The sequence below is a fragment of the Enterococcus durans NBRC 100479 = LMG 10746 genome (assembly GCF_001544215.1).
GTDB classification, from domain to species: Bacteria; Bacillota; Bacilli; order Lactobacillales; family Enterococcaceae; genus Enterococcus_B; species Enterococcus_B durans.
Genome location: NZ_BCQB01000005.1, coordinates 57,672 through 102,214, shown reverse-complemented (window position 1 = coordinate 102,214; position 44,543 = coordinate 57,672). Strand labels below are relative to the sequence as shown.

The following is a 44,543-nucleotide window of genomic DNA, read 5'->3' as shown; positions in this document are numbered from 1 at the left end:
GAAATTTCCGAAAAAACTGACTGCTGGACGCTGCTTATTCGAGAGTCTGCAGCAAACCTGATTTTTAGATTTGTCCCACATTCAGTCAAAAGTGGCAAAGGCAATATGGCTTGAACATGAAATGAGAAAGCCAGCGTCTTTAGGCGCTGGCTGGTGTTAAGGGGTAATAGCCCTAGTGCAAACCACCCTTTTGAAGGGGAGGTGATTTATAGAGTATATCGAGGGAATGGAAGCTATGCTCTAAACGCGTGTAAACACATCTGTTCAGCCCTCTTTCTAGGCTCTATTTGCTAGTCTGCGTTCTCGAATAAAATAATGGATCGCCATGTAAGCTAAGAAAACCAAGCCAATAAGTAAAGAGATTCTTGTTTCAGGATTGATAAACATAAAGACTAAAACAATGGCGAGAAATAACAAAGAAAGATAGTTCGTGTAAGGAGAAAATGGCATTTTGAACGGGTGATCAGCCATTTCTTCAGGATGTGACTTTCTAAATTTGATCTCACTGATCAAAATAACGATCCAAGGAACCATACCTGGAAGGATACTCGAGCTATAAACAAAAACAAATAGATTTTCTGAATGATGCACGACCATCGGTAATAGATAATTTAGGATCAATCCAATGAAGATACCGCCAGAGATTGCGACAACTGGATAAAATGGAACACCGTGACTTGTAAGTTTCAAAAATTTCTTTGACATCTTGCCGTTGACAGCCAAAGCATAGATCATTCGGCTTGCACTGAAAATACCTGAATTACATCCAGATAATGCAGCAGTCAAAACAACGAAATTGATCAAACCAGCAGCAAAAGTAATGCCGATTTTAGAAAATGTTTGAACAAATGGTGACCCGATCTCACTTAATTGATTCCATGGATAAATACTTACAATGATAAAAATCGCACCAATGTAAAAGATCAAGATCCGACCAAGTGTTGATTGCACTGCTTCTATGATCGTCTTTTTCGGTTCAGCTGCTTCTCCTGCTGTCATGCCAATCAATTCGATTCCTTGATAAGAGGCAACAACGATCGACAAAGCAAAAAAGAATCCTTTTATACCACCAGTAAAGAAGCCACCATTTTTCCACAGATTTGAAACGCCTACAGCCACACCATGGTTTCCAAATCCAAATAGAATAACTCCCAGACCTGCGATGATCATCAAGATGATCGTTACTACTTTAATAATTGAAAACCAAAACTCTAATTCACCAAATGCCTTAACAGAGATTAGATTTGCAAGCATCAAAAAAAGGACAACAAGGATTCCTGGAATAACGGTTGGCAAGTTAGGCCACCAATAATTCATATATTCACCTACAGCGATGACTTCACTGATTCCAACTACGACAAACTGAAAAATGTTACTCCAAGCAGTTAGATAACCGGCAACAGGATGGATGTACTCACTAGCGTAATTTGCAAAGGACCCAGTTGAAGGATCGATATAAAGCATCTCGCCGAGTGCACGCATGATCAAATACAAAAAGAATCCTGCAATTGCATAAGCAATCATAACTGAAGGACCAGTCCAGCGAATGGTTGAGGAGGCACCCATAAACAATCCAACGCCAATAGTCCCGCCTAGCGCAATCATCTGTATATGACGTGCGCTAAGACTTCGAGTTAATTTTTCTTCTTCCATACTAAAACTCCTTTCGATTTTTGAGTAAAACAAGCAAATACTAATAATTGCAACGCATATTTCAGATGAGAACAAGTATTAAATAAAATAAATTCGCTTATCGACTCTTGATGTGATTTTACAGAAACTTTGCGTAAAATGCGAGTGAATTTTAATTTTTTTTTTTGCTGATAACTTGAAAATGCTTTCGTTTTAAGTTAAACTACATTTTAATTAAAAGTTAGGTTAACCTAAAAAGGAGATTGTGCATGTCGAAATATATGATTGAAATTCAAAATCTATCAGCTGCTTATCAAGGAAAATCAGCGTTAGAAGCAATTGATTTAAATATCCAGCCAAAACAGATTACTGGGATCATCGGCCCAAATGGTGCAGGAAAATCAACTTTGATGAAAGCTATCCTTGAATTGATCCCCAAGCGATCGGGTGAAATCTTTTTTGGTGGGCAACCCATCCGCAAAGTACGTAAACAAATTGCATATGTCGAACAACGCAATGAGTTGGATCTCTCTTTTCCTATTGATGTATCAGGGGTCGTATTACTAGGAACCTATCCTTCATTAAAGATAGGACAGCGCCCAGGGAAGAAAGAAAAAATGCGAGCAAAACAAGCGTTAGAAAAAGTCGGGATGAGCGATTACGAAAAACGACAGATCAGTGAGCTTTCTGGCGGGCAACTGCAACGTGTTTTTTTAGCACGTGCACTTGCTCAAGGTGCAGAATGGATTTTTTTAGACGAACCTTTTGTCGGAATAGATGCGGTAAGTGAAAAGAAGATTTTTTCTCTTTTGAAAGAGTTGAAAAAAAGTGGGAAAACAATCATTATTGTTCATCATGATCTACATAAAGTAGAAGAGTATTTTGATGAATTGATCCTACTGAACAAAACCTTGATTGCCAGCGGTCCTGTAGCTGAAACGTTCACATCAGAAAATCTACAAGCGGCCTATGGCGAAGTGATCGGTCAATTAGTGAAGGGAGAAGAGAAGAAATGATTCAATCTTTTTATGAAGGTCTGCTGAATTATCAGTTTTTACAATACGCATTGCTTACGTCCATTTTAGTTGGATTGGCTTCAGGAGTGATTGGCGCATTTATTATATTACGTGGGATGTCATTGATGGGAGATGCTATTTCTCACGCGGTTTTACCAGGGGTTGCTATTTCGTATATGTTTGGGTTCAGTTACATTGTCGGTGCGACTGCTTTTGGAATGTTGACAGCAGGGATCATTGGGTTTGTAACGCAACGTAGTCGGTTAAAAAATGATACGGCGATCGGGATCGTATTCAGCTCTTTCTTTGCACTTGGAATCATTTTGATTTCATTTGCCCAGAGTGCAACCGATCTTTACCATATTTTATTTGGAAATGTGTTAGCGGTTAGAGAAAGTGATTTACAGATGACTGCTATCGTGAGTGGGATCGTGCTATTGTTCATTTTTATTTTTTATAAAGAACTGAAGATCACATCATTCGATCCAATGATGGCCAAAGCCTATGGGTTGAATACTACGTTGATCCATCATGTACTGATGTTTTTCTTGACTTTAGTTGCAGTTGTTAGTTTGCAGACAGTAGGAACGATCCTAGTGATCGCTATGCTGATCACTCCGGCAGCGACAGCCTATTTGTTAACGAACAATTTAGCGAAAATGATCATTCTATCGGCAACAATCGGCGTTTTAAGTGCTATTGTCGGTGTCTTTTTCAGTTATAGTTACAACTGGCCTTCTGGTGCTACGATCGTGTTGGCATGTGCGCTGTTCTTTACACTTGCTTTCTTGTTCTCACCAACAAAAGGAATTTTATTTCGGTCAAAGCAAGCATAAGTACGATCAAAGAAAATTAAAAAAATAAAGTAAAAGAGGTGGCACAATGAAAAATAAAAAAAAGATTTACTGGTTGTTATTTGCAGGGTTCTTACTTTTAGCCGGTTGTGGGAGCCAAGCAACCGACAAAGAGCAGGAGAATCAATTAACGGTAGTGGCAACAAATTCGATCTTAGCAGATATGGCTAAAGAAATAGGAAAAGAGCATGTAATTGTTCATAGTATTGTTCCGGTGGGCACGGATCCCCATGAACATGAGGTGTTGCCGGAAGATATTAAAAAGGCAAGTGATGCAGATGTCATTTTATACAATGGGTTAAATTTAGAAACCGGGAATGGCTGGTTTATGAATTTGATGGAAACAGCGAAAAAAGAGGAAGGAAAAGACTATTTTGCAGTAAGTAAAAAAGTTACACCACTCTATTTGGCAAAAGGGGCTACTAAAACTCAGGCAGATCCTCACGCATGGTTAGATTTGTCGAATGGGATGAAGTACGTAGAAGAAATAACAAGGATTCTTTCTGAAAAAGATGAAGATAATCAGAAAGAGTATGAAAAAAACAGCAAAGCGTACATCGAACAATTGAAAAAATTAGATCAGCAAGCAAAAGACAGTCTTGGTTCGATCGAAGAAGATAAACGATTGCTTGTAACTAGTGAAGGAGCGTTCAAATATTTTTCAAAAGCGTATGATGTGCCGGCTGCCTATATTTGGGAAATCAATACAGAAAGCCAAGGGACACCTGAACAGATGAAAACGATCGTTAACCAAGTGCGGGATTCAAATGTGCCTGTTCTATTTGTCGAAACGAGTGTAGATCCGAGAAGTATGGAACGTGTCGCTAAAGAAACGGGACTAACGATCTATGACAAATTGTACACGGATTCGATTGATAAAAAAGGTGAAAAAGGCGATTCATATTACAAGATGATGCAGTGGAATATCCAGACGATCCATGATGGGTTAAGTCAAGAAAAACCGGAGGAAGCACATTAGGTAAGCGATTTGTTCAACAAAGAGATGTGGCGACAAGATGTTCAAAGAGGAGTAAAAGTTTGTATACCTTGTTTTTTGATGTATAGTGCAAGCCTACATTTGACTTGTTTTAAGAAGAGGCTGGGACAGAAGTGTTTAACTCCGAGAAATAAGAAGAAATGAACGAAAATTGCTTTTCAAATTTTTGTTCATTTCGGCTTATTTAAGAAGGAGTTACTTCTGCTCCCGCCGTTTATTCGTTTTTAAAGCATGAGACAAAAGTGTTTCTTACTTTTGTCCCACTCGCTTCTTTTTCACGAAAAAATGACTAAAAAATCTTTCTTTTTACAGCTTACAGATACCTTTTTTAGCGGATTTCCGTTATAGTTAGAGGTATGAAAGGAAGGTGGAGCTATGAATTTTACGCGTAAAGACAAGCGTCAAATCAAAGAAGAAGTGATTAAGCTGATCGAACAGCATGAAAACTCTGAAAAGGATCAAGATCTACAATTTTTAGAATCCGAAATGGCTAAATTATTCATAGCAAATCCAAATGAAGCGGATAATGAAGAGCATTATCCTGCGAAGTGGCTTTTCGATGAATTTCAGTCATTAGATGAAACAACAGGAATCGGCTATTTCGTTTCGATCTCTTCTGGAGGTTTCGTCCCAGGCGTCTTAGTCAAACAAAATAATGAAGTGACTATCAAGGCGTGGCCTGCATTGTTTTCAGTGATGGGAACAGAAGGTGTGATTGAGAAAATACAATCGGCTTATTACAAAAGTGCATTTATCGCAAATAGTAAATTGATGAATAGCTATTATAATCGACTAGTCCAAATTGCACGTCCAGGGAAAATCCCCCAAACGTTTACGTATACACAACAAAAATGTCTGTATGAAGAAACACTTTATTCGAGAGATCTATCCACTTTTTCTCAGGAAGAACAAGTTCGCTTCCATGAATTATTGCATACTAAACCTGTTTCTCTCAATTTTTTTCAGGCATTAGATAACCAAAGAAAATGGATTTCTGTCAATTATTGGGAAATATTTGCCACGAGAAAACGCTGGATGGCTGAACGAAAAATTGCAGATCAGCAAATCCAATTTGTCCAACTAAAAAAAGACCGTTTATACTACGGATTATATAGTCGTTGACGGTCATGATAGATAGGTGGGGGAAATGACAAAAACATTAAAAGATGAAATCATAGAAGAGAGCAAGCGTCTAGGGATCGATAAAATCGGATTTACTACAGCTGAACCATTTGACCATCTAAAGGAATCGCTAGAGTCACAGAAAGCAGCGGGACATACTTCTGGTTTTGAGCATCCAGTGATTGATGAACGTTTGTATATAGAAAAAACGTTTGAATCTCCGCAGTCGATCATTTCGATTGCTTTAGCTTATCCTACAAAAATTCATGAAGAAGTACCCAAAGATGAAAAACGTGGGCAATTTGCACGTGCCTCATGGGGAGTCGATTATCATGATATCTTGCGTGACCGCTTAAATAAACTGATCGATTTCATCAAAACAAGAGCAGCTGTATGTCAACAAGAAGATGCTTGGCGATTTGCACCGCAAGTCGATACAGGAGAATTGATCGATGTAGCGGTGGCGCAACGTGCTGGATTAGGATTTATTGGCAGAAATGGCTTGTTGATCACAGAAGAATACGGCTCATTTGTGTATCTTGGAGAAGTTGTTACAAATATCCAATTTGAACCTGATGAGCCCGGTGTATTTGGCTGTGGTGACTGCACACGTTGTATCGCAGCGTGTCCGACGAAAGCATTATTAGGTGATGGACGGATGAATGCTCAAAGGTGCTTGTCGTATCAGACACAGACGAAAGGATTAATGCCTGAAGAATATCGGAAGAAAATGCGTAATGTCATTTATGGTTGTGACATTTGCCAACTCGTCTGTCCCTATAATAGAGGAAAAGATTTCCATTTCCATGACGAGATGGAACCAAAAGTCGATGAAGTTTATCCCAAATTGAAACCAATGCTCCAATTATCAAATAAGGAGTTCAACGCACAATTTGGTCATTTAGCCGGTTCGTGGCGTGGAAAAAAACCACTGCAAAGAAATGCCCTCATTGCTTTAGCCAATTTAGGCGATACTTCTGCTTTACCTGAGATCGAGAAATGCTTAACGGATGTTAGACCTGTGATCCGTGCAACGGCAGCTTGGGCAATTGGTCGCTTAGGGAGAAAAGAACCAAAAAAATGGATAGAAACTTTAGAAGTTGTCGATCAAAAAGAAGATAACGAGGAAGTTTCAATAGAAATAGCACAGGCAATCACAATGTTACAAAAGAAAAACAAAGAAAAACGACCAAATAGTTAAGAGGTTTCTTCCACAAACCATGATTTTTGTCCAGTAATTGTTGTAACAATTGCTGGATTTTTTGCATTTTTAGTAAAATTTTTAAAAAAATGAGAGTTATTTAAAGAAAAATGGAAAAAAATAAGCTTTAAAAATGAGCTTATATTACAAAACATAAGTTTTTCTAAACAAGTTAAGAAATAGTTAAAAAGCGTTTCCTCACTTGATACATAAGGCTTTTGTAAGAATTCTGTATTTTTTTTACTTTGAGTTATGTTACAAATATTAAAAATTCGCCGATTTTGTCATTAAATGTCACACTTCTTTTACCTATGAAATATTTTTAGATGATAAAGTTAATGACGTTGATAAATACATGGGAAAATAAAGGAGATAAATATGAACTCAATTAAAAAGATCGTTTTAGGTACAACTTTTGCTGCTGGTGCAACTGCTATGTTTGTAGGAACAACAAATGCGCATGCCGATGAAGTCTATACAATCCAATCTGGTGATTCACTATCAAAGATTTCACAAAAATTTGCTGGTGACAATTCATTGATCAAAGCAATTGCTGAAAAAAATAATGTTGCAGACATTAACCGCATTTACGTTGGTGAAGAATTAACGATCCCAACTTCTAGCGATTCTTCAGCAAAAACTGAAGCAACACCAAAAGTAGAAGCTCCAGCGACAACTGAAACAGCAACGCAAGAATATACATACGTTGCACCAGTTGAAACAGTTGAAGTAGCACCTGCTGCTCCCGCTGCTGCAACAGCAACAACTCCAAGCAATACAAGTTCTTCAAAAGAATGGATTGCCAATAAAGAATCAGGCGGTTCTTATACAGCAACTAACGGCCGTTATATCGGACGTTACCAATTAGATGCATCATACTTGAATGGTGACTACTCTGCTGAAAACCAAGAACGTGTAGCTGACCAATACGTTACTTCACGTTATGGTTCATGGGATGCTGCACAAGCATTCTGGTTAGCAAACGGCTGGTACTAAGTCGAGTCTAGCAAATAATAATAAATAATTAGATGAACCAAGAAATCGTTACAGCGATTTCTTGGTTTTTTTGTAATAGAACACTGTTAGAACACCCAAAACAGGAAATGATTGGTAAGAAAGGAAGAAGTTACGTTATAATTAAGAAAACGCTTTAATCCGAAAAGCATAAACGAGGTGATAGGATGAGTACAAAATCATTTTTACAGGCAAAAGATATAGAACCTGAGAATCCACTGCTATCAGGTATTCGTACCATAATTGAGACGGCGTTCTATGGAAACAATGTCGAGCGGATCCCCAATTTGCAGACCGCTTATCAGTTAGCAAAAGAAAGCCCAGGAACGATTGTCACAGATCTACCAATCATGCATGCTGAAGAATTTAAGTTACCACAAGATGCAAAAATACTAGTGTTCAATGACGGTAAGGTCGTAGGGCGAACAGCATCAGCAAGACGAGTTATCGGAGAACTGACAATTGATCAAAAGAAATATGAAGGTATTTTACGTGAAGCTGTTTATCAAAGTAGAAAGAGAGCATTTTATCATGGTGAAGTAATCGTTGGGTTGGACAATGAGTTTTCAGTCAAGTCACACTTACTGATTCCTGAAGGGTTCGAGAACAATCTCTATTCTTATCTGTTGAATTTTCAATTTGCTACGGATGAGATTGAAAAAGTCTATCAAAACTCCACTGTTTATGATGAAGGGGACCTTTATATTTTTTGTGATCCCTATTGGACAGACAGCGAGCATCCTGATGGCTTAGTATTGTTTGATCCTCATCATAACGTGGCAGCTGTCTTAGGGTTGCGCTATTTTGGGGAGCTGAAGAAAGCTACATTGACGCTAGCGTGGGCGATGGCAAACAGAAATGGATTTGTTGCTTGCCATGGGGGAATGAAGCAATATTCTTTAGATGATAGAACTTATACGATGGCTGTTTTTGGCTTATCTGGCTCTGGAAAATCCACGATTACATTAGCGAAACATGCAGAAGATCTACCCGTAACGATCCTTCATGATGATGCGTTTATTATTTCTCGAAAAAAAGGTTCGACAACTGCGTTGGAACCCTCCTATTTTGATAAAACACAAGATTATTCTTCCGATGATCCTACCATTGCCTATTTTCTTACTTGTCAAAATGTTGGAGTGACAACGAATGAAATGCAAGAAAAAATAATCATCACACAAGATATTCGTAATGGAAATGGTCGGACAGTGAAATCTCGTTTCGTCACTCCAAATCGCGTAGACCATTTGGCTGAACCGATAGACGCTGTTTTTTGGATCATGAAAGATGACTCTTTACCACCCGTTTTAAGAATCGATGATCCTACATTAGCTACCGCTTTTGGAGCGACATTAGCTACGAAACGTTCGAGTGCCGAAAATGTGACAAACGGTGACACCAACCAACTAATTATAGAACCTTTTGCAAATCCCTTCCGTGCCTATCCATTAGGCGAAGACTATCAGGCATTTCGAACGCTTTTTGAATCAGGTCATACCAAATGCTATGTATTGAATACAGGAAATTATAATGGAAAAAAAGTAACACCAGCAATCACCTTAGGGAGTATCGAGAAAATTGTTCGCGAAACTGGGAAGTTTATTCCATTTGGTATGCTACCTAGAATTTCTTACTTGTCGATTGAAGGAATGGAAGTGCCTTTTGATGATAGAGCATATAGACAACTATTGCAGGAACGTTTACGGATACGCACACAATATATTCGCTCATTAAATGCCTATCATTCGTTGCCAAAAGAAGCAGCAGAAAGTATTGAGCAATTGATTATTCAATTAGCAAAGTAGCACTTGGATTTGATTTATTCAGTAGGATAGATAAGCTATAATAAAAAGCCGAGATACCCAGAAATAATGACACTATTTCTGGGTATTTCGGCTTTTTATTGATTGTTCTTTATATAAGTATGGATTTCCTTTTGATAATCAGCCCCTTGCCAAGAGCCAGTGTTCAGATACATAGCTAAAAGATAACCAATAAAGGGTCCTGTCGTTAATCCAGATGAGCCGAGACCGCTAGCAACAAGGAGTCCTGGATCATCTGGCAATGGACCAAAGAATGGAGCAAAGTCAGATGTATGAGCACGAGTACCCACTTGGAGATGATGTGATTGAGCAAAAAGTTTTTGTGGTTCTTCCAAAAAACTAGCAGCATTTTCACTCAATTGTCGATAAGCCTCTTCAGTAGGGGTCAAGTCCCAACCATCAGTATTTTCGTGGGTAGCGCCTAATAAAATTTTTCCATCAGTAAAGGGGATCAAATCCGCTTCTCCATCCAACATCGCGACAGGCCAATCCTGGCTCTGGGAAGAAGCTGTATCAAATACCACAAGTTGTCCTTTTTGCGGCCGAATATCTGTCTGATAACCTAAAGGAGCCAATAAGGCTTTTAATGCAGGTCCTGGTGATAAGATCACTCGGTCGAAGTTCTGTTTTCCTGACTCACTTTCGATCACCCAATCATCCTGAGCTCTCTTTAAGTGCGCTTTTTCATGGAGTTGTTTGATCCCTTTATGAGTAAGTCTTTTAGACAATTCATTTAAAAATGTTTTTCCATCAAGTTTTCCACCACCGCTGATATACAAAGCGGGCATTCGCTTCAATAGAGGAAGAAGTGCAGATGTTTCCTCAGGTTTCAGTAAACGAATCTTGCCGATTTCTGGTGCCTCTTTTTTTCTTTCTTCGGCCAAATCAGCTAGTTCGGCTAATTGTTCCGTTTTACGGAGTATGATGGTACCAGACTGCGCATAGATCGATTGACCAAGTGAAAAATCTTGAACTAATTTCGGGAAAAAAGCGGCGCCGTCTTTTGCTAAATGATACCATTTCTTGTTTCTTCTTTTGGAGAGCCAAGGAGAAATGATCCCGGCGCTAGCTTTTGTTGCTTGACCTACTCCATGATCGTAAAGTACGATCTCAAACTTTGTTGTATCAAGATAATTGGCTAAAGTCATTCCAATGATCCCACCACCGATAATGGCAATTTTTTCCATAAAGAAAGCCTCCTTTTTTCAGTCTCTATTTTCCCATAAACTCGTCGATCAAGAAAGTGTTGAGACAGTTCCTCCTTATTAGAAACAGTGTGTGCTTTATATTAAGACGACTGAAGTGTTGATTAGAGAAAAAGTACTCGTCTAGGTAAGAAACTGCTGGGAAATAGTTTACAGAGAAATCATGCTTTCTTTTTTGCTAAACTATACTGGATGAACTGGATAAAGCTGATTATCAGTAAGAAAAGCAATACGCCTAAAGCAACTTTTGATCCTAAGGTAGTAGCATCTCGGTAGTTTAATGTTGTATGGTCTTGGATAAGATTGATAATAATCGCTACTAGAGAAGTTGCAACAGCTCCAGAAAATTGTTGTAAGGTGTTGAATACAGCATTCCCATCACTTTGTGCATCTGCCTGCAACGCATTCATCCCGGTAGTCATCATATTACTGTAAGATAAGCCGATACCCACCATATAGATCACATGGCAAAGAACCAAGAATAGCAGAGAAACATGTCCGATGAGAAGAACAAGTGCAGACCAACCGATAAGCGCAAGGAGCAACCCAGCTAGAATCGGTTTTTTTGGTCCGTACTGATCTAGTAATTTTCCAGAAAAAGGCGATAACAAAGCTCCTACAGCTGCGCCTGGAAGCATAGCGATGCCAGCGATGAATGGACTACTTCCCTGAACGATCTGTATAAAATTAGGTAGGACAAAGGAAATACCCAACAATAAGAACTGATAAATCAAAAAACTAAACAAAAATAAACGAAAGGTTTTATTGTGAAAAATAGTCAATTGGATCAAAGGGTATGCTGCTTTTTGAGTGCGTCGATAAAAAATGAAACAGCCAATGATAGCGATAACTAACGCAAGCCAACCCACCGTTGTGCCTAACATACTCAAGAAAGTCAAACTTCCGCTAAAAAGGAGACATAAACCTAAGACGCTTGATAGGTCTAAACGGCCACTCTTTTTAACTGGAATAGTAGGGATAGCAACTAACCCAATGACTAATGAAAGCAGTAATACGGGAATGAGAAAAAGAAAAATGTGATTCCAAGTAAAATTCGAAGTTAAAATACCACCGTAAGTCGGTCCGATTGCAGGAGCAATAGCGGTAGTCAAAGTCCCGACTCCCATCATTGCGCCACGTCGATTCATCGGAGCAAAAGTTAAAATAATATGGAACATCAAAGGTAATGCGATTCCTGTCGCCGCTCCTTGCAGAAGTCGACCAAGGAGTAAAATCAAAAAAGTTGGAGAAAAGAAGTCAACGATAATTCCAGCTAAAAACAGTAGATTGGACAGTAGAAAAAGACTGCGTATACTAAAATTTTTAGTAAGATAAGTCGACAGGGGGACGATGATCGAGATCATCAATAAATAGATAGTCGTAACCCATTGGACCTGTGCTGTAGTTAATTGAAATTGGTTGATCAAAGTTGGAAAGGTTACGTTCATTGCCGTTTCAATCAACACTCCGGCAAAGGACATCATACCTGTAGCGATCACCGCAGGTATTAATAAAATATGTTTTTGTTTTGTCATCGTGTTCACCTCAAAAAAATTTCGTAAAAAAAGAGAGTGATTTCTATTTAAAAAAATAGAAATCGCCTCTCTCTCGACACGCCAGTGACGTGTTATCTGTACGATTTGTTTACATCGCATATTCTAGCATAGAATGAAAATTAGTGTCAACAACGTTAGCCAAGTCTGAGTAAAAGAGTTATGATAGTATGGAATGGATAGATAACAGGAGGACGGAATGGAAAAAATCGATTGGAAAAAAAGTGAGCCTGGTTATAGTATAAAGAAAAGACCACAGATCTTAGTATTACCTGAGCAGCATTTTTTTAGTATCAATGGGGTCGGTGACCCAAATGATGAAGATTTCCAGCGACGTGTTGCTTCTCTTTACGCATGGAGTTATGCTATTCGGATGTCACCAAAGAAAGATTGGGTTATTCCAAACTTTCAACCTTACACGGTGTATCCGCTAGAAGGTCTATGGGGAATACAAGAGAAGTACCTCAACGAAAAAGTAATGCAAAAAAAGCATTTTGCTTATCAATTAATGATCAAACAACCTGGTTTTGTAACCAAAGAAGTGGCACAGGAGGCTCTTGTCCAAAGTGCGCATAAACTACCGTCCGAGCTGATAGACCAATTGCAGTTTGTAACAATCGAAGAGGGATTGACTGCGCAAATGGTACACATCGGTCCATATGATGATGAACCCGCAACATTTAAAAAGTTGGCTGATTTTATTCAAAAAGAAGGCTATGAACGGACGTCTAAAGAGCATAAAGAAATCTATATGAGTGATCCACGTAGAGCAAATCCAGAAAAAATGAAGACGATTTTACGTGTGTCGATTGCTCCAAAATCGATTCGTTGATTCATAGAAAATAAAAGTAAAAAATACTAAAAAGAACAAAAAAATCAGTTTTTTTTTGCTATAATAAAGACGAGAGGTGTCCAGTATGAAAAAAATCCAACGACAATCATTGATTCGCAGAATCATTACGGAACAACCAGTCAGTACCCAAGAAGAACTTTTAGCTAAATTACAAGAAGTTGGTGTTAAAGCAACTCAAGCGACGATTTCCCGCGATATTCGAGAAATGAAGCTGGTGAAATCCCATGATGAGAATAAGCAAGTACGGTATGCATTATTTAGTCAACCATCTGAAACATTGAATGAAGAACGACTAAAATCAGCTGTCAAAAGAGAAGTGTTAAAAATTCAAATCGTACAATTCATGATTGTCGTGTTAACCGAAAAAGATGGCGCAGATGTCGTAACGAATTGGTTAGATGAAGCAGCCTACCCAGAAGTTTCTGCAACGATCGCCGGTGTAGACACATTTATCGTGATTTGTCGCTCTGAAGAAGATGCACAAGCATTTGCAGAAAAGTTAGAAAAAATGAGAGAATAAAGGAGGAAGATACGAAATGTCTTTTATGAAAGCGCTACAGAATGGTTCGGATATTCGAGGGATTGCTATTTCAACAGAGGAATTTGATGCAAATCTAACAGCGAAAGAGATGGAAAAAATCAGTTGTGGATTTGTTACCTGGCTAAAAAAAGCAAATGGACGAAAGTATCAAGATGGAAAGTTGACTGTCGGCATTGGGCGTGACAGCAGAATCAGTGGACCACTATTAAAGGAAGCGTTGATTAAAGGACTAGTCGATCAGGGAGTCAATGTCATCGACTTTGACTTAGCCACTACTCCTGCCATGTTCATGGCAACTCAGTTCTCACAATTCCAGTGTGATGCGAGTGTCATGTTGACGGCAAGTCATTTACCTTTTTACTTCAATGGTATGAAATTTTTTACAATGCAAGGTGGAGCCGAAAAAGAAGATATCGCCTTCATATTGACAAAAGCCACTGAAAAGAATAAAAATGGATATACAGGAACGGTACGTAAAGCAGATTTAGTAACTATCTATGCCAAAGATCTAGTCCAGAAAATCAGAAACGGTATCGGAACGACAAATGAAAAACCATTAGCCGGTTGGAAAATCATTGTGGATGCTGGGAATGGGTCAGGTGGTTTTTTCGCTGAGCTTGTTCTTGAAGAATTGGGTGCGGATACGACTGGTTCGCAGTTCTTAGAGCCAGATGGTCATTTTCCAAATCATATCCCTAATCCTGATAATCAAGAAGCAATGGTTAGTATCAAAAAAGCGGTACTGGCAAATAAAGCGGATCTAGGTGTGATCTTTGATACAGATGTGGATCGTTCAGCAGTAGTGAGCGGGAATGGCCAAGTGATCAATCGAAATAATTTGATTGCCTTATTAAGTATGATTGTCTTGAATGAGCATCCAGGAGCGACGATAGTGACAAATTCTCCAACATCGACACATTTACAAGCATTTATCGAATCAAAAGGGGGAAAACAAGATCGCTATATCTCAGGCTATCGAAATGTTATCAACAGAGCGTTGGCATTAAATGAATCAGGTGTCGATGCACAGTTAGCCATTGAAACAAGTGGACATGCGGCGTTTAAAGAAAATTATTTTTTAGATGATGGTGCCTACGTGATCGCCAAAATATTGATGCTTCTCCCAAGATTAAAAGAGGAGCAGTTGACATTAGAAGCAATCATTCAAGGATTAAGGCAACCGGTTGAAGTGCAAGAAATTCGCTTAGGGTTGACTAGCGATCATCCACAACAAAGAGGAAAAGAAATCATTCAGCGCTTGTCCGATGCATTAAAAAAATATCCGGGAATGAAATTACAGCCAGAAAATCAAGAAGGCATTCGTTATGATTTGAAAGGAGTTTATGGCGACGGTTGGTTCTTACTTCGTCCAAGTCTCCATGAACCTCTATTAGTTTTACAAATTGAAAATGATATAAAGGGAAAAAATAGCACAGCGTTACAAGTGCTCTCGCGAGAATTAGCAACATTTCCAGATGTTGAGCCACTGATATTAGCGGAGGATGAAGGGTAAAAAGTGAGGGGAAGGGATAAAAATGGTTATGAATATGATCATCTTTTTAACAGTGTTGGTCTACGGGGTGAATTTTTTGGTTTTCATGTATCTTAAAATCAATCATATCAAGGATTATGTAGAAAAAATCGCCATTTATTTTGGAACAAATATGACATTGCTGCTTACAAGTGGCATCTTTCTATTCTTTGGAAAATTGGTGGAAGATGGTATTTTACTTTTTGAATAACAAGCAGAATCTTTGTATAAACTCCTGAATATACTTACACTAGTAATATGAAGTGAACTATCGAAAGGAGTAGTACAATGAAAAAATTATACGAAACAGCGATGATCAATCACGGCGGGCGAGAAGGGGAAGTTGAAGCACCGAATGGTTCCATGCACATGAAGATCACTCCCCCAGGCATACACGCGGACGGAACCAACCCAGAACAATTATTTGCAGCAGGATATGCTTCTTGTTTTAACGGTGCGTTACAGCATATGATCAAAGAAGCGAACCTAACTGTTGATTCTACTGTCAAGGCACGTGTATCCCTCTATACCCTTGACGAAGGCGGATATAAAATCGGGGTGGTACTAGAAGTCCATGTAGAGGATGTCAGTGAAGAAGAAGCAATGAAATTAGCAGAGCAAGCGCACGACTATTGTCCTTACTCCAAGGCGACCAAAGGAAATATCGATGTAGAAGTTACGGTCGTTTGATCATAAATGAATAAAAGAAAAGCGCCTCTAGCAATCAGAAACCGATTGCTAGAGGCGTTCTTTTTACTTTTTAGCTGGAGGGGTGCCATACATTTTCGGTGTGACACGTTTTAGCTTAGGCTTAGGCTTAGCTCCTTCGATCTTTGGTTCATCCAACCATTGATATTCGCCTTCACCGTCTAATGCTTTACCACTAGCCCAAGGGCCTTTACTGCTTTCATCACCTTCGGAAAAATTATAAAAGTCGTAGGCGATATCTTTACGTTCATTTTCACGATTGAAGGTACTTGGAACAAGAATCGAACCTTCATTTTCTTCTAATTCTTTTACTGCGCTAGCCCATAGATTTTGGTGATAGCTGTCTCGTGCAAGTAGCACAGAGAGTAAATCTTTCACGCCGCGGTCAACGATCATTTCATAGATACGCGCGACTTGCAAGCGTCCTTGTGATTCCGCATTGAGATTGGCACGGAAATCAGCAAGTAAATTGCCACTTGCAATAATATAACTACCGCTCCAAGGATTACCAACGCTGTCTGCTGGACGTGGTCCTAAGCCGGCAACGATTGCTTGTTGCGGATTCATTCCTGAAATAATCGCACCAATCGTTGGATCTTTTTTCATTGCTTCTTCTTGATCTTCCACAGGTGCATCTTCTAATAGACGTGCGACCATCGTAGCCAACATTTCCACATGGCCAAGTTCTTCGGTAGCAATATCCATCAGCATATCTTTGTATTTTTCTTCTCCTCGGCAGCTCCATCCTTGGAAAAGGTATTGCATTGCCACACTCATTTCTCCATACTGTCCACCGATAAGTTCTTGTAAATATTTCGCGATCAACGGATTGGGACGATCTGGTTTTGCTTCAAACTGCAATTCTTTTTGGTGTCTGAACATCAAAATTCCTCCTAATCTTTTTTTGATACCTCTTTATTGTGATACGAATGGAGGAAAATATCAAAGAAAACGATTGCTAAATCATTTTTGTAGTATAAAACACGTTATCTGGAAACAAAAAAGTTATTTTTCTTTTTTTATAAATAATTTTGAGGGTGAACTGAGTGGTAAAAGCAAGAATAAAGTGAGGATTATGAAGCGTGTAAAGAAAGTAGATAGAACGAATATAAAAATATAGAAAAAATTCTAGAAAATTGATAGTTATCAAACTTTTTGAATTATTGTTATTTTATTTTTCTAATCGTTTATTCTTTATTCTCATTTTAATTTTTTGCTGATTTTCTTTTTTAATATTATTGATGAGGAACATTCTATAAAACGCCTATTATTCTTTTGTTGTTGTTAGGTTTTAATTCCTTATACTAAGGTGTTTTAATATAGTTAGAGTTATTTTCATTTTTGCTTGGTTATAAATGCGAAGGTATCGGCGTTTAGGATATCATTTGAATAATGATTAAAAATACATTAAAATTAAAAGAGAAAGTTTGTGTAATTATTCATTTTAATTTATGTGAAAAAACACGCATGTTTTTTTAATTATGAGGAAGGGAGTAAAAAAAGTGAAAAAAATCGGCTTGAAGGTGCTACAGTTTGTTGCTATGTGTATGTTGGTGGGCCCCTCCTTTCAATCAATCATTCATCTAGCTGATCGAGATGTAATTGCAGATACCGTTGCAAATACAGAAAAGAAAGTTTATCTAGATGAAGATTATGCGAAGATTGAAGGAAAATATGTTGAGAAAGAAGACACCCTAGAATGGACATTGGAATTTGAAAAGAAAAAAAGTGACAATGAAGGGAGGATCCGTATTGCCATCGATACCGCTGCAGTTGGTATTGGCACAGTAACCAATATCCGTGGGAGCGGATTAGCCTCTTATGACGAAGAGGGAGCAGAATTAAAAACCGAAATGATCAATGAACAAGAATGGTATGTTGGAAAAGTGTATTCAAAGGATCAAGAAACTGGAACGTTGATTTTTGAAACAGAAAAATTACCAGATACCAAAGAAGGAGAGTTGCCTCTTCAAGTCGTTGTAGATGAGAAAGTTAAGGTAACTGATAATGAAACAGCTGACAATAACGAAGGAACTGATAATCAAGAAGCTATTGAAAATAAAGAAGAAACCGCTGAAACGCAACGAGATGACACATCTGTAGAATCAGAAGAACCGATCATTCCGAGTGGACAACCCTTAGCTAGAATCCAGAGTCCATTGTTCAGTGGTATTTTAGCGCGTCTTGGTCCGACTGCGACTGACGATCCATATACCTATGTTTATCCACAAGGTTCCGCAACTAGCGAACAAAATCGGTATCCATTGTTTGCCACGAATGACTTCACTAGTGTGTTAGATAACTGGAGTCAAAGCAGCAAAGTCTACAGTGGAGATAAAGGTTCGCTTTACGATAATAATCAATTGATCGATGATTCTGATTATTCGATTGGGGGCGCAAACTGGCGGAATTATAATTACGCAACGGATAATGGTTCTACTGCCACCGAAGGAGATACAAATCTCCCTGCTCAAACAGTTCAGCTTTGGGGAACGGAACGGAATTTTGCCAATAGTTATTTAGATTATAATGGTGCGTATGTGAAAAAATGGGTGGAACCAGTTTTACCAAGTACTACAGAAGAGGGTGTTTCTCCACAAGACGCAACCACACTTTACAATGTTTATTTAGATGTGATTGGTGGAGAAGATAAAAGCATCACACCGGTCGATGTGGTATTCGTCCTTGATAAATCAGCAAGTATGAGTGAAGGAACGACAGGTTCAACAGGAAGTCAAAGTAAAGATGCCGCCTTACGCGAATCAGTTATTGAGATCAGTGAGAATCTGTTGTCTGCTCCGGAAATGGATGTCCGCATCGGGTTAGTCAATTTTTATCATTCAAGTACAGCAATTAATAATCAGAATATGATCAATTCAGATACCTTAGCGATGACAGATAACCTCAATTCAATAGCTAGTAGCATTGCATTGACAAGGACACCTATTGGAGGAACGCCTTTGACGTTAGGGTTGAGAAAAGGCTATGAGGTTCTCTACGCTAATAATGGAGGAACAGAGAGAAATCCTGAGAAGATTTTGATTGTTGTGGGAGACGGTACCCCTACTTTTAGCTATGCACCGATTCAGTCAAGAACTTCGAGGGGAGGCAATAATTGGAACAGTTGGAATGTGATGCCAGATAAACTGGCAACAGATAACGGGACCCTCTTTAAAAATTTTGAAACCTTTTCCGGAAATACTTCTAATGCTGGTTTTACGTATCCTGTAACCTATGCGACAGATTTCAACCGGCCAGCTAATACGAATCAAATTCAATATCGTTATGGAGAAGTAAAAGATGGCGACAGTAAAGCAACGCATTGGGCAGGAACTGGAGGCGCAGATAATGATACGACTGGAGCGGCTACTACTCAAGAAAAATCTTCAGCAATCAATACCGTGGCGTATCATCATTGGCTAAAAAATACCTATGAATCGCCGCCAAATATTTTTACGATCGGTTTAGGAATTGAAGGAAATGTTTCTGGTAGACAGCGATTAGATGCGATTGGCCGAAATGTGTTGAAAAATATTGCTGATACGAAGCCGAATGGGACAGAACCTTATTATTATAATGCCAATAACAAAGCAGAAATTGTAGATGCTTTAGAAAATATCTCTGCAACATTCAAAAAAACGATCGAACAGGCGACGCTATATGATGAAACGGGATTCAATGTTTCACTGTTTGGGGGCGGAAATTCGGCAGAAATCCAGTATTACCATTTGGAGAACAGCGAATCAGGGACAAAATATGAAGCACCAGAAGTTTGGGATGTATCAAAACATGGAACGAAGCCCACCAGATGTTGTAGCAACACCAACACAATATCAAGGACATGAGAATCATGCATATGCGTTTTCTCCGATTTCGTTAGGAGAAGGCGAAATGGTTCGGATCAAGTACCAAGTCAAATTAGATGGGGGGGCACAAGATGGTAAGTTCTACACAGTGAATAATATGGCTTATCTACAAAATCTAGAGGATTATCAAAACGATCGAGCGACAGGGCGAATGTATCTGCCAGCTCCGTCGATTCGATATGAACACAAGGATCGAAATCTGCAAATCCAAAAGACTGGGCAAGATGGTGAAGCACTGGCGGGTGTAGATTTTGCTTTATATGATAAAGATCCTGATAAAAGTGAAGTAGAACCGATTGAAATAAGACGGACGACGAATGACGGACTGGCTATTTTTGAAACCAAGATTCCTATACTTGGAGATGAAGGCGGCGCAGACAGTGATGTTTATTGGATAAGAGAAATCTCAGGTCCGCCACGTTATCAATTGATTGATGAGACGTATTCATTTCAAGTAAGAAAATATATTGCCGGCGAAGGGGATCCTATAGGACATTATGAATTGGTGGATGCGAGTACTTCAGGAGACCGAAAAGGTGGTCCTGAAGGCGAAGACAAAGGTGCCACTAATGAAGGAGAATACCATACATTCTCGGTTGTCCAAAACTTAAACGATGAAAAAACAGATTATAAAGATCTTTACGTCAAACTAGAAATACGTAATGAGTTCAAACCTGTTCACTTGAATATTGAAAAGCTGGTCAAAGATAGTGACGTACCAATCAATGGCGCAGAATTTGAAGTTTATGAGACAGATGGCGAAGGGAATGCACAAGGAAATGCACAAGGAAATGCGATTGCTAAAGGTGTTTCTGGATTTAATGTAAAAGAAGACAAAAAAGGGCTCTTGACGCTCTATCGTGTCAATGGAGAAGGAAACTACATCCTAGATGAAACTAATAATAAAATTATTCATCCATTTGGTGATCCCGATTCATTTGAACATGGCGATGAAGGCGATAAGTATGCAGAATACAAGATTATAGAAACAAAAAGTCCAGAAGGCTTCGAAGATCCTACAGAAAATGATGGTTGGCTCTTGCAAATCTATGGAAACAGTGAGGGAATGATCAAATATCAGCGGTTAAATGAAGAAGGTTGGCACTACTTAACATTTACCGAGGACGACGGGCTGCTGTGGATCGATTATGAGGTGTATAACACCTTTAGATACCGTGAAGTCAAAGTGAAAAAAGTCGATCAAAATGGTGAGCCATTAGATGGGGCGGGCTTCGATATCAAAAAGACAGACGATCTAGGATTCCCACTGTATCGAGCTTATACAGGCAATCCACGCGATCCAACTCCTCAAGAACCAGGCAATGGCTCCTTCTATCTTTATAGAGTTGGTCTCGACAAATATGAGGATCTTGAATATACCGATCCTTTGAAATTAGCTGTGGGTAAGTATGAAATCTCTGAAGCAGTTGCACCAAATGGCTACCAACTCTCTGGTCAGACTGCTTCATTTGGATTGAATGAAGAAGGTCAATTTGTGATCAATGGAGTGGCGATCACTGATGAGACAGCCGATTTAGGAGAGGACTATGCGATTATTAATGGCGTATTACAAGTTACGCTGAAAAATGAACTCGCACCGCTTGATTTAACGCTATTCAAGCTAGATAGTACGAATAATCAAAATCTACCGGGAGCTGCATTCTCACTTGAACGTGAAGTGAATCCTGGGGAGTATGAGATGATCGATGATGGCTTGACACCCGATCAAGCCGACCTTTCTAAGTTTCTTTCACAAGATTTAGCTGCAGGAAATTACCGGATCAAAGAAGAAACAGCGCCAGACGGATACATGCGTTTGCCGGGATATTTTATTTTGACCATCAGTTATCGAGAAACGGCAGAAACATCAGGAGGAAAAGTTATCCCTGGAAAAGAAAAAGGCAGTTTGAAAGCCGAGATAGCCTATTATCCAGATGGTGGAACGGATGACCCGTCAGTTACGCAAGAAGTAACCTATGAGTTGACAACAGACAACCGCATCCAATTATTAGTGAATATTGGAAATGACCCAGAGAAGCCATTGCCAGCTACTGGTGGAACAGGCCCTTACCTCTATTTCATCATTGCGGCACTCTTTATAGGGGTCTCCGCACTGATTGGTGGCGTACTGTATGTTAAGAGTCATAGGAAAGGGAGGGTCTGATCATGAAAAAAGTAGGCATGCTACTTCTCCCAATACTTATTTTCTTGCCAATCGTAACAGCACTATTTTCTGTTAAGAGTCATGCGCAAGAAAATGCGGGAAATACGGTTGAATTCATTTTGCATAAGAGAATGGTCCGCGATGTGGATTACACAGAAGAAGTCTTTCATCAAAATGATGGATTAGAGATTGCTACTGACCAAAAAGACACGTTACTCTCGCAAACTGAGCCATTGAATGGTGCAACTTTCCAGATGTACGAACTGACTGATTATTATGAGAAGCAAAAAGGCCAAATGACGAGCGAAAAATTTGTACAAAATTTTGCTGCAATGGATCGCTCAACGATCAACGAACAGATTGCGAGCGAAAATTTAGAAAAAGTAGGTCCGCCAGTTACCACGGCATTCGATCAGGTAGGAAATTTAGGGGATGGAATTGCGCGAATCACTGCACCTAAGAAAAACCAAGACCGAGATGCTGTGTATCTGATTTTTGAAGAATCGGTCGACCGAGAAACTGGCTTGGATGTTGACTTGGATCAACATGCGATCCCAATTGTTGCCATTTTGCCAATTGTGGATCCAATGGACCACACAAATGAACTATCACAGATTCATATCTATCCGAAAAACGTCGGATATCTACGTGATCCGTATTTCTTTAAATACGGGCGTCAACAAGGATCACAAGAAACGGGAGTTCCATTGCAAGGTGTGGTCTTTGCATTGTATCAACTGATTGAGGGGAAGAAATATTATTTAGATATGTCACCTTCGATTGATTTGAAGAACAAATGGATTGAACCACAAGCTAATGATCCATTGGGGGATGTGAACGTTAGTAAATTCATTTCTGATAAAGCGGGTCTGGTCACTACAGGTGGGCGATTATTACCTGCAGGAACATACTATTTTGAAGAACTGAAAAGTGTGGACGATTATACCATTAGTAAAGAAAATAAAAAAATCGAAGTAGTGATTCCAAGGTCTTGGCAGAATGCCGATGGACAACCAAACTATGTCACAGTCAATGGACAAGAAATGGCAGAACTAGAATCCGGGAATGTGCCTAAAGTAGCTTATACCGAAGCCAAGCCACGGGTATACAATGAAAAAACGGACAAAAAAACTATCGAAGACAGCAACAAGCAAGCGAATCTTACACCAGATCGACAAGAACCGAAGGAATACACTTGGTTGAGTTATCCAAAAGCAAATGAGACAAAATCATTGATTTCATTAATCGGAATAGTCTTGATCATAGGTGCGGGTTTAAAACTAAAAAAGGAACGGGGAGAAAAAAATGAATAAGTTGAATTTGATAAAAGGGTTCAGTATATTGTTACTTGCAACTGTGGGATTTGGGAATAGCCAGGATACGAAAGCCGCAGAAGTGTCAGAAAAACCAAGTGAGATCACGATCACATTACACAAAAAGGGCTTTGAGTCCTTACCAGCTGATCAAGCGAATAGTGGTCTGGTTTCGGATAAATTTGGAGAAGAGAATATAGCTGGCGTGGATTTTGAGCAATTCGATGTGTCTGCGGTGTATTACGACTTGTTAAAGGATGATCCAGATACGCAAGATGTTGATGATGGGATGGCTGCTGCTGCAGCAATTGCATGGATGCAAAAAAAAGATTACAAAGATTGGAACACGATCCTTAATGGTGTAGACCCAATTGATAGTCATACCACAACCGATAATGGAACAGCAGTCTTTAACAATGTACAAGTCAGTGATGACGATGGGAAAGATAAAGTCTATCTGTTTTTAGAAACTTATTCGCCAGCCCATATTTCTAAAGTTGCTGCGCCAATGGTCGTGATGATGCCAGTGATGATGCCAAATGTGGTTGATGGCACGTGGGATGGTAGCTCTTGGAAAGACACATTCAACACAGATGTCCATCTCTACCCCAAAAATGAAGTACGAGAAGCAGATAAAAAAATGAATGTACCTGCTGGTGATGAACTAAGAGAAGTTATCCTTGATAAAGGTGACGAAGGTACAGAAACGATTTCATATCTTGATCTAGAAAAAGGAAAACAAGTTTCATATACGATCACTGCACCGATTCCTTATTTTATTGATTCGATCAATGGTGATTCGTCTGCTGTCATTAAAAACTTCGTAATAACAGATACACCAACAGCAGGATTAAGCTACTTTGATCAAGAGATAGAAGTAAAAGTCGGAGAGGAAGAATTAGTTAAGGGAACAGATTATTCTGTCGCACAAAGCGATAATGGTTTTGCAGTAACGATCTTAACAGAAACAAATGGTGTTGCGAATGCAGAAACGTTAGCTAAATTAGCCGAAGGACGTGGAGGCGATTTAACGATCACCTACAATATGCTAGTGACAGCAACGATTAAAGCAGATGAATTTCATAATAACACTGCAACGATATTGATCGGACGTAATGATGCCTACGATTACGATGAAGAAGTAATTCCAGACGAAAAGTAGCCACTGGCGGTAGAAAATTTGAAAAATATGATGCTTCAAGTAAACAGACGTTGAGTGGTGCCCAATTTGAGATCTGGAATGGTAACAAGGATAAATTTGCTGTCTTTTACAAAGATGGTGCAGAGCTAACAACCTATGAAGCGGGCGCAGATAGAATCGTTTGGTCAGACTCAGGATCAGGAGTTGCTGCAACGAAATTCACTTCTGATGACCAAGGGAAATTTGAAGTGCAAGGATTGGATTACGGTACGTACCATGCAAAAGAAGTCGTTGCACCAAGCGGCTATGCTTTACCGGCTGGGGATAAAGCATTTACAACATTCACGGTTTTCTTTGGAAGCTACGATGAAAGTGTATCTGTTTCAGGTCAAGTAAATCCTGGGGAAGAAAGTATTCCGAACATTAAAAAGGGGTATCTACCATCAACTGGGGCCAATGGTATTTTCGCCTTCTTACTGGTTGGACTGAGTCTAATGATCGGCGCCTATACATGGTATAGAAAATCAAAAGCAACAGAATAATCGACTACTATTGAAAAAAATGATAAATCCGAAGTCGCAGCAGTTAAAGTGATTAGCTGCTGCGATTTTTTAAGGAAGTGCTTGAAATGAAAAAAAAGCAGCGAGAAAAAAAAGCAAAAATATGTTTAAAATTGATGATGGCAGTGACCTTTTTTATCGGTGCAGCGGTCTTTACATATCCTTTTTTGGCAAATGCAATCAGTAATTATTGGGATCAGCAACGAATTGCAAGCTACCAACAACGAATCGCAAAAGAAAAAGATGCGACACAAAAGAAAATACTAGAAGAGTACCAAGCTAAAAACCAAGAACTTGCGGAAGAATGGCGCTTTTTAGGCATGGGTAAAGTCAAAGATCCGTTTAAACAAGCGGTGAAAAATGAAAAAGGATCCCAAAAAAATCTCTACAAGGAGCATTTGATCGGAGCGATTTATATTCCTAAAATCAAGGTGAGTTTGCCTTTATTTGATGAAACGAATGACCAATTATTGGAAAAAGGTGCCACTGTATTACAAGGTAGTTCATTTCCAATTGGCGGAAATGAAACGCATTCGGTTATTACCGCCCATAGTGGAATGGCTAAAAAGAAGCTGTTTACTGATTTAAATAGATTAGCAAAAGAGGACGTTTTCTATTTAGACGTGATGGGGGAAAAATTAGCATATAAAGTCGTTGAAAAAACCGTTGTGTTACCTACAAACGTGGAAAAATTATCGATCAAAAAAAATCAAGATTTGGTCACACTAGTTACCTGTACCCCTTATGCGGTCAACACCCATCGCTTACTTGTCACTGCGAAAAGAACGCAGATGGATGGATATGCCAATGAACGAATCAAAAGAACAAAAAACTATCAATTTTGGCTAGCCGTCTTGCTTTCGGCTGGAGCATTATTATTTTTGCTACTTTTCAGCTATTTTATTTTTAGAAAAATCAAGAAATTAAAAAAATCTAAAAATGAATAGGAGAAAGTAAAATCGGTCTGAAGTCTCTTGTTTTATTCTTGAACAATCAGGAAAATAGAAAAAGAAACTTGCTTGTCGTATCACGTCTTCTTTGATATGGTAAAAATAAGCAAAAAGTAGGGGGGCTACATCATGGCGAAAATTATGGTGGTAGAGGATGAAGAAATCATTCGGCAGTTGATCATGGAAGAGTTGGAAAAATGGCAATTCGAAACATATGGTACAACAGATTTCAATCAAGTATTTACAGATTTTGAACAGGAAGAACCACAACTAGTGTTATTAGATATCAATTTACCTGTATTTGATGGCTACTATTGGTGTCAGAAAATCCGGGAAGTTTCAAAAGTACCGATCATTTTTATCTCAAGCAGAAATACAAATATGGATATGATCATGGCAATGAATATGGGGGCAGATGATTTTGTGACCAAGCCATTTCAAATCGATGTATTGATTGCTAAAATCAATGCACTACTTCGCCGTTCTTATAATTATGCTGAACTGTCTAGTGAAATGATGAGCCACAATGGGATCACACTGAATGTCGATAACGGAAGCATGGAAATCAATGGAGAAATCATCGATTTGAGTAAAAATGAATATCGCTTGCTATTTATTCTCATGAAACAACATGGAAAGATCCTAAGCCGAGAAAAACTGTTGCGAGCATTGTGGGATGACGAACGATTCGTTGATGACAACACATTGACGGTGAACATCAATCGGTTGCGTAGAAAAATCGAACAAGCGGGTATCAATGGATATATCGAAACAAAAGTCGGCCAGGGGTATATCGTTCCCTGAAAGGATGAGCAGTAGAAGATGAAATTTTTAAGTTATTTAAAAGATCAATGGTCTATGATCTTAGGCTGGCTTTTTTTTGTTGGACTGACGATTTTCGTCATGTGGCTGGCACCGAACATTATGATCGACTGGGGAACTGTGGGATATCTCGCCTTGATCCAAGGAGTCTTTTTGATTTTTTATTTATTTGTCAATTATTTGAGTAAACGCCGTTGGTGGGGGAAATTAGCTAATTTACAGCAGACATCGCCATTACAAAATTACTTGAGTGGTAGCCATACGGAAGAAGAAAAATTGGTGGAAGAATACATCAATCAACTGATCCGTGAACACCAAACAGTCATGCAAGAAGCGATTACCAACCAACAAGATCAAAAGGATTATATTGATTCATGGGTCCATGAAATCAAAGTACCTTTGGCAGCCTCTGAATTATTAGTACGCTCGATCGAATTTGATATCGACGATCAAAAATATACACTTTTAGAAAATGAATTGGCAAAAATCAATGAGTATGTAGAGCAGGTACTGTACTATGCTCGATTAGATAGTTTTTCAAAGGACTATTTGATTCAAGAGTATGAATTGAAGAGTATTATCCAACCAGTGATGCGTAGCCAAGCCAATTATTTTATCCAAAAAAACTTGCGCTATGAAATCGTGGGCGAAGATCAGCGAGTATTGACTGATGCGAAATGGGTGACCTTTATTTTCAAACAAATCCTTAGTAATGCAATCAAATACACTCCTGACAACAAAGAAATCATTATTTCAATTGAAAAAGGCAAAAGTGGTGTGTCTTTAGCCATCAAAGACACGGGAATAGGGATTCCCAAAGAAGATTTAGCTCGTATCTTCGATAAAGGATTCACTGGTACAAACGGACGACTGAGCAAAACTCATTCCACTGGGTTGGGTCTTTATTTAGCCAAATCCCTCGCTGAAAAAATCGGTATTGAACTAATCGCTGAATCGACGGAGGGAGAAGGGACGACAATGACCCTATTTTTCCCAATTTTAAATTTCTATAATGAGAAACGTTAGAAAACAGTTAGAATCGAAAAAAACTTCTTGTGTTGTGAACGTTTTCGCTGATAAGTTTCTTATCATGTGAAATAAAAGGAGATTAGTTATGGAAATTTTAATAGCATTAATCCCTATGGTAGCATGGGGTAGTATCGGTTTAGTAAGTGGAAAAATTGGTGGCGATGCCAATCAGCAAACATTAGGAATGACGATTGGCGCATTCATTTTTTCATTAGTTGTCTTTTTCATTGTTAGTCCTACGATCACACCTTGGATTTTCTTGATCGGCTTTTTATCTGGTCTTGCTTGGAGTGTTGGACAAAACGGTCAATTCCATGGGATGAAATTTATGGGCGTCTCTGTTGGATTACCACTTTCTACTGGTTTTCAATTGATTTTGAATACGATTGCGGGCGCTGTCTTCTTCCATGAATGGACACAAACGAAAGATTATGTATACGGTATTATTGCTTTAGCTCTTCTTGTAAGCGGTGCTTATTTAACCGCGCGACAAGATGATGAAGGAAAAGTAGACACAGATAATAAAATGCTTGATTTTGGTAAAGGCTTTAGAGCATTGATCTATTCTACGATTGGTTACGGTGTGTATACGATCATTGTCAACTGGGCTAATTTGGATGCGATGTCAATCATCCTTCCTCAAAGCATTGGGATGATTTTAGGTGCAAGTTTCTTTGCTTTCCGTAAAGTAAAAGTCGATCAATTTGTTTGGAAAAACATGATCTGCGGATTGCTGTGGGGAATTGGGAACGTGTGCATGCTTATAACAGTGAAATCTCTTGGTTTAGCTGTAGGTTTCTCACTTTCTCAAATGGGGATCATCATCTCTACTCTAGGCGGTATTTTCATTTTAGGAGAAAAGAAAACGAAAAAAGAACTTGTTTATGTTATTGTTGGTTGCCTTTTAGTCATTTTAGGTGGTATCCTTTTAGGGTATATGAAAACGGCTTAATTGCTGTTTTCCAACCTGAAATGGGGAGGAACTTCAATGGATTTGTTTCGTAAGAAGGAAATCAATCTCAATCAGACGAGTGGGATGAAGAAAGATCTTAAAACAACGGATTTGATCATGTTAGGTATCGGTGCAATCATCGGTACGGGAATATTTGTAGTGACAGGGGTTGCGGCCAATCAAAATGCGGGTCCAGCACTGTCACTTTCATTTGTCTTGGCTGCAATCGTTGTCATTTTATCAGGACTGAGTTTTGCTGAATTTGCCTCAAGAGTCCCAGTGATCGGTGGACCATATGCCTATTTATATGTGGTATTTGGTGAATTTGCTGCTTGGCTAACAGGCTGGCTATTGATTGGTGAATTTTTGTTAGCTGTCTCATCCGTTGCTTCAGGGTGGTCAGGCTATGTCCAAGGCTTTTTACAGAGTTTAGGGGTCGGCTTGCCACATGCATTGACTGGGGGCTACAATTCTGAGAATGGAACTTATATCGATTTGATTGCAGTGCTTGTCGTGATTTTTGTCACGTATATCGTTTCTTTAGAAGCGAAAAAAGCATTACGATTGAACAACCTGATGGTATTCGTGAAGTTCGGCATCATCGCGTTATTCATCGTTGTTGGTATTTTCTTCGTTAAACCTGAAAATTGGCAGCCTTTTACACCTTTTGGCTTTTCTGGTGTCTTAGATGGAGCTGCTTTAGTCTTTTTTGCTTTTTTAGGATTTGATTCTGTGGCGATGGCAGCGGAGGAAGTGAAGAATCCGCAAAAAGATGTACCTAGAGGCATTATTGGGTCGATCTTGATTGCTACGGCACTCTATATTATCGTGACGTTGATCTTGACTGGGATCGTACCTTACACAGAATTAGGTGTAACAGACCCAGTGGCATTTGCGATGCGTTATGTTGGTCATGGAACAATCGGTGCAATCATTGCGGTGGGCGCGATCTTGACCTTACTCACCGTAACGATTTCGATGATGTATTCTTTAGCTCGCTTATTATTTGCTGTAAGTAAAGATGGACTATTACCTAAATTTATGACAGAAATCGATGAGAAGCATCGAACGCCTAGAAAAGCGACGTATGTAGCAGGGGTTGCAGCATTATTCTTTGCGGGCTTCTTCCCTTTGAACATCTTAGCTGAATTAACGAACATCATGGCGCTGACATATTTGATGCTAGTCAGCTTGGGACTTTTGAAATTAAGAAAAATGTTTGGAAAACCCAAAGCAGGTGAGTTCAAAGTACCTTTTGTCCCTATCTTGCCACTAATTTCAATTCTCACATGTTTCATTTTGATGCTGCGATTACAACCTATAACTTGGCTTGTTTTTGGCATCGTCATGGTGCTTGGTTTGATCATTTATTTTGGTTACGGGTATAAACACAGTAAGATGAATGAATAAAAGAGATGCCTTGGTAGTGCTGATTCGAAAAAGCTATTTCTCGCCAACTATACAAAAAAAGAAGGGGAACGACAAGTGTTTTGTCATTCTCCTTCTTTTTTCGTATAGATTGAATTTTCTTCTTCAAAGGAAGAGGAGCGAGTTTATTGTGTCAAATCCAATAATTTTTGTTTCAAGTCATCTTCCATGTTGCCTAATTCAACTTCTGCATGACGACGTTTTTCTTTTCCTTCTTGTTGAATACGTAAGGTTTCTTGGATTGTTTCAATCAAATTATTTTGAGTGGTTTGCAATGTTTCGATATCAACGATCCCACGTTCATTTTCTTTTGCAGTTTCAATAGCAGAAATTTTAAGCATTTCTGAGTTTTTCTTCAATAAGTCGTTTGTTGTTTCAGATACTTGTCTTTGTGCAGTCACCGCATCTTTTTGTCGAAGAAGCGTTAAGGCAATGACCACTTGGTTTTTCCATAGAGGAATCGCTGTAGCGATCGATGCTTGGATTTTTTCTGCCAATGCTTGGTTCGTGTTCTGGATCAAACGGATCTGTGGTGCTTGTTGGATCGTGATCTGTCTTGCTAAACGTAGGTCGTGTGTACGTTTGTCTAAACGATCTAGAAACTGTGTATAGTCATTTGCAATCTGTACATCCATTTGATCTCCCGTTTCTTCTGCTTTTTTCATTGCTTCAGGAATGATCGTTGTTTGAAGCTCTTCCATCTTTAATTCACCGGCAGCAATATAAATATTGAGTGCATCAAAATAATCTTTATTTTTTTGGTAAAGTTGCTCTAACATCAAGTTGTCTTTTAATAAGCCATCTTTTTCTTTATCTAATTTAATAGAGATCTTGTCGATTTGTGCACCGATTTTTTGATATTTTGCAGTGACTTCATAAATGGATTGTTTGACTTTTCCGAAGACACGCTGAAAAATATTTCCTTCGCCTGCACGCAGTTCATCTGGATTTGCTTCTTGAAGGCGGTACATCAATTCCGTTAAAGAATCACCAACCGGACCAATATCTTGTGCTTGGACATGGTTCAGCATCGATTGCGAGAATTCACTCAATTTTGTTTGGGCGGCAGAACCATAACTAATGACTGACTGCGCATCATTTGCATCGATTTTTGCTGCTAATTCTTTGGCTTGTTCTTGTCTTTCAGCAGGTAATTTATCAATTAGTCGTGTCGCTGTTTGCTGTTCTTGAAGCGCATTGATTTCGTTCTGTTGCGTTTGGGTCAATTTATCTGTCGGAGTAGAAAACGGATTGTTCAATAAGTCTTCTAACGTATCATTGACAGGGGTAATATCATTCGGTTCGCTTGGATGATTGTTTACCATTAAAACTCCTCCTTGTGGTTCATTGAAACTACTTTCTTTCATCATATAAATAAAGTGATAGGAATGCAATCACGTGATAGTGGATCAAACATCCTATTTTGGTTTTAAGTGACATATTTTTGCGCATAACGGGCGAATCGGATATAGAATAAATAAGAGAAGAGGCTGGGACAGAAGTGTTTAACTCCGAGAAATAAGAAGAAATTCACGCAAATTGCTTTTCAAATTTTTGTGAATTTTGGTTTATTTAAGAAGGAGTTGCTTCTGCTCCCACCGTTTATTCGTTTTTAAAGAATGAGGCAAAAGTGTTTCTTACTTTTGTCCCATTCTCTTTCTGATTGAGTGACTAAAGAGTAATTTACTGCCTCTATTGATTCGATTCTCGTTCTAGTTCATTATCTCGTTTTAAGCTTTGTTTGGCAATTGATAGCTCTACATCTAGATCATCTAGATCATCGGATACGAATTTTTGATAATCTTGCGCGATCAGGCTGGCTAATTGATCGATGATCACTGCACTTTCTTCTAGTTTTGCATAAGTCTGTTTATTTTTGATCTCATGATCATTGATCTCGATATATTTATTGGTCAAATCAATTAGATTTGGCAAGTGTGTATAAAGAAACTGACTTGCTTCATGCAAACGATGGGGCTCTTTCACTAATTCTTTAAAGAGTGCCTTGGCTGCTTTGACCGTATCATGTCGAAGATCGATTGATTTAAGTTTTGCTGTTTGCTGCATATTTTGTTGTAGTTGGCTGATCTCTGTCTTTGTCTGATTCATTGTTTGTCTGAAAAAAGTGATTTCGCTTGGGGTCATCCCGCTTTCTTCGTAATGTGCTTCTAATTCTTTTGAAAGATCAGGTATTTCTGCCGGTCTTTTTTTCTTTTTGCTAGAACCGAATAGTCCCCAAATGATAAAAACTGTTCCTACTACCAGCAGTAGCGTAATCAAAGAATAACCACTCAAACGGATATAAAAAAAAGCTATTAGTAAAGCTACTATCCATCGCCAATTTCGTTTTAACATATTAAGCCCTCCATCTTTTCTTACATTCATGAGTAACTGAATTCCTCTTATCATCTACATCCTTATTTTAGCACAATAGCTGTCATAAATAGTATCGGACTAAAGAAGGATTTTAAAGATTTAGAGAATTTCTAAGCTTTGCTATGGTAAACTAAATAGGACGATTCAAGAAAAATTGAAAAAATAAACGAAAGCAGTTATCATTACAAAAGAAAGCAGGGAAAGCGATGCTTAAATTTGAACAGTTTGAAGAAAAGACGATCAATCGTAAAGAAATCTATCATGGTGCTATCATCGACGTGGCATTGGATGATGTTAGATTACCAGACGGAAAAACGGCAAAGCGTGAATTGGTTTTTCACCCTGGCGGAGTGGGGATCATCGCTTTTGATACAGCTGACCGATTGCTCTTAGTAAAGCAATTCCGTAAACCATTAGAAAAAGTGATATTAGAAATTCCAGCAGGCAAAATAGATCCAGGTGAAGGACAGGAACCGGAGCGAACAGCTGCCAGAGAGCTCGAAGAAGAGACGGGCTATCGCCCTGGAAAACTGACGCATTTAACGTCTATGTATCTGTCACCGGGGTTTGCAAATGAACTGCTGCATATTTATCATGCAACTGATTTAGAAAAAATAGCACAGCCACTTGCGCAAGATGAAGATGAAGTTTTGGAATTATATGCTCTTACGTTAGAAGAAGCAAAGCAAGCAATGGCGGATCAAGTGATCTGTGATGCAAAAACGATTTATGCTGTTCAATATTGGGAATTATTGATGAAGGGAAGAGGGATCGGTTGATGGCCAAAGGACCGCTGATTACGAGAAGTGAACTACGTAGACGACAGCAGATGCAAGCCCAAGAATCACTAAAGAGGCAAAGAAAAGAAGAGGCCGCGTACCAACAAGAAGAAAAGAAGATCGCTAGTTTTTATCGTAAAGAAAACAAAAAAAATAAACCCATAACAAAAACGCGTGTCAGTGAACGTAAAAAAACAAAAAAATGGAATTCATTTTTGATGAAATCCTTGATTATTGTTATTGTACTATTGTGTGCTGTATTTTTAGCAGTGGCATTTATTTAGAAAGAAGGAAATGAAATGAAAATCGGTATTATTGGCGCTATGGAAGAAGAAGTAAAAATCTTAAGAAAAAATTTAAGTGAACCATTATCTTGGGAACGAGCAGGAGCATTATTTATTTCAGGCTCACTCGGACGACATGAGGTAATCGTTGTTCGTTCAGGAATTGGTAAAGTATTGGCATCAGTGACAACAAGTTTATTGATCCAACAATATGGTGTAAATATGGTGATCAATACTGGTTCTGCTGGCGGAATCGGTGAAGGCTTAAGTGTTGGTGATATTGTTATATCTGATAAAGTAGCTTATTTTGATGTGGATGCAACTGGATTTGGCTACGAACCGGGACAATTACCAGGCATGCCGCTATATTATGAAGCAAGTACTTATTTGCGAACAGAGATGGCTAAAGCAGCCAAATCAGCGAATCTTAATGTTAAAGAAGGGTTGATCGTTACAGGGGATACTTTTGTCGACTCGCCAGATAAAGTAAAAGAAATTTTGACTAATTTCCCAGAGGCACTTGCTTGTGAAATGGAAGGGGCAGCGGTTGGACAAACAGCTCGCCAGTTCAATATCCCATTTTTAATCGTTCGAGCAATGAGTGATACAGCAGATCATTCAGCGACACAAAGCTTTGACGAATTTATCGAAGATGCCGGGAAACGTTCAGCTGAGATGGTTATTGAATTTGTCAAACATCTTGTATAAGGAGAGGCTAATATGAAAGCTTTGATTTCGATAGATTACACGTATGATTTTGTTGCAGATGATGGAAAGCTGACGACCGCTAAAGATGGCCAAGCCATTGAAAACCAGCTGGTTGCACACACGAAAGACTTTATCGATAAGGGAGAGTTTGTCGTATTCGCAATAGATGGACATGATAGTGCAGATCATTTTCATCCGGAAAATCAGTTGTTTCCACCACATAACCTGATAGGCACTAGTGGCCGGGATTTGTTCGGCAAATTGAAGGATCTGTATGATGAAAATAAGCAACGAGAAAATGTCTATTGGATAGATAAGCGACATTATTCTGCTTTTAGCGGAACAGATTTGGATATCCGTTTACGGGAAAGAAAAATCACTGACCTTTATTTGACTGGTGTTTGTACAGATATTTGTGTCTTGCATACAGCGGTGGATGCTTATAATTTAGGCTATCAATTATTCATTTATGAAGATGCTGTTGCAAGCTTTGATTCAATCGGACATGCGTGGGCATTGAAACATTTTGAGACTACTTTAGGGGCGAAAATCATCCGAAAATAGGTTCTTCCACGCTGCATTCAATTGTCAGAGGAATGAAAATAGCTAACGGATTTCATGAAATGGAAGAAATTAGGATCGAAGTGTGAAACTTGAATTATTTTTTTGAACTTCTGATTTTCGTTGGTGTTCAAATCTAGAGGAAGAGATCGAAACAAAAGTCGTTTAGGTTTGATAAATTGAAGAGGGAAGAGGAGGCTGGGACAGAAGTGTTTAACTCCGAGAAATAAGAAGAAATGAACGGAAATTGCTTTTCAAATTTTTGTGAATTTCGGCTTATTTAAGAAGGAGTTGCTTCTGCTCCCACCGTTTATTCGGAGTTAGAGTCTGTGGCAAAACTGATTTTTAGTTTTGTCCCACGCTCCTCTTTTTTGAAATTTCCGAAAAACCTGACTTTTGGACGCCGTTTATCCGGAATTAAAATCTGTAGTAAATCTGTTTTTTTAGATTTGTCCCACATTCTTCTTCTTCTTTTGTTATGTTTTTCTAGGGTGCACAGTCTTTATAAAGCTTATTTTGTGATGTTTAAATCTTTCGGAAATATAACTGTTGTTACTAATCTATTTTTTGTTGACATAAACTGAAAAGTACGTAATACTCCTATAGTAAGCGCTTACTAATTTTCAGGGAGGTTATTTTTTGAAGAATAAATGGCAAACAACAGTTATACTAGCTTCAACTTTTCTTTTGGTAACGACACCTATGATAACCAGTGCCACACAAGCTTTAACAGAAGATCCTATTCTTATTGAAAATAATGCACACGTGAACAATGAAAGGTATAGCGATGAAGGGGAAAAAATGGAAGAAGCGAATCAACAAGCAGTAGATGACCAAAATACACAGAAGGTTGAAATAGAACCAGATCTTGAAACAGAACCAAATCTTGAACAGGAGTCGGTTGCTGAGGAACGTTGGCAAGGAGTCGTCTTCGGTGAAAGTACTAGTGCAAGCAAATATCAGATTGAGTCAACGGATAATAGCGTGCGGTTATCTTCCACGAATAACGGGGGGAAATTCCAATCTAGCGGGTCAGATGGTATCACGTATTATTATCATCCAGTAAGCAAAGAAACGAATTTTTCATTGAAGGCCACGATTGAGATCGAGTCTTGGACATACACGAATGCCCAAGAAGGTTTTGCGGTCATGGTCAGAGATAGTGTCCCAAAATCAAATCTATTCGGGCAATCATTTTATTCTAATTCGTTTTCTTTATTGGGAAGTCGAATCGAGTATCTTTGGAATTCAGATACAAAAGAAGTAGTTAGTGGAAATGGCAGTAAATACACCATGCGATTAGGCTTGGGAAGCAGGACGATCACAGGGATATCTCCTGATAGTCCAGAATCAGCCCCAGCCCCTGGCAGTGTCAAAGTAGAAACAGCACCAATGGAAACTTCGGCTGGGCTACAGGAAAAAGAAGCTAGCTCGTATAATATTTTTGGTAATGGCAACGGTAATCTATTTCCAGCAACCGATAATCTAACGAAAATCTCTGTAGAAATGAAAAAAACGAATACAGGGTTTGAAGCCTATTACTATGACAGCAGCACAGGCAAAGAACTGGCAAACGAGATCATGTACGATTGGGAAGAGTTGTATGGTTCTTCTGAAGAGGAAATCTATGTCGGTTTTGCAGCAGCACGAAATATGACGATCAAAGTGGATGAGATCGATCTGACTTTTTCAGATCCAGCAACCGATCCTCCAGCAAAAGAACGACCAAACAAAATCATCGAGCCAATCTATAGTGTCACGTCAAGCAACTATTCAGGAGATGCGAACCACGTGCTATCCTTTAAAACGAATGCGGACGGACAGCTGACGATCGTGAATCGACAAACCAATGAAATCATTGGTGAGGCGAAAGATGTTGCCATTCAAGCAAATAAAGAACAACAATTTGAAACAAAATTAATGACCGGAGAAAATCATTTTACTTTTCGTTTTACACCAGACAAAAACTTTCCGCCGGAAGATTATACAGTGCTGGCGAATTATGATACTCAAGAAATCAAGCATACCGTGGTCCATCAACAGCACAGCTACTCTACGCTCTATGTCACACCAACGGGGACAGCAACTGGGAGTGGAAGTAAACAAAATCCCCTTTCATTAACGGAAGCACTCAAATATGCTAGTGGAGGCCAAATCATTGTCCTAAGTTCAGGGACATATGCTTTACCTAACGGACTCAGTATCCCAAAAGGTATCATTGGCACAAAGGAATTACCAATCTATTTGATTGCGGAAAAGAATAAGGAGAATCAGCGCCCTATTTTTGATTTTTGTGGCACGGGTAATGGGTTGACTGTTTGGGGCAACCATTGGATACTAAGAGGATTTGACATTACAAATAGTGCGGCGATGCAAAAAGGGATGCAAATCTCTGGTAATTACAATGTAGTTGAGGATATCCATGCATACCGCAATGGAAATACAGGAATTCAAATCAGCGGCAGCTCAAACGACCCGTTTGAAGCATGGCCAGCACATAACTTGATCAAAAATTGTACTTCTTTCGAAAATGCTGACCCAGGATTTGAAGATGCAGATGGGTTTGCGGCAAAATTGACAGTTGGAGAAGGCAATCTATTTGATGGCTGTATTGCCTACCATAATGCTGATGACGGTTGGGATCTATTTGCGAAAAATGAAACAGGCTCAATCGGGAAAGTAGTGATCAAAAATTCGGTTGCTTATCGAAATGGCTGGATTCCTGGGGTCAACGGAGAAGGGAATGGGAACGGCTTTAAAATGGGAGGTTCCTCACTCTCTGGAAAGCACGAATTGATCAATAGTCTTTCTTTTGAAAACTTGGCGAAAGGAATCGATTCCAATAGCGGAACGGACATCATCGTCAAAAGCAGCACAAGCTTTAATAATGGTTCATACAATGTTGCGCTCTATACTTCGTCAGCCAGTGAGACGGCTTTCGAAACATCAGGAATTCTATCATTTCGAACAACAGGGTTAGATATAAGGGAACAGATCCAACTATTGAAGCAAGAAAAAGAGGATGTTTTCCATGAATTGAACTATTTATGGAATGAACAGACAAAGCGCTCTGAAAATCATTTAGGCAGTCAAATTTTAGAGGAGTGGTTCGACCATCTAGACACTTCAGATGAAACGAAAGAACCGGTTTCTCGATATGAGAATGGGAGCATCAACGTCTTTGGATTGATGCAGATAAAGCCAGAATTTCGACGAACAGACGGAAAGAAAAACAACGGTGTTCCTCTTTCTGTGGGAGCTATTTTGGACGAAACAAGTTCACCATTCTCGGATTATCCAGTAGTTGAACTGGAAAAGGAGCGCGAACCAAATCAGACACAGCCGACAGAAGAGAACAATCCCATTATCATAAAAGAAGCCAATGGGATACGAGAAGAAGCGGAGAAACATATTACAGAACAGAAACCATTTACAGTGTGGGTAGCTGATTTTGCTCCAGCGGATCCGTTAGAAGCAGTTAAAGGCGACATGCGTTACTTTCCTGTTGAATGGCGTATCGATGAAGCTGGTATGTCCGGAGCTTTTTCGGATTCACTCGCTACAATATCTGCGCCTAGGCAGGGGGCATATGTTCTTTCTGTGTGGTACCGTACAGAAATATTTGATGGAATGACATGGATCAAGCACGCTGATAGAGTAAGTCAAGAGAAAAAAATCAATAGCTTAGCAGGAAAAACAACAGAATCAACTACCGATGAATCAGATAAAGGGAAAGAGACAGGGCAATCTAAAGAAAATGAAACAGACAAAAATAAATTGCCAACTACTGGTGAAAAAACGAATTACTTCATCACAGCATTGGGCGTAACGCTCATTTGTGCAGTCGTGCTTTACATGACAATGAAAAAAAAGAAAGCATGATACGAATAACTTTGAAAAAATAAAATTTGTTAAAAAAGAGAACGAGGGCAAAAGTACAGAATACTTTTGTCCCTCGTTCTCTTTTTGGTCAAGGCATGTTGTTCACCATTTTACCAAATATGCACGCGTTTTTCTGGTTTTTGGTACATTTCATCTTGTTCAGTGATTCCAAAAGTTTCATAAAATTCATCAATGTTTTGTAGTTGGACATTGGCTCTTAGCTTAGCTGGTGCATGGACATCGATTTGTAAAAGTAATTGTTGGTATTCTTTTTTGGCTTTTGTACGCCAGATCGTTGCCCAGCTGACAAAAAATTCTTCAAATGAAAAATCTTTTTCAGATTTAGCAGCTTCTAAAGCACAACTTAAACCACCAGCATCAGCGATATTTTCAGAAACGGTCAACTTTCCATTCACAGTGGCATCTGCAAGTGATAAACCGTCAAATTCATCAATCATTGCTTGGGCTTTATTTTGGAATTGTTCCAGATCTTCTTCTGTCCACCAATTATTTAAATTACCAAATTCATCGAACTTGGCACCGTTGTTATCAAAAGCGTGTGAAATTTCATGGGCGATCACTGCGCCGATCCCACCAAAGTTTGCGGAACTTGATTGTTCTAAACTGTAGAATGGGGCTTGTAAGATAGCCGCAGGGAAAACAATGACATTTCTAAATGGGTGATAGTAAGCATTCACAGTATCTGCACTCATTTCCCACTCTGAACGATCAACAGGTTTATTCCATTTGCTAAAACGATCTTTAGCTTCGATTTTACTAAAAGCTAAGGCATTGGAGAGTAGTGTGCCGCCGTCTTCTGCAGTGACTGTTTTATATGCATCGAAACGAGCGGGGATGCTCTCAGGATAACCAACTTGAACACCTAATTTATCTAGTTTGATTATAGCTTTTTCTTTGGTTGCTTGACTAAGCCAGCTATTTTCTTCTAGACGTTTTTTATACACACGAATCATTTCTTTGATCATATTCTCTACGTCTTTTTTAGCAATCTCACCAAAATATTTTTTCCCATAATAGTCACCAACGACTTGGTCAAATTGTCCAGAAGCCAAATAGTACGCAGCTTTCTTTGGTGCCATTGCTTCTTCGGTACCGGAAAGTGTACGAGAAAAAATGCCGCTGACTTGTCTGAATTCTTCTGATAAATAGCTGCTTAAAGAGCGAACCGTTCGCACGATCATCCAACTTTTGATCAGTGGAAAATGTTCAGTCGTTAATAGTTCAGCTAAATGGTCAAAATATCCTGGATCAGTCACGATGACTTTATCTGGTGTTGTTCCAAGTAAGCCAACAGATAGTTTTTTTAAATCGATCGTAGCCGTATGACCAATAAATTCTTCAAATGATTGAGGATTGTACATTTTACTGTAGTCCGCATTTTCTTCCGCACTTTTTACATGAGGAGCAATCAGTTTATCGAATTGAATGGCTTGTTCGACGATTGCTTCAGCTTGACCTTTATCTTTTCCAGAAAGCTCCAATAATTGGACCATCATATCAAAGAACACGTTTAATAGTTCTGCACCATTTGGATGTTCTGGTGCGTAATATGTTTTATCAGGTAAGAATAAAGAAGGTGGATAAGCAAAAAAGGCATTTGTTTGTGCATTTTTCATATCCGCATCTACGTCAAGTGAAAATGGGAGGGGTAAACTATCAAGTACCCATTCTGGAAGTTGTTGGTTCAATGCATCAAATGAGTTGATTTTTTCAATACGTTCAAGCAGTGGAAGTAATGGTTTTTCTGCTAATTGATTTCTTCTATCATAATCATTTGCAATTTGGTAAAAGCGAAGAAAATGAGCCATTTTTTCAGATGGAACGAACTCGGGGTGTGCGAGTAATTCGTCAATTTCATTCATTAATAGGTCATCGATCCCAACAACCAATTCTTGGAATCCGCCAGTAACGGGTTTATCCGCTGGTATTTTGGCAGTTTTGAGCCATTCTTCATTTACTGCTTCATAAAAATCTTGTTTTAAAAGTTCTTTGTTCATTTACTCATCGCTCCTTTTTATTTAATGTTTTTATTATCGTATAAAATCACTGAATAAACAATGGAAAGGAATAGAAGTTTAGAAATAATGGGGATTTCTATGAAAAGAGAAGGCACTGTTCCCTAGTCAAACTGATTTGTTTTTGCCCCTATTTCCCTTATAATGAAAGAAACGGAGGTGATTGAGCTTGAAAAATAAAGTCGAACGATCTGCGTATCTTATAATAGATGGTGAAGCAAAGAGCGTGGCGGCGACAGAAAAGTTGCTCACGGATCAGGGACAGGTGTATCTAGCCATGATTTTTGAGAATGAAAGCTATCTTATTGTTGATCAGACTGGAAAGCCAGTAGAGTATTGCCCGACAGAAGATACGTACGTTGATGCTATTGGGCGTTCGACCATTTTTACTGCGATGGCAGAAAAGACAAGTTGTTTTTCTGAAGAAAATGATTTGCTAGAAAAAGCACTGGAATGGAATCGAACAAAAAAAGGCAAAGCATATCTGCTCGATTGTTGGGTGGGGTTACCCGCAAAACGTTTCGCTTCTTATAAAAAATGGCGCACACCTTCGGGCTATCTTTGCGGAACTTATGCAGCAACTGTTTTACTTGCTTATTATCAAGACTTTCGCGATGAGTTATCACTTCCTGAAGAGATTCGAAAAAAAGGATCACAGATAGATGAGCCCCTCAGCAGTGAATTGAAAAAAATGATCCAGCCTTTAGGATTACCGACCATTCCACTTCAAGTAAGTGGTGGGCTATCGAGATTCTTGAAAAAAACAGGCAATCCTTTTTCTGCTAGAAATACGATCATCGGTTCTTGGCAGCGGGCCACCAAAAGAATCCATCAAGGAAAACCAGTGATGGTTGGGATTTTGAAAATACTTGGCAGTCCTTATGGCAATCATTGGGTGACAGCATATGCGTATTATGAATCTGCCTCTGGTGAACGTTTTTATAAAGTCCACGATAATTGGGGAGATTATCAACGAATAATTCCTGCAAGTTGGGGAAATGGAACAGTCTCCCTTCCGTAATTATTTGCAGAAATTACCAGAAAATATTGGCAAAGTATGTTAAACTATCGAAGAATAGAGAAGTTTGGGGAGGACTACATGAGTAAAAAGTATCAGGATGACACGTTGAAAATCTTTAGTTTGAATGGGAATCGTCCATTAGCAGAAAAAATTGCGAAGGTCTTTGGGACAGAACTAGGAAAAAGTGTCGTAAAACAATTTAGTGATGGTGAAATTTCGATCAATATTGAAGAAAGTATCCGTGGCGATCATGTGTACATCGTACAGTCAACCAATGCGCCTGTAAATGATCACTATCTCGAATTATTGATCATGATCGATGCGATGAAACGTGCAAGCGCCAAAACGATCAATGTCGTACTACCTTATTATGGGTATGCAAGACAAGACCGCACAGCAAAACCACACGAACCAATCACAGCGAAATTGATTGCTAATCTAATTGAAGAAGCTGGTGCAACTCGTGTGTTGACTTTGGATCTACACACTGTCCAAGTACAAGGATTTTTCGATATCCCTGTTGATAATTTATTTACAATGCCTTTGTTTGCTCATTATTATCGTCAACTTGGTTTGACGGGGGATGATATTGTTGTTGTTTCACCAAAAAATAGTGGTGTCCAACGTGCTAGAAGCCTTTCTGAATATCTGGATAGTACACTGGCAATCGTAGACCACGCAGATGATGCTGATGTGAATAGCGGTTATGTGATCGGGAACGTACAAGGAAAAACATGTATCATGGTAGATGATATCCTTAATACTGGTGCGACATTTGCCCGTGCAGCGAATGTATTGAAAGAAAATGGTGCGAAAGATGTTTATGCTTGTGCATCTCATGGATTATTATCTGTTCCTGCGAAACCAATCTTAGATGAAGCGCCAATCAAAGATATTTGTATCACTGATTCTGTCTTCACAACTGAAGATCGTCATCCAGAAAACTTGACGATCGTTACATGCTCTGAATTGATGGGAGAAGCGGTAAAACGTATCCACGAAAATACACCAATGAGTCCATTGTTCCGTCTAGAAGAAAAAGAGTTTGATTAATCGTTAGCGATAGGACAAATAGAAATTCGCCCAACTAGCTTCTACTTAGTAAGCAGTTGAGCGAATTTATTTTTTATTTTTGGTAACTTTGATATTCTGTGCTAGAATGTGCCTAGTTATATCTGGAAGGGATGAAAAAAGTTGGAAAAAATTTATTTGGATCATGCGGCGACCACACCGATGCATCCACAAGTAATCACTGAAATGACTATGATCATGCAAGAAACATTCGGAAATCCGTCAAGTATCCATGGCTTTGGTCGCTTGGCGCACGAAAAATTAGAGACCGCTAGACAAATCATTGCGGATACTTTGCAGGTGAATGACCATGAAATCATTTTTAACAGCGGTGGAACAGAAGGAGATAATACGGCAATCCTAGAAACAGCTTTTTCAAGAAAAGCGGAAGGCAAGCACCTGATCACTACAGCCATCGAACATCCTGCAGTTTTGAATGCGATGAAGTATTTAGAAACAAAAGGATTTGAGGTTACATATTTACCTGTAGATGAAAAAGGAAATATTTCATTGGAAGACTTTGAACAAGCCTTAAGAGAAGATACGATCCTAGTTTCGATCATGTACGGGAACAATGAGATCGGGAACTTGATGCCAATCAAGGAGATCGGAGAAAGACTGCGCGAGCATCCTGCTTATTTCCATACCGATGCAGTCCAAGCTTATGGCAACCAAACGATCCATCCCAAAGATCTAGGTATTGATCTACTAAGCGTTTCAGCGCATAAAATCAATGGACCTAAAGGGGTCGGCTTTTTATATAAGAAAGATGGGGTCAATATTCCCGCAATGCTTCTAGGTGGTGAACAAGAAGAAAAACGCCGTGCTGGAACAGAAAATCTTGCAGGAATCTGGGGAATGGCAAAAGCAGCGGAACTTCTAACGGTTGAAGAACGTGAAGCGAGAAGTGAAAAATACGCGGGATTCCAACAAATGATTTTAGAGGAATTAGAAAAACAAGGGATTGATGTTCAAGTAAACGGGGACCTAGAAAATAAATTGCCTCACGTGCTGAACCTTCGTTTGCCAGGGGTCGTAAATGATTTGCTGTTAATGAAATTAGACCTTAACGGTATCGCTATTTCCACTGGGTCAGCTTGTACAGCAGGGAATATCGAACCTTCCCATGTATTAGAAGCAATGTACGGAAAAGACACACCAATCTTGAAAGAATCGATTCGGATCAGCTTTGGTTATGGTAACACGAAAGAAGACATTCAAAAATTTATTCAGCAACTAGTCGGTGCTATCAAGTAAAGAGCGTGTTCGAAAAAGTATCCAACTCTGAGAAATAAGAAGACAACCACAGAAATCGAACAGTAGATTCTTGTGGTTGTCTTCTTATTTTCACAGGGGCTATTTCTAGTGCTTGCTATTGAAAGAAATCAAATGAAAAAACGGCGAATGTTGTAGAAGTTCTCAATGACAACGGGCTTGTAGTTTTTAGTATTGTTCAAGGATAAAAAACTACACGAAAAGAAGGAAGAACAAAGAACGTATGTGGGATATCTTGAATTCAAAACAAGGATGGCCCCAAGCAGTAAAAAGGA

The 44,543-nt window shown here is 39.0% G+C and carries 33 protein-coding genes and 2 pseudogenes; 28 read left to right on the top strand and 7 right to left on the bottom strand.

Features of this window, described 5'->3' with window-relative positions:
- Positions 1 to 276 precede the first annotated feature (276 nt).
- The gene (locus ED2_RS02725) at positions 277 to 1,653 is read right to left on the bottom strand and encodes an amino acid permease (protein ID WP_005879395.1); all 1,377 of its coding nucleotides are present in this window, start codon (positions 1,651 to 1,653) and stop codon (positions 277 to 279) included.
- A gap of 248 nt (positions 1,654 to 1,901) precedes the next feature.
- Between ED2_RS02725 and ED2_RS02720 the strand changes: the two genes are divergently transcribed.
- The 7 genes from ED2_RS02720 (at position 1,902) to ED2_RS02690 (ending at position 9,641) form a co-directional block, all read left to right on the top strand.
- Positions 1,902 to 2,648, top strand: coding sequence for a metal ABC transporter ATP-binding protein (locus tag ED2_RS02720; protein ID WP_005879393.1), 747 nt, complete (start codon positions 1,902 to 1,904; stop codon positions 2,646 to 2,648).
- Complete coding sequence (locus ED2_RS02715; RefSeq protein ID WP_016176917.1) at positions 2,645 to 3,484, top strand: metal ABC transporter permease; 840 nt, start codon at positions 2,645 to 2,647, stop codon at positions 3,482 to 3,484. Before ED2_RS02720 ends, ED2_RS02715 begins: the two co-directional genes overlap by 4 nt.
- 46 nt (positions 3,485 to 3,530) lie before the next feature.
- The gene (gene efaA, locus ED2_RS02710) at positions 3,531 to 4,481 is read left to right on the top strand and encodes an Mn/Fe ABC transporter substrate-binding lipoprotein EfaA (RefSeq protein ID WP_016176918.1); all 951 of its coding nucleotides are present in this window, start codon (positions 3,531 to 3,533) and stop codon (positions 4,479 to 4,481) included.
- A 393-nt stretch (positions 4,482 to 4,874) separates the two neighbouring features.
- On the top strand, positions 4,875 to 5,621 hold the full coding sequence (locus ED2_RS02705) for a hypothetical protein (protein ID WP_016176919.1): 747 nt from the start codon (positions 4,875 to 4,877) through the stop codon (positions 5,619 to 5,621).
- A 25-nt stretch (positions 5,622 to 5,646) separates the two neighbouring features.
- Positions 5,647 to 6,822 (top strand): tRNA epoxyqueuosine(34) reductase QueG, encoded by a 1,176-nt coding sequence (gene queG, locus ED2_RS02700; protein ID WP_016176920.1) that lies wholly within the window; start codon positions 5,647 to 5,649, stop codon positions 6,820 to 6,822.
- Between the two features lie 378 nt (positions 6,823 to 7,200).
- On the top strand, positions 7,201 to 7,818 hold the full coding sequence (gene apf, locus ED2_RS02695; RefSeq protein ID WP_005879382.1) for an aggregation-promoting factor: 618 nt from the start codon (positions 7,201 to 7,203) through the stop codon (positions 7,816 to 7,818).
- 185 nt (positions 7,819 to 8,003) lie between these two features.
- Positions 8,004 to 9,641, top strand: a complete 1,638-nt coding sequence (locus ED2_RS02690; RefSeq protein WP_060789688.1) for a phosphoenolpyruvate carboxykinase (ATP) — start codon at positions 8,004 to 8,006, stop codon at positions 9,639 to 9,641.
- A gap of 95 nt (positions 9,642 to 9,736) precedes the next feature.
- Here the strand turns inward: ED2_RS02690 and ED2_RS02685 are convergent, their stop codons facing one another.
- Positions 9,737 to 10,846, bottom strand: a complete 1,110-nt coding sequence (locus ED2_RS02685) for an NAD(P)/FAD-dependent oxidoreductase (protein WP_005879378.1) — start codon at positions 10,844 to 10,846, stop codon at positions 9,737 to 9,739.
- Between the two features lie 179 nt (positions 10,847 to 11,025).
- Positions 11,026 to 12,399 (bottom strand): MFS transporter, encoded by a 1,374-nt coding sequence (locus tag ED2_RS02680; protein WP_016176923.1) that lies wholly within the window; start codon positions 12,397 to 12,399, stop codon positions 11,026 to 11,028.
- A gap of 217 nt (positions 12,400 to 12,616) precedes the next feature.
- Between ED2_RS02680 and ED2_RS02675 the strand changes: the two genes are divergently transcribed.
- The 5 genes from ED2_RS02675 to ED2_RS02655 all read left to right on the top strand — a co-directional run bounded on the left by ED2_RS02675 (position 12,617) and on the right by ED2_RS02655 (position 16,032).
- Positions 12,617 to 13,249, top strand: a complete 633-nt coding sequence (locus ED2_RS02675; protein WP_005879374.1) for a GyrI-like domain-containing protein — start codon at positions 12,617 to 12,619, stop codon at positions 13,247 to 13,249.
- Between the two features lie 85 nt (positions 13,250 to 13,334).
- The gene (locus tag ED2_RS02670) at positions 13,335 to 13,790 is read left to right on the top strand and encodes an arginine repressor (protein WP_016176924.1); all 456 of its coding nucleotides are present in this window, start codon (positions 13,335 to 13,337) and stop codon (positions 13,788 to 13,790) included.
- A gap of 16 nt (positions 13,791 to 13,806) precedes the next feature.
- Positions 13,807 to 15,324 (top strand): phosphohexomutase domain-containing protein, encoded by a 1,518-nt coding sequence (locus ED2_RS02665; RefSeq protein ID WP_005879370.1) that lies wholly within the window; start codon positions 13,807 to 13,809, stop codon positions 15,322 to 15,324.
- A gap of 22 nt (positions 15,325 to 15,346) precedes the next feature.
- Complete coding sequence (locus ED2_RS02660) at positions 15,347 to 15,553, top strand: hypothetical protein (RefSeq protein WP_005879368.1); 207 nt, start codon at positions 15,347 to 15,349, stop codon at positions 15,551 to 15,553.
- A 77-nt stretch (positions 15,554 to 15,630) separates the two neighbouring features.
- A complete protein-coding gene (locus tag ED2_RS02655) occupies positions 15,631 to 16,032 on the top strand; it encodes an organic hydroperoxide resistance protein (RefSeq protein WP_005879366.1) in 402 nt (133 codons plus the stop codon).
- A 63-nt stretch (positions 16,033 to 16,095) separates the two neighbouring features.
- Here the strand turns inward: ED2_RS02655 and ED2_RS02650 are convergent, their stop codons facing one another.
- Positions 16,096 to 16,932 carry a manganese catalase gene (locus tag ED2_RS02650; RefSeq protein WP_016176925.1) on the bottom strand — a complete coding sequence of 279 codons (837 nt, stop codon included), beginning with the start codon at positions 16,930 to 16,932 and terminating at the stop codon, positions 16,096 to 16,098.
- A gap of 620 nt (positions 16,933 to 17,552) precedes the next feature.
- On the opposite strand from ED2_RS02650, the pseudogene ED2_RS14690 reads away from it, so the two are divergent.
- The 8 genes and pseudogenes from ED2_RS14690 to ED2_RS02605 all read left to right on the top strand — a co-directional run bounded on the left by ED2_RS14690 (position 17,553) and on the right by ED2_RS02605 (position 30,257).
- Positions 17,553 to 22,080, top strand: a pseudogene (locus ED2_RS14690) (SpaA isopeptide-forming pilin-related protein).
- A gap of 2 nt (positions 22,081 to 22,082) precedes the next feature.
- Positions 22,083 to 23,393: a pilin N-terminal domain-containing protein gene (locus tag ED2_RS02635; protein WP_016176928.1), complete on the top strand. Its 1,311-nt coding sequence runs from the start codon at positions 22,083 to 22,085 to the stop codon at positions 23,391 to 23,393.
- Positions 23,386 to 25,076: pseudogene (locus ED2_RS02630) on the top strand (SpaH/EbpB family LPXTG-anchored major pilin). The gene ED2_RS02635 and the pseudogene ED2_RS02630 overlap by 8 nt, the downstream one beginning before the upstream one ends.
- Positions 25,077 to 25,162: 86 nt before the next feature.
- Positions 25,163 to 26,041 carry a class C sortase gene (locus ED2_RS02625; RefSeq protein WP_016176930.1) on the top strand — a complete coding sequence of 293 codons (879 nt, stop codon included), beginning with the start codon at positions 25,163 to 25,165 and terminating at the stop codon, positions 26,039 to 26,041.
- A 132-nt stretch (positions 26,042 to 26,173) separates the two neighbouring features.
- Positions 26,174 to 26,848, top strand: a complete 675-nt coding sequence (sapR, locus tag ED2_RS02620; RefSeq protein WP_005879354.1) for a two-component system response regulator SapR — start codon at positions 26,174 to 26,176, stop codon at positions 26,846 to 26,848.
- 18 nt (positions 26,849 to 26,866) lie between these two features.
- Positions 26,867 to 27,892 (top strand): two-component system sensor histidine kinase SapS, encoded by a 1,026-nt coding sequence (gene sapS, locus ED2_RS02615; protein ID WP_005879352.1) that lies wholly within the window; start codon positions 26,867 to 26,869, stop codon positions 27,890 to 27,892.
- A gap of 88 nt (positions 27,893 to 27,980) precedes the next feature.
- A complete protein-coding gene (locus ED2_RS02610) occupies positions 27,981 to 28,847 on the top strand; it encodes a GRP family sugar transporter (protein WP_005879350.1) in 867 nt (288 codons plus the stop codon).
- Positions 28,848 to 28,883: 36 nt separating this feature from the next.
- Positions 28,884 to 30,257, top strand: coding sequence for an APC family permease (locus ED2_RS02605; RefSeq protein WP_005879347.1), 1,374 nt, complete (start codon positions 28,884 to 28,886; stop codon positions 30,255 to 30,257).
- 143 nt (positions 30,258 to 30,400) lie between these two features.
- Here the strand turns inward: ED2_RS02605 and ED2_RS02600 are convergent, their stop codons facing one another.
- Both ED2_RS02600 and ED2_RS02595 read right to left on the bottom strand, forming a co-directional pair.
- Positions 30,401 to 31,600 carry a toxic anion resistance protein gene (locus tag ED2_RS02600; RefSeq protein WP_016176932.1) on the bottom strand — a complete coding sequence of 400 codons (1,200 nt, stop codon included), beginning with the start codon at positions 31,598 to 31,600 and terminating at the stop codon, positions 30,401 to 30,403.
- 367 nt (positions 31,601 to 31,967) lie between these two features.
- On the bottom strand, positions 31,968 to 32,630 hold the full coding sequence (locus ED2_RS02595) for a 5-bromo-4-chloroindolyl phosphate hydrolysis family protein (protein WP_016176933.1): 663 nt from the start codon (positions 32,628 to 32,630) through the stop codon (positions 31,968 to 31,970).
- A gap of 227 nt (positions 32,631 to 32,857) precedes the next feature.
- Here ED2_RS02595 and ED2_RS02590 point away from each other — a divergent pair, with 227 nt between their 5' ends.
- From ED2_RS02590 to ED2_RS02570, 5 genes are all read left to right on the top strand, one after another.
- Positions 32,858 to 33,430, top strand: a complete 573-nt coding sequence (locus tag ED2_RS02590; protein WP_016176934.1) for an NUDIX hydrolase — start codon at positions 32,858 to 32,860, stop codon at positions 33,428 to 33,430.
- Positions 33,430 to 33,714: a cell wall synthase accessory phosphoprotein MacP gene (gene macP / locus ED2_RS02585; RefSeq protein WP_016176935.1), complete on the top strand. Its 285-nt coding sequence runs from the start codon at positions 33,430 to 33,432 to the stop codon at positions 33,712 to 33,714. Before ED2_RS02590 ends, macP begins: the two co-directional genes overlap by 1 nt.
- A 15-nt stretch (positions 33,715 to 33,729) precedes the next feature.
- Complete coding sequence (locus ED2_RS02580) at positions 33,730 to 34,422, top strand: 5'-methylthioadenosine/adenosylhomocysteine nucleosidase (protein ID WP_005879336.1); 693 nt, start codon at positions 33,730 to 33,732, stop codon at positions 34,420 to 34,422.
- A 12-nt stretch (positions 34,423 to 34,434) separates the two neighbouring features.
- Complete coding sequence (locus tag ED2_RS02575) at positions 34,435 to 34,986, top strand: cysteine hydrolase family protein (protein ID WP_005879333.1); 552 nt, start codon at positions 34,435 to 34,437, stop codon at positions 34,984 to 34,986.
- Between the two features lie 636 nt (positions 34,987 to 35,622).
- Positions 35,623 to 38,865 carry a right-handed parallel beta-helix repeat-containing protein gene (locus ED2_RS02570; protein WP_016176936.1) on the top strand — a complete coding sequence of 1,081 codons (3,243 nt, stop codon included), beginning with the start codon at positions 35,623 to 35,625 and terminating at the stop codon, positions 38,863 to 38,865.
- Positions 38,866 to 38,975: 110 nt separating this feature from the next.
- Here the strand turns inward: ED2_RS02570 and ED2_RS02565 are convergent, their stop codons facing one another.
- Positions 38,976 to 40,883: a M13 family metallopeptidase gene (locus tag ED2_RS02565; RefSeq protein WP_005879331.1), complete on the bottom strand. Its 1,908-nt coding sequence runs from the start codon at positions 40,881 to 40,883 to the stop codon at positions 38,976 to 38,978.
- A 187-nt stretch (positions 40,884 to 41,070) separates the two neighbouring features.
- Here ED2_RS02565 and ED2_RS02560 point away from each other — a divergent pair, with 187 nt between their 5' ends.
- From ED2_RS02560 to ED2_RS02550, 3 genes are all read left to right on the top strand, one after another.
- Positions 41,071 to 41,922 carry a hypothetical protein gene (locus ED2_RS02560; RefSeq protein WP_016176937.1) on the top strand — a complete coding sequence of 284 codons (852 nt, stop codon included), beginning with the start codon at positions 41,071 to 41,073 and terminating at the stop codon, positions 41,920 to 41,922.
- A gap of 78 nt (positions 41,923 to 42,000) precedes the next feature.
- Complete coding sequence (locus ED2_RS02555) at positions 42,001 to 42,975, top strand: ribose-phosphate diphosphokinase (RefSeq protein WP_005879327.1); 975 nt, start codon at positions 42,001 to 42,003, stop codon at positions 42,973 to 42,975.
- Between the two features lie 141 nt (positions 42,976 to 43,116).
- Entirely contained in the window at positions 43,117 to 44,250 is a 1,134-nt protein-coding gene (locus tag ED2_RS02550) for a cysteine desulfurase family protein (RefSeq protein WP_005879325.1), read from the top strand.
- The last annotated feature ends 293 nt before the right edge of the window (positions 44,251 to 44,543 follow it).

Coding starts and splice junctions, on each gene's coding strand:
- ED2_RS02555 (WP_005879327.1), top strand. CDS start 42,001: ATGAGTAAAAAGTATCAGGATGACACGTTGAAAATCTTTAGTTTGAAT.
- ED2_RS02675 (WP_005879374.1), top strand. CDS start 12,617: ATGGAAAAAATCGATTGGAAAAAAAGTGAGCCTGGTTATAGTATAAAG.
- sapS (WP_005879352.1), top strand. CDS start 26,867: ATGAAATTTTTAAGTTATTTAAAAGATCAATGGTCTATGATCTTAGGC.
- ED2_RS02580 (WP_005879336.1), top strand. CDS start 33,730: ATGAAAATCGGTATTATTGGCGCTATGGAAGAAGAAGTAAAAATCTTA.
- ED2_RS02725 (WP_005879395.1), bottom strand. CDS start 1,653: ATGGAAGAAGAAAAATTAACTCGAAGTCTTAGCGCACGTCATATACAG.
- ED2_RS02635 (WP_016176928.1), top strand. CDS start 22,083: ATGAAAAAAGTAGGCATGCTACTTCTCCCAATACTTATTTTCTTGCCA.
- sapR (WP_005879354.1), top strand. CDS start 26,174: ATGGCGAAAATTATGGTGGTAGAGGATGAAGAAATCATTCGGCAGTTG.
- ED2_RS02690 (WP_060789688.1), top strand. CDS start 8,004: ATGAGTACAAAATCATTTTTACAGGCAAAAGATATAGAACCTGAGAAT.
- ED2_RS02600 (WP_016176932.1), bottom strand. CDS start 31,600: ATGGTAAACAATCATCCAAGCGAACCGAATGATATTACCCCTGTCAAT.
- ED2_RS02715 (WP_016176917.1), top strand. CDS start 2,645: ATGATTCAATCTTTTTATGAAGGTCTGCTGAATTATCAGTTTTTACAA.
- apf (WP_005879382.1), top strand. CDS start 7,201: ATGAACTCAATTAAAAAGATCGTTTTAGGTACAACTTTTGCTGCTGGT.
- ED2_RS02650 (WP_016176925.1), bottom strand. CDS start 16,932: ATGTTCAGACACCAAAAAGAATTGCAGTTTGAAGCAAAACCAGATCGT.
- ED2_RS02720 (WP_005879393.1), top strand. CDS start 1,902: ATGTCGAAATATATGATTGAAATTCAAAATCTATCAGCTGCTTATCAA.
- ED2_RS02655 (WP_005879366.1), top strand. CDS start 15,631: ATGAAAAAATTATACGAAACAGCGATGATCAATCACGGCGGGCGAGAA.
- queG (WP_016176920.1), top strand. CDS start 5,647: ATGACAAAAACATTAAAAGATGAAATCATAGAAGAGAGCAAGCGTCTA.
- ED2_RS02590 (WP_016176934.1), top strand. CDS start 32,858: ATGCTTAAATTTGAACAGTTTGAAGAAAAGACGATCAATCGTAAAGAA.
- ED2_RS02685 (WP_005879378.1), bottom strand. CDS start 10,846: ATGGAAAAAATTGCCATTATCGGTGGTGGGATCATTGGAATGACTTTA.
- ED2_RS02670 (WP_016176924.1), top strand. CDS start 13,335: ATGAAAAAAATCCAACGACAATCATTGATTCGCAGAATCATTACGGAA.
- ED2_RS02625 (WP_016176930.1), top strand. CDS start 25,163: ATGAAAAAAAAGCAGCGAGAAAAAAAAGCAAAAATATGTTTAAAATTG.
- ED2_RS02665 (WP_005879370.1), top strand. CDS start 13,807: ATGTCTTTTATGAAAGCGCTACAGAATGGTTCGGATATTCGAGGGATT.
- ED2_RS02660 (WP_005879368.1), top strand. CDS start 15,347: ATGGTTATGAATATGATCATCTTTTTAACAGTGTTGGTCTACGGGGTG.
- ED2_RS02610 (WP_005879350.1), top strand. CDS start 27,981: ATGGAAATTTTAATAGCATTAATCCCTATGGTAGCATGGGGTAGTATC.
- ED2_RS02680 (WP_016176923.1), bottom strand. CDS start 12,399: ATGACAAAACAAAAACATATTTTATTAATACCTGCGGTGATCGCTACA.
- ED2_RS02565 (WP_005879331.1), bottom strand. CDS start 40,883: ATGAACAAAGAACTTTTAAAACAAGATTTTTATGAAGCAGTAAATGAA.
- efaA (WP_016176918.1), top strand. CDS start 3,531: ATGAAAAATAAAAAAAAGATTTACTGGTTGTTATTTGCAGGGTTCTTA.
- ED2_RS02705 (WP_016176919.1), top strand. CDS start 4,875: ATGAATTTTACGCGTAAAGACAAGCGTCAAATCAAAGAAGAAGTGATT.
- ED2_RS02595 (WP_016176933.1), bottom strand. CDS start 32,630: ATGTTAAAACGAAATTGGCGATGGATAGTAGCTTTACTAATAGCTTTT.
- ED2_RS02575 (WP_005879333.1), top strand. CDS start 34,435: ATGAAAGCTTTGATTTCGATAGATTACACGTATGATTTTGTTGCAGAT.
- ED2_RS02605 (WP_005879347.1), top strand. CDS start 28,884: ATGGATTTGTTTCGTAAGAAGGAAATCAATCTCAATCAGACGAGTGGG.
- macP (WP_016176935.1), top strand. CDS start 33,430: ATGGCCAAAGGACCGCTGATTACGAGAAGTGAACTACGTAGACGACAG.